This window comes from Pseudomonas sp. GW822-FHT02G04 (genome assembly GCF_058802085.1).
Window position 1 is genome coordinate 1 of the sequence record NZ_JBXANU010000026.1, and the last position, 57,671, is coordinate 57,671.

47 protein-coding genes (1 of these 47 running past the window's edge) are annotated in these 57,671 nt (G+C 60.8%); 31 read left to right on the forward strand and 16 right to left on the reverse strand.

Features of this window, described 5'->3' with window-relative positions:
* The first annotated feature begins 201 nt into the window (after positions 1–201).
* The 4 genes from rhtA to AC1RO5_RS24975 all read left to right on the forward strand — a co-directional run bounded on the left by rhtA (position 202) and on the right by AC1RO5_RS24975 (position 3,015).
* The gene (rhtA, locus tag AC1RO5_RS24960; RefSeq protein WP_493178221.1) at positions 202–1,089 is read left to right on the forward strand and encodes a threonine/homoserine exporter RhtA; all 888 of its coding nucleotides are present in this window, start codon (positions 202–204) and stop codon (positions 1,087–1,089) included.
* Positions 1,090–1,259: 170 nt separating this feature from the next.
* Complete coding sequence (locus AC1RO5_RS24965; protein ID WP_493178223.1) at positions 1,260–1,541, forward strand: hypothetical protein; 282 nt, start codon at positions 1,260–1,262, stop codon at positions 1,539–1,541.
* A 99-nt stretch (positions 1,542–1,640) separates the two neighbouring features.
* Positions 1,641–2,381 carry an SDR family oxidoreductase gene (locus AC1RO5_RS24970; protein ID WP_493178224.1) on the forward strand — a complete coding sequence of 247 codons (741 nt, stop codon included), beginning with the start codon at positions 1,641–1,643 and terminating at the stop codon, positions 2,379–2,381.
* Between the two features lie 37 nt (positions 2,382–2,418).
* Positions 2,419–3,015 (forward strand): 2-hydroxychromene-2-carboxylate isomerase, encoded by a 597-nt coding sequence (locus AC1RO5_RS24975; RefSeq protein WP_493178226.1) that lies wholly within the window; start codon positions 2,419–2,421, stop codon positions 3,013–3,015.
* Between the two features lie 46 nt (positions 3,016–3,061).
* On the opposite strand, the gene AC1RO5_RS24980 is transcribed toward AC1RO5_RS24975, so the two are convergent.
* The 4 genes from AC1RO5_RS24980 to AC1RO5_RS24995 all read right to left on the reverse strand — a co-directional run bounded on the left by AC1RO5_RS24980 (position 3,062) and on the right by AC1RO5_RS24995 (position 7,283).
* On the reverse strand, positions 3,062–4,870 hold the full coding sequence (locus AC1RO5_RS24980; RefSeq protein ID WP_493178228.1) for an aminopeptidase P family protein: 1,809 nt from the start codon (positions 4,868–4,870) through the stop codon (positions 3,062–3,064).
* 56 nt (positions 4,871–4,926) lie between these two features.
* Positions 4,927–6,093, reverse strand: coding sequence for a cysteine desulfurase family protein (locus AC1RO5_RS24985; RefSeq protein ID WP_493178230.1), 1,167 nt, complete (start codon positions 6,091–6,093; stop codon positions 4,927–4,929).
* Positions 6,094–6,298: 205 nt separating this feature from the next.
* Complete coding sequence (locus AC1RO5_RS24990) at positions 6,299–6,913, reverse strand: LysE family translocator (protein WP_253426184.1); 615 nt, start codon at positions 6,911–6,913, stop codon at positions 6,299–6,301.
* Positions 6,914–7,013: 100 nt separating this feature from the next.
* Complete coding sequence (locus AC1RO5_RS24995; protein ID WP_493178231.1) at positions 7,014–7,283, reverse strand: hypothetical protein; 270 nt, start codon at positions 7,281–7,283, stop codon at positions 7,014–7,016.
* A 426-nt stretch (positions 7,284–7,709) separates the two neighbouring features.
* On the opposite strand from AC1RO5_RS24995, the gene msuE reads away from it, so the two are divergent.
* The 13 genes from msuE to AC1RO5_RS25060 all read left to right on the forward strand — a co-directional run bounded on the left by msuE (position 7,710) and on the right by AC1RO5_RS25060 (position 19,052).
* Positions 7,710–8,273 carry an FMN reductase gene (msuE, locus tag AC1RO5_RS25000; protein WP_493178233.1) on the forward strand — a complete coding sequence of 188 codons (564 nt, stop codon included), beginning with the start codon at positions 7,710–7,712 and terminating at the stop codon, positions 8,271–8,273.
* Between the two features lie 10 nt (positions 8,274–8,283).
* Positions 8,284–9,429, forward strand: a complete 1,146-nt coding sequence (gene ssuD / locus AC1RO5_RS25005) for an FMNH2-dependent alkanesulfonate monooxygenase (RefSeq protein WP_493178234.1) — start codon at positions 8,284–8,286, stop codon at positions 9,427–9,429.
* 195 nt (positions 9,430–9,624) lie between these two features.
* Positions 9,625–10,827, forward strand: a complete 1,203-nt coding sequence (locus tag AC1RO5_RS25010; protein WP_493178235.1) for an acyl-CoA dehydrogenase family protein — start codon at positions 9,625–9,627, stop codon at positions 10,825–10,827.
* Positions 10,828–10,851: 24 nt separating this feature from the next.
* The gene (locus tag AC1RO5_RS25015) at positions 10,852–11,955 is read left to right on the forward strand and encodes a sigma-54 interaction domain-containing protein (protein ID WP_493178237.1); all 1,104 of its coding nucleotides are present in this window, start codon (positions 10,852–10,854) and stop codon (positions 11,953–11,955) included.
* Between the two features lie 173 nt (positions 11,956–12,128).
* Positions 12,129–12,587: a VOC family protein gene (locus tag AC1RO5_RS25020; protein ID WP_223483855.1), complete on the forward strand. Its 459-nt coding sequence runs from the start codon at positions 12,129–12,131 to the stop codon at positions 12,585–12,587.
* Positions 12,588–12,891: 304 nt separating this feature from the next.
* On the forward strand, positions 12,892–14,103 hold the full coding sequence (locus tag AC1RO5_RS25025; protein WP_493178239.1) for a PepSY-associated TM helix domain-containing protein: 1,212 nt from the start codon (positions 12,892–12,894) through the stop codon (positions 14,101–14,103).
* Positions 14,100–14,642, forward strand: a complete 543-nt coding sequence (locus AC1RO5_RS25030) for a PA2404 family protein (RefSeq protein ID WP_493178240.1) — start codon at positions 14,100–14,102, stop codon at positions 14,640–14,642. The genes AC1RO5_RS25025 and AC1RO5_RS25030 overlap by 4 nt, the downstream gene beginning before the upstream one ends.
* Positions 14,639–14,959, forward strand: a complete 321-nt coding sequence (locus tag AC1RO5_RS25035; protein ID WP_018929965.1) for a hypothetical protein — start codon at positions 14,639–14,641, stop codon at positions 14,957–14,959. Before AC1RO5_RS25030 ends, AC1RO5_RS25035 begins: the two co-directional genes overlap by 4 nt.
* Positions 14,960–14,967: 8 nt before the next feature.
* Entirely contained in the window at positions 14,968–15,540 is a 573-nt protein-coding gene (locus tag AC1RO5_RS25040) for a DUF6162 family protein (protein WP_493178291.1), read from the forward strand.
* A gap of 34 nt (positions 15,541–15,574) precedes the next feature.
* A complete protein-coding gene (locus AC1RO5_RS25045; protein WP_493178242.1) occupies positions 15,575–16,501 on the forward strand; it encodes a metal ABC transporter substrate-binding protein in 927 nt (308 codons plus the stop codon).
* Positions 16,498–17,241 (forward strand): metal ABC transporter ATP-binding protein, encoded by a 744-nt coding sequence (locus AC1RO5_RS25050; protein ID WP_493178243.1) that lies wholly within the window; start codon positions 16,498–16,500, stop codon positions 17,239–17,241. Before AC1RO5_RS25045 ends, AC1RO5_RS25050 begins: the two co-directional genes overlap by 4 nt.
* A complete protein-coding gene (locus AC1RO5_RS25055) occupies positions 17,241–18,140 on the forward strand; it encodes a metal ABC transporter permease (RefSeq protein ID WP_493178244.1) in 900 nt (299 codons plus the stop codon). Before AC1RO5_RS25050 ends, AC1RO5_RS25055 begins: the two co-directional genes overlap by 1 nt.
* A complete protein-coding gene (locus AC1RO5_RS25060; protein ID WP_493178246.1) occupies positions 18,141–19,052 on the forward strand; it encodes a metal ABC transporter substrate-binding protein in 912 nt (303 codons plus the stop codon).
* A 213-nt stretch (positions 19,053–19,265) separates the two neighbouring features.
* On the opposite strand, the gene AC1RO5_RS25065 is transcribed toward AC1RO5_RS25060, so the two are convergent.
* The 5 genes from AC1RO5_RS25065 to AC1RO5_RS25085 all read right to left on the reverse strand — a co-directional run bounded on the left by AC1RO5_RS25065 (position 19,266) and on the right by AC1RO5_RS25085 (position 23,736).
* A complete protein-coding gene (locus AC1RO5_RS25065) occupies positions 19,266–19,493 on the reverse strand; it encodes an MbtH family protein (protein ID WP_007934245.1) in 228 nt (75 codons plus the stop codon).
* 81 nt (positions 19,494–19,574) lie between these two features.
* A complete protein-coding gene (locus tag AC1RO5_RS25070) occupies positions 19,575–20,987 on the reverse strand; it encodes an aspartate aminotransferase family protein (RefSeq protein ID WP_493178248.1) in 1,413 nt (470 codons plus the stop codon).
* Between the two features lie 134 nt (positions 20,988–21,121).
* On the reverse strand, positions 21,122–21,607 hold the full coding sequence (locus AC1RO5_RS25075) for a GNAT family N-acetyltransferase (RefSeq protein WP_493178249.1): 486 nt from the start codon (positions 21,605–21,607) through the stop codon (positions 21,122–21,124).
* A gap of 126 nt (positions 21,608–21,733) precedes the next feature.
* A complete protein-coding gene (locus AC1RO5_RS25080) occupies positions 21,734–23,059 on the reverse strand; it encodes an ATP-binding protein (protein ID WP_493178250.1) in 1,326 nt (441 codons plus the stop codon).
* On the reverse strand, positions 23,056–23,736 hold the full coding sequence (locus tag AC1RO5_RS25085; protein WP_448093627.1) for a response regulator: 681 nt from the start codon (positions 23,734–23,736) through the stop codon (positions 23,056–23,058). Before AC1RO5_RS25085 ends, AC1RO5_RS25080 begins: the two co-directional genes overlap by 4 nt.
* A gap of 324 nt (positions 23,737–24,060) precedes the next feature.
* Between AC1RO5_RS25085 and AC1RO5_RS25090 the strand changes: the two genes are divergently transcribed.
* The 5 genes from AC1RO5_RS25090 (at position 24,061) to dsbG (ending at position 29,124) form a co-directional block, all read left to right on the forward strand.
* The gene (locus AC1RO5_RS25090) at positions 24,061–24,756 is read left to right on the forward strand and encodes a hypothetical protein (protein ID WP_493178251.1); all 696 of its coding nucleotides are present in this window, start codon (positions 24,061–24,063) and stop codon (positions 24,754–24,756) included.
* Between the two features lie 131 nt (positions 24,757–24,887).
* Positions 24,888–25,664: a hypothetical protein gene (locus tag AC1RO5_RS25095; RefSeq protein ID WP_493178252.1), complete on the forward strand. Its 777-nt coding sequence runs from the start codon at positions 24,888–24,890 to the stop codon at positions 25,662–25,664.
* Between the two features lie 117 nt (positions 25,665–25,781).
* The gene (gene dsbD / locus AC1RO5_RS25100; protein ID WP_493178253.1) at positions 25,782–27,515 is read left to right on the forward strand and encodes a protein-disulfide reductase DsbD; all 1,734 of its coding nucleotides are present in this window, start codon (positions 25,782–25,784) and stop codon (positions 27,513–27,515) included.
* Positions 27,515–28,381: a TlpA family protein disulfide reductase gene (locus AC1RO5_RS25105; RefSeq protein ID WP_493178254.1), complete on the forward strand. Its 867-nt coding sequence runs from the start codon at positions 27,515–27,517 to the stop codon at positions 28,379–28,381. Before dsbD ends, AC1RO5_RS25105 begins: the two co-directional genes overlap by 1 nt.
* Positions 28,357–29,124 (forward strand): thiol:disulfide interchange protein DsbG, encoded by a 768-nt coding sequence (gene dsbG, locus AC1RO5_RS25110; protein ID WP_007942231.1) that lies wholly within the window; start codon positions 28,357–28,359, stop codon positions 29,122–29,124. Before AC1RO5_RS25105 ends, dsbG begins: the two co-directional genes overlap by 25 nt.
* Positions 29,125–29,237: 113 nt before the next feature.
* Here dsbG and AC1RO5_RS25115 read toward each other — a convergent pair whose 3' ends face one another.
* Both AC1RO5_RS25115 and AC1RO5_RS25120 read right to left on the reverse strand, forming a co-directional pair.
* Positions 29,238–30,050, reverse strand: a complete 813-nt coding sequence (locus tag AC1RO5_RS25115) for an alpha/beta fold hydrolase (protein ID WP_493178255.1) — start codon at positions 30,048–30,050, stop codon at positions 29,238–29,240.
* Positions 30,051–30,162: 112 nt separating this feature from the next.
* Positions 30,163–43,146: a non-ribosomal peptide synthetase gene (locus tag AC1RO5_RS25120; RefSeq protein ID WP_493178256.1), complete on the reverse strand. Its 12,984-nt coding sequence runs from the start codon at positions 43,144–43,146 to the stop codon at positions 30,163–30,165.
* A gap of 381 nt (positions 43,147–43,527) precedes the next feature.
* On the opposite strand from AC1RO5_RS25120, the gene AC1RO5_RS25125 reads away from it, so the two are divergent.
* The gene (locus AC1RO5_RS25125; protein ID WP_493178257.1) at positions 43,528–44,076 is read left to right on the forward strand and encodes an RNA polymerase factor sigma-70; all 549 of its coding nucleotides are present in this window, start codon (positions 43,528–43,530) and stop codon (positions 44,074–44,076) included.
* 84 nt (positions 44,077–44,160) lie between these two features.
* Here AC1RO5_RS25125 and AC1RO5_RS25130 read toward each other — a convergent pair whose 3' ends face one another.
* From AC1RO5_RS25130 to AC1RO5_RS25145, 4 genes are all read right to left on the reverse strand, one after another.
* Positions 44,161–45,174: a GNAT family N-acetyltransferase gene (locus AC1RO5_RS25130; protein ID WP_493178258.1), complete on the reverse strand. Its 1,014-nt coding sequence runs from the start codon at positions 45,172–45,174 to the stop codon at positions 44,161–44,163.
* A gap of 150 nt (positions 45,175–45,324) precedes the next feature.
* Complete coding sequence (locus AC1RO5_RS25135; RefSeq protein WP_493178259.1) at positions 45,325–46,164, reverse strand: sugar-binding protein; 840 nt, start codon at positions 46,162–46,164, stop codon at positions 45,325–45,327.
* A 172-nt stretch (positions 46,165–46,336) separates the two neighbouring features.
* Positions 46,337–47,131 (reverse strand): substrate-binding periplasmic protein, encoded by a 795-nt coding sequence (locus AC1RO5_RS25140; protein ID WP_493178261.1) that lies wholly within the window; start codon positions 47,129–47,131, stop codon positions 46,337–46,339.
* A 95-nt stretch (positions 47,132–47,226) separates the two neighbouring features.
* Positions 47,227–47,850, reverse strand: coding sequence for a TetR/AcrR family transcriptional regulator (locus AC1RO5_RS25145; RefSeq protein WP_007940066.1), 624 nt, complete (start codon positions 47,848–47,850; stop codon positions 47,227–47,229).
* Between the two features lie 190 nt (positions 47,851–48,040).
* Here AC1RO5_RS25145 and AC1RO5_RS25150 point away from each other — a divergent pair, with 190 nt between their 5' ends.
* The 8 genes from AC1RO5_RS25150 to ppnP all read left to right on the forward strand — a co-directional run bounded on the left by AC1RO5_RS25150 (position 48,041) and on the right by ppnP (position 57,452).
* Positions 48,041–49,831, forward strand: coding sequence for an acyclic terpene utilization AtuA family protein (locus tag AC1RO5_RS25150; protein ID WP_493178262.1), 1,791 nt, complete (start codon positions 48,041–48,043; stop codon positions 49,829–49,831).
* A gap of 12 nt (positions 49,832–49,843) precedes the next feature.
* Positions 49,844–50,743, forward strand: coding sequence for an SDR family oxidoreductase (locus AC1RO5_RS25155; protein ID WP_096480820.1), 900 nt, complete (start codon positions 49,844–49,846; stop codon positions 50,741–50,743).
* Positions 50,744–50,746: 3 nt separating this feature from the next.
* Positions 50,747–52,363, forward strand: a complete 1,617-nt coding sequence (atuC, locus tag AC1RO5_RS25160) for a geranyl-CoA carboxylase subunit beta (protein ID WP_493178264.1) — start codon at positions 50,747–50,749, stop codon at positions 52,361–52,363.
* 133 nt (positions 52,364–52,496) lie between these two features.
* Complete coding sequence (gene atuD, locus AC1RO5_RS25165) at positions 52,497–53,654, forward strand: citronellyl-CoA dehydrogenase (protein ID WP_493178265.1); 1,158 nt, start codon at positions 52,497–52,499, stop codon at positions 53,652–53,654.
* Positions 53,651–54,448, forward strand: coding sequence for an enoyl-CoA hydratase/isomerase family protein (locus AC1RO5_RS25170; protein WP_493178266.1), 798 nt, complete (start codon positions 53,651–53,653; stop codon positions 54,446–54,448). The genes atuD and AC1RO5_RS25170 overlap by 4 nt, the downstream gene beginning before the upstream one ends.
* 63 nt (positions 54,449–54,511) lie before the next feature.
* Positions 54,512–56,473, forward strand: a complete 1,962-nt coding sequence (locus tag AC1RO5_RS25175; RefSeq protein ID WP_493178267.1) for an acetyl/propionyl/methylcrotonyl-CoA carboxylase subunit alpha — start codon at positions 54,512–54,514, stop codon at positions 56,471–56,473.
* A 71-nt stretch (positions 56,474–56,544) separates the two neighbouring features.
* Positions 56,545–57,093 (forward strand): 3'-5' exonuclease, encoded by a 549-nt coding sequence (locus tag AC1RO5_RS25180; protein ID WP_413694738.1) that lies wholly within the window; start codon positions 56,545–56,547, stop codon positions 57,091–57,093.
* Between the two features lie 74 nt (positions 57,094–57,167).
* Positions 57,168–57,452 (forward strand): pyrimidine/purine nucleoside phosphorylase, encoded by a 285-nt coding sequence (ppnP, locus tag AC1RO5_RS25185; protein WP_018929993.1) that lies wholly within the window; start codon positions 57,168–57,170, stop codon positions 57,450–57,452.
* 70 nt (positions 57,453–57,522) lie between these two features.
* Here the strand turns inward: ppnP and AC1RO5_RS25190 are convergent, their stop codons facing one another.
* Positions 57,523–57,671, reverse strand: partial view of an MOSC domain-containing protein gene (locus AC1RO5_RS25190; RefSeq protein WP_493178268.1) — the end only. Its footprint extends 655 nt past the window's final position; only the last 149 of its 804 coding nucleotides appear in the window; its start codon lies beyond the right edge, outside the window — the gene reads right to left on this strand; the stop codon is at positions 57,523–57,525.

Here is a 57,671-nt window from a genome sequence, read left to right on the forward strand (position 1 = left end):
CAAGGAGTTTTCCGTTTCGACTGCGCCGGAAGTGGGGCGAATTATAGACGTCCAGAATCTGCCGTCAACCCCTGATTACGCTTTTCTATCAGGATGTTCAAAATCCCTGCTTATATATAGACGCAACCGCAACGAATGCGCAGTATATTGCCCAACACATAACGCACTATTCTCGTTTCCCACCTCGGACGATGCCACGCAATGAATGACCACCCCCGCAGCCTTGCCTCGACCCTGTTCTCGGTAGGCCTGCTCTTGATAGCCATGGCATCGATCCAGTCCGGAGCCTCCCTGGCCAAAAGCATGTTCCCGGTTATCGGCGCTCAAGGGACCACCACCCTGCGGCTGATCTTCGCCAGCGTGATCATGCTGCTGCTATTACGCCCATGGCGAGCGAAGCTCACCGCAAAGTCCCTGCGCACGGTAATTGTCTACGGGATGGCGCTGGGCGGCATGAACTTCCTCTTCTATATGTCCTTGAACACGGTCCCGCTGGGTATTGCGGTAGCCCTGGAGTTCACCGGCCCACTGGCGGTCGCTATTTACGCCTCACGTCGGGCGATCGACTTTCTATGGATCGCCCTGGCGGCTGTGGGTTTACTGCTGTTGATTCCGACTGGCGCCACGAGTGCAGGTATTGATCTGGTTGGCGCAGGTTATGCCCTTGGCGCTGGTGTCTGCTGGGCGTTGTACATTCTGTTCGGTCAGAAGGCCGGTGCCGACAATGGCGTGCAGACCGCCGCATTGGGCGTGATGATTGCCGCACTGTTCGTAGCCCCCATCGGTATCGTCCATGCGGGTGCTGCGCTGCTGACACCCTCGCTGATTCCCGTGGCCATCGGGGTCGCCATTTTGTCCACTGCCCTGCCCTACACCCTGGAGATGGTCGCCCTCACACGGATGCCGGCCCGGACCTTCGGCACATTGATGAGTATCGAACCCGCGTTCGGCGCACTGTCCGGTCTGTTGTTCCTCCATGAGTACCTTTCCCTGTCACAGTGGATGGCTATCCTGTGCATCATTCTGGCTTCCGTCGGCGCAACCATGACCATGGGAAGCACCGCCAAGCCCGCAGTTGCGGCGGATTGAAACGAGATTTGACGAAGGTCTGGTATTTGCCGCTCAATTAGGCCATGTTTAGGCCACGTAACTCAGTGTCAGACATGGATTTTTTCAGATAGGAATATCAGTACGCTTCAAGCAAAAGCGAATGCAGGCAGACCCGGGCACAAAGATCCGGGGCCTCTATAAGGACAGCAATGAAACGAATTTTGATACTGATCGCCGTGCTTGCAGTTGCAGGCTGCGCGGCGACCTCGAAAACCCAGGTCAAACACGGCAAGAAAGGACTGCATATCAACTGTTCGGGGCTGTCGTCCTCTTGGGACAAGTGCTACTCCAGCGCTGCCAATTCGTGCGCGCCCAAGGGTTACAAGGTGATCGCCAAGTCAGGGGATGCGGTCGAAGAACCTGGAGATTATCCGTTTGGCCTTAACCCCGCCGGCTATACCAGCCGCAGTATGATCGTCATCTGCAAATAACCTTCCACGCCTGTCGGGCTTGCTTGGCCCGATAGGCGCTTCGCCCGGGATGCTGCTAACGTTCGTCAGTCACTGACCGTTCAGCAAAGGGCGACATCCATGACCACCGCTATCAATAACAAGAAAATCGTATTGGTCGTCGGCGCAGGCGATGCCACCGGCGGCGCCATTGCCAAGCGTTTTGCCCGGGAAGGTTACGTCGCCTGCGTCACACGTCGCAGCGCAGACAAACTTCAGCCACTGGTAGATGCCATCACGATCAACGGCGGCGAGGCTCACGGTTTTGCTTGCGACGCGCGCAAAGAAGAGGACGTAATTGCGCTCATCGAGCAGATCGAAACCGAGATCGGCCCCATCGAAGCGTTTGTCTTCAATATCGGCGCCAATGTGCCGTGCAGTATTCTCGAAGAAACCGCCCGCAAGTATTTCAAGATCTGGGAAATGGCCTGTTTCTCAGGGTTTCTCAATGCTCGCGAAGTGGCCAAGCGCATGGTCACCCGCCAACGGGGCACGATCCTGTTCACCGGGGCCACCGCCGGCTTGCGCGGTGCCGCAGGTTTTGCAGCCTTCGCCGGCGCCAAGCACGGAATTCGCGCCCTGGCCCAAAGCATGGCCCGCGAGCTGGGGCCGATGAACATCCACGTCGCCCATGTGGTGGTCGATGGGGCCATCGACACCGACTTTATCCGCGACAGTTTTCCGGAAAAATACGCGACCAAAGATCTAGACGGCATCCTTAACCCCGAGCACATCGCCGAAAACTATTGGTACTTGCACAACCAGCCACGGGACGCCTGGACGTTCGAGCTGGATCTGCGCCCCTGGAACGAACGCTGGTAAGCCCTCCCCCTACGACAATAAGAAGAGCACATCGACCATGAGCAAAACCGTGGAGTTCTTTTTCGACCTTGGCAGCCCCGCTACCTATCTGGCTTACACCCAACTGCCGAAAATCTGCGCGCAGACCGATAGTCAGCTGATCTACAGACCGATGCTGCTGGGTGGGGTCTTCAAAGCCACCGGTAACGCCTCCCCGGTGACCATTCCGGCCAAGGGTCGCTACATGTTTCAGGACCTGGACCGCTACGCCAGACGCTATGGCGTGCCGCTGAAGTTCAACCCGCACTTTCCCATCAATACCCTGATGTTGATGCGCGCGGTCACGGGTATGCAATTGCGTCATCCGGAACGCTTTCAGGCGTTTATCGATTGCCTGTTTCACGCCCTGTGGGTGGAAGGGCGCAGCCTCGATGACCCAGCGACCGTTGCCGCCGTGCTGACGCAAAACGGTTTCAACCCGAACGAGGTACTGGCACTGACCGCCGATGAGAACGTCAAAGCCGCCCTCAAGCAGAACACCGAGGAAGCGGTACAACGCGGTGTATTCGGCGCACCGAGCATGTTTGTCGGGAATCAACTGTTCTTCGGCCAGGATCGGCTGGACTTCGTCCTTGATGCGCTGCGTGCGCAATAGCCGGACATAATTCAGGCGCTGGAAACAGCGCCTGAATTCAAGCCGATCAAATAGCCGCGGTCCGTGTGTTCAACCACTCTAGAGCTGCGCCATCGAGCAACGGGCTCAGGCGCTCGCGCACCTCGGCGTGGTAACCGTTGAACCACTGCTTTTCGTCTTCGGTCAGCAGCGACGGTTCCAGGCAGCGGGTGTCGATCGGGCACAGGGTCAGGGTTTCGAACTTCAGGAATTCACCGAATTCGCTCTTGCCCGCCTCGCGGTTCAACACCAGGTTCTCGATTCGCACGCCCCAGCGGCCCGGACGGTAGGTGCCCGGTTCGATGGAAGTGATCATCCCCGGCTGCATTGCAGTCTGCGGCGCGGCTGCCGCCTGATAAGCGATGACTTGCGGACCTTCGTGAACGTTGAGGAAGTAGCCGACGCCGTGACCGGTGCCATGACCGTAGTCGACACTTTCGGCCCAGATCGGTGCGCGGGCAATGGCGTCCAGCAACGGCGACAGAATGCCCCGCGGAAACTGTGCGCGGGAGAGTGCAATCACGCCTTTGAGTACGCGGGTGCAATCGCGCTTCTGCTCGTCAGTCGGCGTACCCACCGGCACCATCCGCGTAATGTCGGTAGTGCCGCCCAGGTACTGGCCACCGGAGTCGATCAGCAACAGGCCGTCACCCTCGATGACCGCGTGTTCCTCTTCTGTAGCGTGGTAATGCGGCATCGCACCGTTGGCGTTAAACGCGGCAATGGTGTTGAAGCTCAGCGACACGTAATCCGGACGTCGGGTGCGGGCCGCGGTCAGGTGTTCGTCGATGGTCAGTTCGGTGATGCGCTCACGCCCCCATGCCGCTTCCAGCCAAGCGAAGAATTCGCACAGCGCCGCGCCATCCTGCTCCATGGCCCGACGGATATGCTCGGCATCGGCTAGGCTTTTCTGCGACTTGGCCAGGGTGGTCGGGTTCAGGCCTTCAACCAGTTTCACATCACTGTTCAAGTTATCCAGCAGACCGGCCGTGACCCGCGCCGGATCGACTTGCAGGCTCGCGCCGCTTGGTACGGCACGCAAGGCGGCGGCCACTTCGCTGTAATCGCGCAGGGCCACGCCGTCCTGTTCAAGGATGGCACGCAGCTCGGCGCTGACTTTGCTCAGGGCGACGAACAAGGTGGCCTGTTGCTGGCTAATGAGCGCGAAGGACACAAACACCGGGTTGAACGACACATCGCCGCCGCGCAAGTTGAACAGCCAGGCGATGTCATCGAGGGTGGCAATGAAATGCCAGTCGGCACCGCGCTCTTTCAACACGTCACGCAGCTGGGCGAGTTTTTCGCCACGGCTGACGGTCGCCTGAGGCGGCAAGTGTTGATAGATCGGTTCGTTCGGCAGGCTCGGACGATCACTCCAGACTTCGCTCAGCAAATCGATGTCAGTGCGCAGACGTGCGCCGCGTTCTTGGAGTTTGCTGCTCAGGGTACGCGCCGACGCCACGGCCATCACCGCGCCATCGACTGCGACGACACCGCCTTCAGGCGTTTGCTCGGCCAGCCAATCAAGCGGGCCGGGTTGACCTGGTTGCAGCTTGACCAGCTCGATGCCGCTGCCCTTGAGTTCCTTGCTCGCTTGTTCCCAATAGCGGCTGTCGGCCCAGACACCGGCGAAATCCGGCGTGACGATCAGCGTGCCGACCGAGCCATGGAAACCCGACAGCCACTGCCGCCCCTGCCAATAGCCCGGCAGGTATTCCGACAGGTGCGGGTCGGCCGACGGCACCAGCAGAGCATGAATGCCCTCCCGGCTCATCAGCTCGCGGGTTTGCGCCAGGCGCCGGGGTACCAATCCATTGATCGAAGGCTGCGTACTCATCGTGTCTCCTGCTAACCACTTCATCATTATTGTTTGGTGCCGATCAGAGTCGGCGCTTAAGGACCTGTCACCCAGAATGCCGGAGCACTGGCGGCGGCCGTTTTGATCAGATGCGCAGCCTGGTCGATATCCCGCTCGGTGGTGAAACGCCCCAGGCTCAAGCGAATAGTGCGACTGGCCGAGCGCGCGTCATGCCCCAGTGCCAGCAGCACATGGGATGGTGCATTACTGGCGGAGTTGCAGGCCGACGTCGCGGAAAATGCAATCGAGGTGCTCAACGCCGCGGAATTGAACTCGCCTTCGTTGAAAGTCAGGCTCAATGTATGGGGAATGCGCTGGGTCGGACTGCCATTGACACGAATACCGGGAATGCTCAGCAGTTGGTCGAGCAAACGTTCGCGCAGGCGCACGATGGTGGCCTTTTCTTCATCGAACGAAGCGGCCGCCAGCGCGAAAGCGGCGCCCATGGCCGCGATCTGGTGCGTTGCCAGAGTGCCGGAACGCAACCCACCCTCGTGACCGCCGCCGTGGATCTGCGCTTGCAGGCGTTGTTGCGCACGAGGCCCGACGTACAACGCACCGATGCCTTTGGGGCCGTAGACCTTGTGCGCCGAGAACGACATCAAATCCACCGGCCATTGGGCCAGGTCGATCGCCACTTTGCCCACACCCTGAGCCGCATCGACGTGAAACAACGCATCGCGATCACGCACCACCTGGCCGATGGCCGGGATATCGTTGACGGTGCCCAGTTCGTTGTTGACCAGCATCAGCGACACCAGAAAGGTGTCTTCGCGTATCGCCTCGCTGACTGCTTGCGGGGTAATCAGGCCTTCGGCATCGGGCACCAGATACGTCACGGCAACGCCGCTGTCCTGCAATTGTCTGGCAGTGTCGAGAATCGCCTTGTGTTCGATCTGGCTGGTGATGATATGGCCGCCGGACACACCGCGGGCCTGGGTAACGCCCTTGAGTGCCAGGTTGTTGGATTCGGTGGCTCCGGAGGTCCAGACGATCTGCTCCGCCTGGGCGCCAACCAGTTCGGCGACCTGGCGCCGTGCGTGCTCGACCGTTTGCCGGGCCTGTTGACCGAAAGCGTGGGAGCTGGATGCCGGGTTGCCGAAGTTACCGCTAAAACCCAGACACTCAACCATCACCTTGATGACCCGCTCATCCACCGGCGTGGTGGCGGCGTAGTCGAAATACAACGGACGTTTATTCATAGAAGACTCGCAGAGCGTGTTCCGGGATCAGGAAGCTCGTCACTGGAAATATCAAAGCGTCGCCTTATGAGCGACGCCGAATTTTCAGAACGATAGCAATACCTGATCGGAGGCCGTTAAAGAAGAACAACTTCATTTAAAAGTGCGTAGGAACGCTCCTGAAGTCGAGCTTAACAGGCATCGGGCAACCGGTTGAAGCAATGCGTCAGCTAAAACTTTCAAGCAATAACGGATACATGGAAGCCACCAGCAACAAGGCCATGCCCCAGTTGAACAGGCGTAACCAGCGGCGATCGCGCAGCACATTGCGCAACAGCGTGCCACAACCGGCCCACACACCGACGCTTGGCAGGTTGATCAGGGCGAAGACCGCGGCAATCACAATCACGTTGGTGAAATAGCCCTGCATCGGCGTGTAGGTGCTGATGGCACCGATGGCCATGATCCAGGCCTTGGGGTTGACCCATTGAAACGCCGCCGCGCCCAAATAACTGATCGGCTTGCCCTCGCCCTGCTCACCTTCGGCGACCGGCCCGGAATGCGCAATCTTCCAGGCCAGATACAGCAAATACGCCGCGCCAACATAACGCAGCACGGTGTAAAGCAATGGATAGGTTTGAAACACCGTGCCCAGGCCGAAACCGACGGCCACCACCAATACGAAGAAGCCACAGGTAATGCCCAGCATGTGGGGGATGGTGCGGCTAAAGCCGAAATTCACGCCCGAGGCCAACAACATGGTGTTGTTCGGGCCGGGGGTAATCGAGGTGACAAGAGCAAACAGGGCAAAGCCCAGCAGCAGGTCGAGCGAGAGTGTCATGGCGGCAGTCCATTAGGGTCAGTCAGGTGTTGACCCTATCGCACGCCTTGCGGGAAACCCATGGACAGTTGCGTGAAAGTTCGAGCAGTACAGTTGTCGATCAGCTTGGGCGACCGTGCAGCTGTACTGTGCGTTCGGCATTCATCTCGCCTTGCTTGTCAAAACTGATCGATTTGGTCGGCTGGCCGAGCAATTCGGCTTTCTTCGCGTGGTACTCCTCGAAGGACAAGCCGCGACGATTCAGGGCTTCCAGCGCCAGCTCCCGGGTTTCTTCGGCGGTGTAGGGGCGCAGTTCCGGTGATACATGACTGGCACATCCGGCGAGAACGGAAACGGCGAGCAGCAGGAAAGTGGCGAGTAGAGGTTTCATTTCGGGCATCCGGCTATCTGGGTTCGGGGCAATGAACACAGGCTACCCGCGCGCCCTGAAGGGCAGAAATCAATGATCTCGATAGTGGGTATCGGGATGAAAAGATCGTCCGAACGCGGCCCGAGCCTTCGGCAGCTCCTACGACAAATCATATATAGCCAAACGACCTATAAATATTAATTTACTGTCTTTTACGGAATAACAGAGAGCCTTTATAAACAACTCCATCGCTTAACGCGCTGTTGCTCACGCAACTGTTTGCCTGGCAACAGCCGATCAACAAACCGCCCGTCAAATCGCACAGCGCCTGCCCAGCAACGCGCTGAAAGCCGCGGAACACGGGGCTCCGAAGGATTGGTACAGCTCTTGCTCAACGCTGGTGACTACTCACTGCTCGCTGAGCAACTGTTTAAAAAGGAACTGTTCATGTCGCGTCCATTGAAAGTCGTTGCCCTGTCCGGCGGTACCTGGCGTCCGTCTCGCACTCTGGTGCTAACCCAGGCGCTGTTGGCCGAACTGGCCGGGCAGTTGCCGATCGAGAGCAAGTTGATCGAACTGGGCGATATTGCCCGACCGCTAGGCGCCGCGTTGTCGCGTCAGGAACTGAGCGCCGAGATCGAAGCCGAACTGCAAGCGATCGAAAGCGCCGACCTGCTGATCGTCGCCGCGCCGGTTTATCGCGGTTCGTACCCGGGCCTGCTCAAGCACCTGTTCGACCTGATCGACCTCAACGCGTTGATCGACACCCCGGTGCTGTTGGCCGCCACCGGAGGCAGCGAACGTCATGCACTGGTGCTCGATCATCAGTTGCGGCCGCTGTTCAGTTTTTTCCAGGCCCTGACCTTGCCGATTGGTGTGTACGCCACCGAAGCCGACTTCTCCAATTACCAAATAACCAGTGAGCCCTTGAAGGCCCGCATTCGTCTTGCTGCAGAACGTGCGGCGCCGTTGTTCGGCGTGCACCCCAAAAATCTGCTGAAAATCGCTTAAGGATTTCTTCATGGATGTTTTCTGGTTTCTGCCGACCCACGGCGACGGCCATTACCTGGGCACCACCCAGGGCGCGCGCCCGGTGACCCTCAACTATTTGAAACAAGTGGCCCAGGCCGCCGACAGCCTGGGTTACCACGGTGTGCTGATTCCCACCGGACGATCCTGCGAGGACTCGTGGGTGATCGCTTCGGCCCTGGTGCCGTTGACCGAACGCTTGCGGTATCTGGTGGCGATCCGTCCGGGGATTATTTCGCCGACGGTCTCGGCGCGGATGGCCGCAACCCTGGATCGACTGTCCAACGGCCGCTTGCTGATCAATGTAGTCACCGGTGGCGACCCGGATGAGAACCGTGGCGACGGCAGCTTCCTCGATCACAGCGAACGCTACGAGGTCACCGACGAATTCCTGCAGATCTGGCGCCGCGTGCTGCAAGGCGAAGCGGTGGATTTCACAGGCAAACACCTGCGGGTGCAGAACGCCAAGGCGCTGTATCCACCGGTGCAGAAACCTTATCCGCCGCTGTATTTCGGGGGATCGTCCGATGCGGCTCATGACTTGGCTGCCGAGCAGGTCGACGTTTACCTGACGTGGGGCGAACCACCCGCCGCCGTGGCTGAAAAGCTTGCCGATGTGCGAGAGCGCGCGGCGCGCAACGGTCGTACGGTGAAGTTCGGGATTCGCTTGCACGTGATCGTCCGCGAAACCGCCGAGGAGGCCTGGAAAGCCGCCGACAAACTCATCGAACACATCAGCGACGAGACCATCGCGGCGGCGCAGAAGTCGTTCTCGCGCTTCGACTCCGAAGGCCAGCGACGCATGGCCGCGCTGCATGACGGTCGTCGCGACAACCTGGAAATCTCCCCCAACCTCTGGGCCGGTGTCGGTCTGGTACGTGGCGGTGCCGGGACTGCTCTGGTGGGCGATCCGCAGCAAGTGGCGGCGCGAATCAAGGAGTACGCAGACCTGGGAATCGAGAGTTTCATCTTCTCCGGCTACCCGCATCTTGAAGAGGCTTATCGCTTTGCCGAACTGGTGTTTCCGCTGCTGCCTGAGCCGTATGCCAGCCTGGCCGGACGTGGCATCACCAACCTCACCGGGCCGTTTGGCGAAATGATTGCCAATGATGTGCTGCCCGCCAAAGCCACGGCCTGAAAACCGCTCTCATGTGGCCCCCCGGAAACTGTGGCGAGGGAGCTTGTTCCCGCTGGACTGCGAAGCAGTCCCATAACCGGCCAGCGCGGATTTTCTGAAAAACCGCATCAGCCGATTTACGACTGCTTCGCAGCCGAGCGGGAGCAAGCTCCCTCGCCACAAAAGCCCTTTCCATATGGGATTGCGTCGACTTCAATGAGGAACACCCGCGTGACCGCCAAGCCGCTAAACGCCCTGTTGCCCCCCTTGCAGACCGCCCGCCAACTGGCCGGCGAGTTTGCCCTGACCGCTGTCGAGCGCGATGAACGCGGCGGTACGCCGAAAGCCGAACGTGACGCCTTGCGCCACAGTGGCCTGCTCGCATTAAGCATTCCCGCCCAGTACGGCGGCCTCGGCGCCAGCTGGAGTGAAACCCTGACCATCGTGCGCGAGTTCGCCAAGGTCGACAGTTCGATCGCGCATGTCTTCGGATTTCATCACCTGATGCTCGCCACCGTGCGCCTGTTCGCCCGGCCCGAACAATGGCAGCCATGGTTCGAACAGACCGCGCGCAAGAACTGGTTCTGGGGCAATGCCCTCAATCCGCTGGACACCCGCACTGTAGTGAAAAACCTCGGGGGCTGGCGCGAGTTTTCCGGCAAGAAAAGTTTCTGCTCCGGCGCCAGCGATTCGGAAATGCTGATCGCCTCGGCGGTCGATGAAAGTGCCGGCGGCAAGTTGTTGATCGCCGCGATTCCCAGCGGGCGTAGCGGCATCACGTTGCACAATGACTGGAACAACATGGGCCAGCGCCAGACCGACAGCGGCAGCGCCACGTTTGAACGAGTGCGGGTCGAAGAATCGGAATTGCTGCTCGACCCTGGCCCGCTGAGCACACCGTTCGCCTGCCTGCGCCCGTTGATCGCCCAGCTCACGTTCACCCACATGTTCCTCGGCATTGCCGAAGGTGCCTTTGAAGAGGCGCGGCAATACACCCTCACCGAGACTCGTCCGTGGCACAAATCCAGCGCTCCGGATGTGCGCCAGGATCCTTACGTGCTCGGCCACTACGGAGAATTCTGGGTGGCCCTCGAAGGAGTTCGCTTACTGGTGGAGCGGGCCGCCGAATTGCTCGACAAGGCTTGGGCCAAGGGCCCGAATCTGAGTGCCGAGGAACGCGGACATCTGGCCACCGCGATCGCCACCGCCAAGGTCGCCGCCACGCGCAATGGCCTGGAGCTGTGCAGCCGCTTGTTCGAAGTGACCGGAGCCCGCTCGACTCACGCCTCACTACGACTGGACCGTCACTGGCGCAATCTGCGCACGCAAACCCTGCACGACCCGGTGGATTACAAACTCCATGAACTGGGCGAGTGGGCGCTGAACCAGTCCCTGCCGATCCCGACCTTCTATTCATAGTTTTCCATTCAGGGAGCCTGCCCCATGCAACTGCTGACCTTACCGCCCTCGCCCGCGCTGGCCACCTCGATCCGCGCCACGGCGCAGGTGTTCGAAGACCCGAAATCCCAGGCTTTGCTCGCGCACTTACAGCAAGTCGCACCGAGTGAAGCCAGCGTGCTGATCATCGGCGAAACCGGCACTGGCAAAGAGCTGGTGGCGCGGCATATCCACAACCTCAGTGCTCGCCGCAACCGGCCGTTCGTGGCGGTGAACTGCGGCGCCTTTTCTGAATCGCTGGTGGAGGCCGAACTGTTCGGCCATGAGAAAGGCGCCTTCACCGGAGCACTGAGCGCCAAGGCCGGCTGGTTCGAAGAGGCCGATGGCGGGACCTTGTTCCTCGACGAAATCGGCGATCTGCCGATGGCCATCCAGGTGAAGTTGCTGCGGGTGCTGCAGGAGCGCGAGGTGGTGCGACTAGGGTCGCGCAAGAGCATTCCCATCGACGTGCGGGTACTGGCGGCGACCAATGTGCAACTGGAGAAAGCCATCAATGCCGGGCACTTTCGCGAGGACCTGTATTACCGCCTCGACGTGGTCAGCCTGGAACTGAGCCCGTTGCGCGAGCGCCCCGGCGACATCCTGCCGCTGACCCGGCATTTCATCGAAGCCTACTGCCAACGCCTGGGTTACGGCAGCGTCACCCTCAGTAAAGAGGCCGAACACAAACTGCGCAGCTACACCTGGCCGGGCAACATTCGCGAACTGGAAAACGTCATTCATCACACCCTGCTGATCTGCCGTAACGGCGTGATCGAGCGCGATGACCTGCGCCTGTCGAACATGCGCATCGAGCGTCAGGACGACCACCACACCAGCGTCGACGACTCGCCGGAAGCCTTGCTCGACCGGGCCTTTCAAAAGCTCTTCGAGGAACAGGCCGGCGCACTGCACGAGAAAGTCGAAGATGCGTTGTTACGGGCCGCCTACCGCTTCAGCCACTACAACCAGGTGCACACCGCTGCCTTGCTGGGGTTGAGCCGTAATGTGACGCGCACACGGCTGATCAAGATCGGTGAACTGGCGGTGAACAAGCGCCGCCCTACGGAAAACCTGCAGGGTGAGCGTTTGATGCAGTTGTCGATTTAGCGATCAGTGAGTTGTCGTGGCTCAGGGCCGCGGCGACTGCTCGTCGGGCACTCGGTTGTGGTGAAGAGGTTGACCTATAGTTGTTCGACCGGAAAACGGCGAAGGAACACCTTAACTCTTGTCTAGTCCTGAATTCAGGACAGGACATCCACAACAATAAAGGGAGAACCGTCATGAGCGTTAAACCCATTCCAGAGGGTTATCACAGCATCACCCCTTATCTGGGCATTCAGAAAGCTGCCGAAGCCATCGACTTCTACAAGAAAGCCTTTGGCGCCACCGAAGTCATGCGCCTGGCCATGCCCGACGGCGGCATTGGGCATGCCGAACTGCGTATCGGCGATTGCCCGATCATGCTCGGCACACCGTGCGACCAGGGCCCTTTGAGCAATCCGGACAAGTCGCCGTCCGTGGGGCTGCATTTGTATGTGAACGATGTGGACAAGTCCTATAAACAGGCCATCGATGCCGGTGCCACGGTGGTATCCGAGGTCAAGGATCAGTTTTATGGCGACCGCTCGGGAACCTTGAAGGATCCCTATGGGCATCTGTGGTTCCTGGCCACGCGCAAGGAGGATCTGACGCAGGAACAGATCGAACAGCGGGCGAAGGAGATGTTTAAGCAGGGTTGAGTTTTGCGCTGAATGTTCGGGCCTCTTCGCGGGCAAGCCTCGCTCCTACAAGAAATTGTGTCGTTCCGATATTGATATCAATCCCGTAGGAGCGAGGCTTGCCCGCGAAGGCGGCGTCCCGGCCCCCCCATGGCAGCAATACGAAACATTTACTTTCATATCCCCTTTCGGGATTTCCGATGCTCATACGTCTTATTTAGATGCAGCCGGTCGCGTAGGCAAAAGCCACGACCGGACTTTTCATGGACCTCAACGCTGGGAAGCCCGCAGCAGAGGTCCTCTCATCGAAACAAGACCTTTAATCATGTCGAAGAAATCCCGCTCAAAACTCTGGTTTCTGGTCCATAGCTGGCTGGCCCTGCCCATCTGGTTCTTTGTATTGATCGTCTGTGTGACCGGCACACTGGCGGTGGTCAGCCAGGAAATCGTCTGGCTGGCCAACCCGCAAATGCGCGCCAGCCCGCCTTCGGACGACGCGCCGCTGCTCAGCTATGACCAGATCATCGCCGCCATCAAAAAGGCCGAGCCGCAAACGCTGGTCGAAAGTATCAACCGTCCCGACGAGTCGCATTTTGCCCTGGATGTGAAGGTCAGCTACCCGGACGGACGCTCGATGACGGTCTATGTGAACCCTTACAGCGGGGTGATTCAGGGCACCGCTCCGCAATTCAACTTCCAGGCTTTTACTCGCGCTCTGCATGGCTGGTGGCTGGTGCCGTTCACCAACGGCTACAGCTGGGGCTGGTACCTGGTGTCATTCCTCGGCTTGCCGATGCTGGCGTCGCTGGTAACCGGGCTTGTGGTCTACAAACGGTTCTGGAAAGGCTTCTTGCGACCGACCCTGCGCATTCGTCATGGCGCGCGGATTTTCTGGGGCGACTTTCACCGGCTCAGCGGCATCTGGTCGATCTGGTTCATTGCGGTGATTTCCGTCACCAGCACCTGGTTCATGATTGAGGCGATCCTGTCCGATAACCACATTTCGATTTCCACCGCACCGATCGCCCCCGTCGTCCCGCGTGAGAGCGTGCCCCTCACCGTCGATGGCGCACCGGCGCCGATGATCAGCCTGGAAAGCGCGATTCGCGAGGCCAAGGAACGCATTCCCGGCCTGGAAGACAGCTCTGTCAGCCTGCCCGCCAATGCCTATAGCCACCTTTCGGTGAGCGGACGCAGCTGGTACCCGTTGATCTACCAGAGCGCCGAGGTCAACCCTTACACCGGTGACATTTCCGCCACGCGCCTGCTGTCGGATCGTTCGGGTCTGGAGCTGGTGACCGAATCCATGCGTCCGCTGCACACCGGCGATTTCGGCGGTATCTGGATCAAACTGATCTGGTTCTTCTTCGGCCTGATCCTGAGCATGATGGTCCTCAGCGGCCTGTTGATCTGGACCAAACGCACCGCCCTGGCCACGGCCAACGCGCTCAAGCGCAGCAACAAGCGTCCACGGGCTGCGCTGACCGCCCAGCCCGCCCCGGCCATGAGCCGCGAAGCCACGGAGGGCGGCCGATGAGCCAGGTCGCAGCAGAAAAACCACGCTCGCCGCTAAGCCGCTTCTGGCACACATGGCGCTTCCACATCAACGTACTGCTGTTGCTGGTGCCGCTGGGGTTCATGCCCAAGTACTTCGCCGACGCAGCGCTATTTCGCGGTGACACTGGCCTGGGTGAGCGTGAAGTCGGTGAAGTTCAGGTCGGCCCCTGGAGCCTGCGCCTGGCCGAATTGCGCGACGCAGCCCCGGTATCCGATGGGCCGGCCGGCTACTTGAAGCTCTTCAATGCTGCGCTCTGCGACAGCTGTCGCGATCAGGTCAAGGCGACTTACCTGCGCATTGGCAAACCGCGCAGCCTGCGCGCAGCCGGGGTGATTTTCTTCGGCACGCCCTACAACATGGGCGCCGCGCTGCCGGTACCTGAAAAGACCAAAAACGCCGCCGAGCTGTGGATCACCATGGAAGGCTGGGACGGTGCCATGCATCAAGCCTCCATCCCCCTGAGCCAGGCATCCCCGGCCACCGTCGCATGGCTGAACAGACAAGGAGGCAAACCATGACCAGCGTTTTTCGCCCCGTTTTACTGGTGCTCTGCACCGTCTTCAGCGCCAGCGCCCTGGCCCACAACCCGATGTGTGAATGCAAGGCCATCGACGCCGAACAGATCCGTTGCACGGGTGGTTTTTCCGACGGCAGCGGCGCACCGGGCGTGACCCTGGATGTGATCGGCTACGACGAAACCATTCTGGTGCCAGGCAAGCTCGGCGCCGATTCGACCCTGACGTTCAAGAAGCCCGGCGCCGAGTTCTACGTGCTGTTCGACGCCGGTCCCGGCCACGTGGTCGAGATCGACCAAGCCGACATCGAGGCGCCCTGAACATGAGCATGACCACGCCAACCACCCAAGTGGTGCGCCCGGCCGGTGCCGGCCATGAAACCCTCTATGTGTTGCTGTTGTGCCTGATGATCCTGGCGGTGGCCGGCTCGGTGGTCGCCTGGCACGGCGAGTCCCGGGAGGTGAGCAGCGTCGGCAGCCATCAACTGGATGCCCGCCGCGACCTGAGCGCATCCGAGCAAGGCATTTACGCAGACCTGCGGGTCACACTGGATGAAATCCATCTGTTGCGTGAGGAACAGCAAGCACTGCCCACACCCGCCACCCTCGCCGATGAAGGTTTCGCGCCGTTTGCCCGGGACGCCAGTTCTGTCAGCCGAGGCGGTCATGCCTGGCAGTTGCTGGACACCAAGGCGTATTTCGGCCAGAGCCAGGCACCCACCGTGGCCGGCTCGTTCCTGATGCGTTTGACCGCTGACGACGATGCGCCAGACGTCTGGCTCAATCGCGGCAAAGCCCTCACTGCCCCGACTGATCTGACTGACGCGGCGCTCGAAAGCGCCGGCTGGCAACAGATCGTCGCGCAATTCGATGCCGGGGTCACCCGCCAGCATCGGCACTGAACCCTCGCCCTCACCCGAGAGAAGACTGCTTTCCATGCCTAGCTCATCTCAACGTCGTTTTTTGCGCCTGCTGTTGGTCGGCCTGCTTGCCTGTTTGCTGACGCCTCTGGCCAGTGCCGACGAAGCCAAGCGCCTGCGCATCGGCATCACCCTGCACCCTTATTACAGCTACGTGGCCAATATCGTCGGCGACAAGGCCGAAGTGGTGCCGCTGATCCCGGCCGGTTTCAACCCGCACGCCTACGAGCCTCGCGCCGAAGACATCAAGCGCATCAGCGGGCTCGACGTGATCGTGCTCAACGGCGTGGGCCATGACGACTTCGCCGACCGCATGATCGCTGCCAGCGAAACTCCGAACATCAAGGTGATCGAAGCCAACGAAAACGTGCCCCTGCTGGCCGCCACCGGCGTCGCCGCTCGCGGTGCCGGCAAAGTGGTGAACCCACACACGTTCTTGTCGATCAGCGCCTCGATTGCCCAGGTCAACAACATCGCCCGTGAGTTGGGCAAGCTCGACCCGACCAACGCCAAGACCTACACCCAGAATGCCCGCGCCTACGGCAAGCGCCTGCGGCAGATGCGCGCCGATGCCCTGGCCAAACTGACCCAGGCGCCGAACGCCGAGCTGCGCGTGGCCACGGTCCATGCCGCCTACGACTATCTGCTGCGCGAGTTCGGCCTGGAAGTGACCGCCGTGGTCGAGCCGGCCCATGGCATCGAACCCAGCCCCAGCCAGCTGAAAAAAACCATCGATCAACTGCGGGAACTGGACGTGAAAGTGATCTTCTCGGAGATGGATTTCCCGTCCACTTACGTCGAGACCATCCAGCGCGAATCCGGGGTGAAGCTGTATCCGCTGTCGCACATTTCCTATGGCGAATACACCGCCGACAAGTACGAAAAAGAAATGACCGGCAACCTCAATACCGTGGTTCGGGCGATTCAGGAGTCAGGCGCATGACCGCTCAAGAAACCCTGACCGTACAAAGCGCCGGCCCGACGCTGGATTTCGCCGAAGTCAGCCTGACACTGGGTCGCACGACGATCCTCGACAAGGTGACCTTTCAGGTCCGGCCCGGCAGCGTGCATGCCCTGGTCGGCCCCAACGGTGGCGGCAAGAGTTCGCTGATCAAGACCCTGCTCGGGCAGATGCCGCATCAGGGGCGCTTGAGCCTGCAATGGCCCGGCGAACCAGGGACCACCGGTTACGTGCCGCAAGCGCTGGAGTTTGATCGCGGTTTGCCAATGACCGTCGACGACTTCATGGCGGCCATGTGTCAGCGGCGCCCGGCATTTCTCGGCTTGAGCAAGCATTACGCCGCAGCGATTGGCGAAGCGCTGGAACGGGTCGGCATGCAGGACAAACGTAAACGGCGCATGGGCGCGCTGTCCGGTGGCGAGCGCCAGCGGGTTTTGTTGGCGCAAGGGCTGATTCCGGCACCACAGTTGCTGGTGCTCGATGAGCCGATGTCGGCGCTGGATGAGGCCGGTATCCAAGTGTTCGAACGGCTGCTGGGCGACTGGCGCCAGAGCGGCATCACTGTGCTGTGGATCGAGCATGATCTGGAAGCGGTCGCACGTTTGGCAGACCGGGTCACCGGGCTCAATCGCCGGGTGCTGTTCGATGCCACGCCGAAACAGGCGCTGACCCCGGAACGACTGCTGACCTTGTTCTCGACCCATCCCCGGAGCGTTGCCTGATGAGTTACGAAGCCTTTCGTTTGATGGTCCAGGGTTGGGCCTCGTCGGGTTACCTGCCGGAAGCGCTGGCTTATGGCTTTGTGGTCAACGCCCTGCTCGCCGGATTACTGATCGGCCCGGTGCTGGGCGGCTTGGGCACGCTGGTGGTGGTCAAGCGCTTCGCGTTTTTTTCCGAAGCGGTGGGTCACGCGGCGTTGACTGGCGTGGCGATCGGCATTCTGCTCGGCGAACCTTACACCGGGCCTTATGGCAGCCTGTTCGGTTACTGCCTGCTGTTCGGGATCTTGCTGAACTACCTGCGCAACCGCACGGGTCTGGCACCGGATACGTTGATCGGCGTGTTTCTGTCGGTATCGTTGGCGCTGGGCGCGAGCCTGCTGTTGATTCTCGCGGGCAAGATCAACGTACACATTCTGGAAAACGTGCTGTTCGGCTCGGTACTGACGGTCAACGGCAACGACCTGCTGGTATTGGCCATCGTCGGTTCACTGGTCATGGCACTGGCCCTGCCGCTGTACAACCGCATCATGCTCGCCAGTTTCAACCCGCAACTGTCGGCGGTACGCGGTGTGGCGGTGAAAACCCTGGACTATCTGTTCGTGATCCTGGTGACGCTGATCACGGTGGCAGCGGTGAAAGTCATCGGCGCGATTCTGGTCGGCGCCCTGCTGGTGATTCCAGCGGCGGCCGCGCGCTTGCTCAGCCAGTCGCTGAAGGGCTTCTTCTGGTGTTCGGTGCTGATTGCCACGGTGAGCACTCTGTGCGGAATTCTCGCGCCGATTGTCTTTGACCTGCCCATCCCGTCCGGTGCCGCGATCATTCTGGTGGCCGGTATCGCCTTCGCCCTGGCCGCGATCGCTCGCGGCATCGTCCCAAGTCTGAAAGGGAACCTCGGATAAATGTGTTTTTCTCTGCGTCAACTGACCCTGGCCGTAGCCCTGTGTGGCCTGGCCAATACTTCCATCGCGGCGGACAGCGCCAAACCACTGCACGTGCTGGCGTCCTTGCCGATCACCTATGGTCTGGGCGAAGTGTTGCTCAAAGGTACCGAGATCAAACTGGAACGGGCCGCGCCGGACAATCTGCCCGGCAGCCGACAGACCGCCTATTTCACCGGTCGTGGCGCTCCGGCGCTGGCCAGACTGGCGACCGGCGCCGATGCAGTGATTGGTCTGCGTTCGCTGTGGGCGGATGATCCGCTGTACCCGATATCCCGGCGCAGCAATATTCGTATCGTCGAAGTCGACGCCGCCCGCCCGGTAGATGGCGCCCTTCCCGGCATCGCCGTGCAGCCCGGCAGCAAGGTCGACGGTTTGAACAGCCAGCCGTGGCTTTCCAGCAACAACATGGGGCGCATGGCAGACGTGATGGCGGCGGACCTGGTGCGCCTGGCGCCAGCGTCCAAACCGACAATCGAGGCCAATCTGGCAGCGCTCAAGCAGCGTCTGCTCAAGCTCAGTGCCGACAGCGAAGCGCGGCTGGCCAGTGCCGATAACCTGAGCGTTATGAGCCTGAGCGATCACTTTGGCTACCTTATCGGCGGCCTCAACCTGGAGCTGATCGGCCTCGATCCACGGCCGGATGCCGAGTGGACACCTGAAGCGTTGAAACAGTTGAGTGTGACGCTCAAGGACCATGACGTGGCGGTGGTGTTGCATCATCGGCAGCCTTCGGAGGCGGTGAAAGCGGCGATCTCGCAGGCGGGTAGCCGGTTGGTGGTGTTGAGTGTTGATGCGGCGGATCCGGTGGCCGAGCTGGAGGGGAATGTGGATTTGGTGATCAAGGGGTTGAGCGGTAAACCTGCCGCCTAAGATCAAAAGATCGCAGCCTTCGGCAGCTCCTACAGAATTTGTGTCCAGCCGATGTTTCACGGCTGTACGCGATTCCCATGTAGGAGCTGCCGAAGGCTGCGATCTTTTGATGTTCAAAAAGAAGCCCGCTGACCTTACCGGTTCAGCGGGCTTTTCGTTCCCACGCTCTGCGTGGGAATGCAGCCAGAGACGCTCCGCGTCTCACTTGACCGCTCAGTGAGCCACGGCCGCCTGCTCTTCCATTTTCTGACGCAAGCTCAATGGACGCATGTCGGTCCAGACCTCTTCGATGTAGGCCAGGCATTCCTTTTTCAGGCCGCTCTTGCCCACAGTGCGCCAGCCTTGTGGCACGGCTTTGTAGTCGGGCCAGATCGAGTATTGCTCTTCGTGGTTGACCACGACCTGAAAGAGGATGTCCTCGCGGTCGAATACTGACGTCATGCTGTCTCTCCATCACTGTAGGGTAGGCTGCACGCCGTGCGCAGCCGTTATGTAGAAGGAACGTTCGAGGCGCCGAAAAATTTAGAGGCTGGCGATGGCTGCGGCCATGGCCCTGCCGAAAATGTCGGCCACCCGATCGATTTCCGCGGCGGTGATCACCAACGGCGGCAGGAAACGCACGACACCGCCGTGACGCCCGCCCAGCTCGAGGATCAACCCGCGCTTGAGGCATTCGCGCTGCACCAACGACGCCAGACGACCGAATACAGGTGGATGGCCTTGAGCGTCCGACGCGCCACTCGGGTCGACCAGTTCGACGCCCAGCATCAAGCCACGCCCGCGAATGTCGCCCAGCTGCGGGAAGTCCCGCTGCAGGATGTGCAAGTGTTCGCTCAGGCGTTCACCCATGGCGGCGGCGTGCTCGCAAACCTTGTGCTCGGTCAGGTAGCGCATCACCGCAGAGCCCGCGGCCATGGCCATCTGATTACCGCGGAAGGTTCCGGCGTGGGCGCCCGGCAGCCAGGTGTCGAGCCAGTCGCGATAGACCACCACCGCCAGAGGCAGGCTGCCGCCGATGGCCTTGGACATCACCACCACATCCGGAATGATTCCGGCGTGCTCGAAGGCAAACATCTTGCCGGTGCGGGCAAAGCCGCTCTGAATCTCATCGACGATTAGCGCCACGCCGGCCTGCTCGGTGATGCGTCGCAAACCACGCAGCCAGTCGAGATCGGCCGGAATCACCCCGCCCTCGCCCTGCACCACCTCGACGATCACCGCAGCTGGCAATTGCACGCCGGCCTCTGGATCGTTCAGCAGGTTCTCCAGGTAGTTCAGGTTGACCTGCACTCCCTGCGCGCCACCGAGCCCGAACGGGCAACGGTAATCGTAGGGATACGGCATGAACTGCACGCCATTGCCGAGCAAGGCAGCCAACGGCTTTTTTGGTCCCAGACTGCCCATCAGGCTCAACGCGCCCTGACTCATGCCGTGGTAACCGCCCTGGAACGATAAGACGGTGCTGCGCCCGGTGGCGGTGCGCACCAGTTTCAGCGCGGCTTCCACGGCGTCGGTGCCGGTCGGGCCACAGAACTGGATTTTGGCTTCAGCGGCCAATGCCGGCGGCAGCAGACCGAACAGGTCCTGGACAAACCGGTCCTTGACCGGCGTGGTCAGGTCGAGGGTGTGCAGCGGCAGTTCATCGGCCAGCACCTGCTGGATCGCTTCGATCACCACCGGATGGTTGTGCCCCAGGGCCAGGGTTCCGGCACCGGCCAGGCAATCGATGAAACTGCGGCCTTCGACATCTTCCACATAAATGCCCTTGGCACGCTTGAGTGCCAGGGGTATGCGTCGCGGGTAGCTGCGGGCGTTCGATTCCTGTTGGCTCTGACGGGCTAGCAGCGGGGATTCGTTGAACTGATAAAGCGTCTCGGCAGGCGTCGGGACAATCCGGGCCGGCTGATCTTCGATAAGGCTGGTAGCGACTGACATCTCTCGACCCCTGTTGATAGTGACCAAAACTGCACACCGGGCAGGTGCGCGTTCCGGTCACGGGGCGCACTTGCAGGTTTTCCTGTTCTGGAAACGCATCAGGACGTCAAGGATTTAGCCCCTCGCCCGGCTTTCTATGAAGGAGGCGACAGCAGCTTGTGCATGGGAATAGCGAGGAGTCCCGCCACGCTGAAGGTTTCAGCGCAAGCCCGGTAACCCAAACGGCGATAGAACGCTTCGCCGGTTCGGGTGCTGTTGAGCCGCGCCTGAGGCAATCCCTGAGCGATCAACCAAATCTCGAGATCGTGCACCAGTGCCTGCCCGGCACCTCGTCGAAACCATTCCGGCTGCACATAACAAAACGCGACCTTGCCGCTGATCGCCGCCATGGCGACGCCGACCGGTTTGTCCTGTAACAGGGCGATATTCAGGTACAACCGCGGGTCGCTCAGCCAGGGCTGTACGTGTTCGATGGTTTTGTTGTGGGTCCAGGTGGCGACGGTTCGCGGGTCGTTACGGTGGTCGAGCGCACAGCCGACGCGAATGGAACGCTCGACGATCCGGCTGATGATGCCGGCATCGGCAGACGTTGCCTTGCAGATGTGTATCGATGCATCCATGGCGCTGTTACCTCAATCCATTGAGTCAAAGCTGCCGGGGACGATAGCGCGGTGGGAAGCCGGGTGGCTAATGGAGAGACGTTACATTTGGTGTGCGACATAGACACCCTGTGGGAGCGGTGTCTGTCAGATGGGTTGCAACGGCATCGTCAATTCAACCCGCAACCCATCCGGCCGGCTGTCGAAATGCAGGGTGCAACCGCAGCGCTGGACGATGGCCTGGACAATCGCCAGGCCGAGGCCGCAACCGGTGCTCTGGCCGTTGCGCCAGAAGCGTTGGGTCAGGTATTGCAAGTCGTCTTCGGCAATTCCCGGGCCGTGGTCGCGAACCAAAAAGTGCACACGATTGCCATTGGTTTCCAGGCTCAGCTCCACCGCCCTATCGCCCGGCGTATGGCGCAGGGCGTTGTCGAGCAAGTTGCGCAATGCAGCAATCGACAGCACTGCGGGCATTTGCAGCGGCGCATCGGAGAATCTGGCCGGCACCTGAAACTTGATCCGCTGACGATCGCCGCTGGCCGCATCCTGAATCGCCAGTTTCGCCACCTGCTCGGCGCTGCACTGCACGCCATCATCGAACGACAAGCTGCCCTCGACACGCGCCAGCAACAGCAATTGTTCAAGCGTACGGTGCAGGCGGTCCGCGCCCTCTTCGGCCCGGGCCAGCGACTGATCCCGAGCGGCACCGTCGGTCATGCGTGCCACTTGCAGATGGGTTTTGATCGCGGTCAGCGGGCTACGCAATTCGTGCGCAGCATCACCGGTCAGGCGCCGTTCGCGCTCGATGGTCTTGCCGATGCGCTGGAACAACTGATTCTGGGTTTCCAGCAGCGGTTGCAATTCGCTGGGCAACGGTTGGATCTGCAATGGCTCCAGAGAATCGGCGCTGCGCCGCATCAACGCATCACGCATACGATTGAGCGGTGCCAGCCCCTGACCGATGCCGAGCCACAACAGGCACAGGCAGCCAAGCAGCGCCACGCCGACCGGCACCGAGGCCGCCAGCAGAATGGACATGTTCAGCGCTTCACGCTCGATCTGCCGATCGGCAGTGGTGATGCGCACATCGCCCCGCGCCAGGGTGAAGCTGCGCCACGGCGCGCCGTCGATGATCTGATCGTGGAAACCCATTTTCTCGGCTTCCAGCGCCTGCTCGGGGTTGCTGTGGCTGCGGGCCAGAATCTCGCCGCGCAACGAGCTGACCTGACAGGCCATGCCGCCGGGGATATTCAGTTGTTCAGCGCTGAAATGGGTGCCCTCGCCCTTGCTCGACAACGCCGGCAGTTGCTCCAGCAGCCCGGCGACCATCCGCGCCGAGGCAACCAGCCGCTGGTCGAGGGAAAACATCATCTGGTTGCGCAGATCACTGAGCATCCAGGCGGCGGCCAGGGCCCAGATCAGCGCAAACGCGGCGCCGAGGGTCAGACTCAGGCGCAAACGCAGGCTCATCACTTCGATTGTTCTCCGCCATCGGCCGGCCCCAGGCGATAGCCCAGGCCACGCACCGTCTCGACAATGCCATTGCCGAGTTTGCGCCGCAGGTGATGGATATGGACGTTAAGGGCGTTGCTTTCCAGTTCGTCATTGAAACCGTAGACGCTGTCCTTGAGTTGCTCGGTGGACAGCACCCGCCCCCGGTTGTGCAGCAAGGCTTGCAACAGCGATTGCTCACGACGGGAAAGGTCCACCGGCTGGCCGCCCAACATGGTTTCGCGGCTGCTCGGGTCGTAGGTCAAACGCCCGTGTTCGATCAGGTTCACACTGCGTCCCGCCACCCGCCGCAACAGTGTGTGCAGGCGTGCCGCCAGTTCGCGCAGGTCAAAAGGCTTGAGCAAGTAATCGTCGGCGCCGGCTTGCAAACCGTCGACACGGTCGGTGACCGAGTCACGGGCCGTCAGAATCAGCACCGGGATTTCCAGGCCATGATGGCGCAACTGCTGCAACAGCTTCAGGCCGTCTTCATCAGGCAAGCCGAGGTCGAGCACCATTACGTCGAACTCGGCAACCTTGAGCATCGCCCGCGCAGCGGACGCCGTGGCCACGTGCTCCACGGTCAGGCCCTGGGCGGTGAGACCGGCAACGATGCCGCTGGCAATCAGCTCATCGTCTTCGCAAACCAGTACGTGCATGGGCACTCCATGAGCAAAAACGCGAGTGAAGCAGGCGAGGATTAAGCCGCAATTATGGCAAGCCCCACTGCCGACGAGAAGCATTGCTGCCGTTCAGTCGTCGCACCAGCGTATCAGAGGGGTATTTGATAATCGCCTGATCATTTCAGTGCTTCAGTCAGTTGGCAGCACATCGCCCGGTTTCAAACCGAAACAACCTCCCTCTAAAAAACCATACCGAATAGCATTACATCGCGATAATCTAAACCCGACACAAACTACAACCAACTACTCATTTAAAACACTACCCAAACAAAACCTCACTTGACTGAAAGGAATCAGATCATGCCAAAACTCAATAACTTTGTTGCCGTCGACTGGCGCGCCGAAAAAGATAAAATTTATTTCTTCTTCAAAGACACCAATCAATATTCACGATTTGATATTGACTCGAACACGGTTGAAGAGGGTTATCCTGCCAACATTACATCCGGTAATTGGGGAGCCGTTCATGCTCAACTCAAAAACCTGCGTTTCGGATTCACAGCACCTGCACTGGGAGGTTCCTGGGACGGAGGCGATGATATTCTGTGGCTATTCTATTACGGCGGCGATACACCGATGGTCTGCAAGTATGATCAGGACCTTGACAAGCCAGTCGCAAACTATCGTCTTGAAAATTCCCTATGGAACTCCCTGCTTCCTTACTTTGACAAAATAGTTGCCGGCACGTGGTGGGACACTTTTGCGCCAAAAAATGTATTTCGATTTCTGATGAATGATGGGCACTACATCACCTTTAACTACACCACAAAAACAACCACACGACTGCCGATAACGCCCGACTCCTGGCCAGGACTATCACACTATAAAGATCGAATTATAACGGCGGTACAAAACGACGCCCCCCTTATCGACACCTACTACTATATTTTCCTCACGAACAACGAATACATCAGGTACAACCTCAAGGACAACAAGGCAGAGACCGGCCCTGTAAAAATCAATGACGGCAATTGGCCCGGACTCTTGCGGGGCTGAGGCTCAAGGCCAGGCGCTGCCAATCATTGGTTAAAGTTACCCCTGATGCACATCGCTTGCGCAGAAACACAACACTACCCAATGCCTCTTGACTATCCATACGACTTTTACCCACTGAAAGGATTCAGAACATGCCAGCACTTGAAAAGTGTGTCGCCGTCGATTGGCGTTCAGGAAAGGATAAATTCTACTTCTTCTACAAAGACACGAACACTTACTCCCGCTTTGATATCGACGACAACAAAGTCGCGGATGGATACCCCTGGACTGTTAAAGGAAGATGGGCGGCATTCGAAGATCATGTAAAAAACCTGCGATTTGGATTTACGACCACGGCTTTAACGCTTGACCGCCCAATGGACCGCTCTGATCTTGATATCCTTTGGCTGTTCTACTACGAGCAGGATATCCCTATGGTCTGCGCCTATAATCAAGACACTGACAAAGTCATGCACACCCGGCGAATCGAAGATACAAAATGGAAACGGCTGCTTCCTTATTTCGACCGAATCATTACCGGCACATGGTGGCAAGTAAATCGCAGCTCATTGTTTCGATTTATCTTGAGCGACGGAAACTCTCTTTATCTGGACTGGGACGAGGTACCCCAGAACCCCCAAATCGATTATGCCGACGACAAATATGACGACAACCTCTTTAATACGGTGGTGGCACCCATTCAAACGATTAGACTCGAAGCCATCACAGAGACCACTTGGCCAGGCCTGGCCGCCTACAAAGACCGAATTATCACCGGGGTGCAGAAAGATCGCACGTTTGCCGACAATTATTACTATATTTTTCTGAGTGACAATCAATACCTGATATACAACATCCCGAAAAACCGTCTGGAGTCTGGACCACATTCGGTGAACAACGAGTCCTGGCCAGGGCTGTTGCGCAATTGAGGATTGAAGCTGATTACTGTCAATGAGCGACTTCGTAGACAGCCCGGCGGTGGTTAATCATCGGTTAATCGCCGTCACCCATTGTGCCCCTCACTTGCACAGGGATAAGGCTTACCCATGCGTCGACTGTTTCTATTTTTCGTCCTCTTGATCTCGGGTGTAGCCCAGGCAGGGACCAATCCGTTCGAATCCAAACCTGAATTTCTGCCGGTGGAAAAGGCATTCGTCTTCACCTCCGAACGCCTTGATTCAGGTGAAACACAGCTCTATTGGCAGATTACCGACGGTTATTACCTCTATCAGAAGCGTCTGAAATTCGATGGCTTGCTTGGGGAGCAGCATCCTGTATTACCCGAAGGCGAAGTACACAGTGACGAGTTCTTCGGAGAACAACCGGTTTATCGTCAAGGTCTGGAGCTAAAGATTCCGGCCGGTGCCACCGGTCAGATCAAGGTAGGTTTCCAGGGTTGTGCCGATGCCGGCTTGTGTTATCCGCCGCAGACTCAGGTCGTGGACCTGGGCGGCAACGTTGCCACTGCAGTGGTCAACGAAGCACCGGATCAAGCCCTGGCCAGTGACCTGCAACAACGGGCGCTGGGCTGGAGCTTGCTGGTGTTCTTTGGCCTGGGCCTGTTACTGGCCTTCACCCCTTGCTCGTTGCCGATGCTGCCGATTCTGGCAGGGTTGATCGTTGGCAGTGGCGCCACGCCCAAACGCGGTTTTGCCCTGGCCGGCAGTTATGTGATCAGCATGGCACTGGTGTATGCGGCGATGGGCGTTCTGGCTGCATCGCTCGGGGCGAACCTTCAAGCGCTGCTGCAGAATCCATGGTTGTTGGGCAGCTTTGCGGCGGTGTTCGTGCTGTTGGCCTTACCGATGTTCGGTTTTTTCGAACTGCAATTGCCGGTGGCGGTACGAGATCGGCTGGAACATGTTTCGCGCAACCAGCGCGGTGGCAACCTGATCGGCGCCGGTGTGCTGGGCGCCTTGTCCGGTCTATTGGTGGGTCCGTGCATGACCGCCCCGCTGGCGGGCGCCCTGCTCTATATCGCGCAAAGCGGCAATGCGCTGCACGGCGGGTTGATTCTATTCGCCATGGGCATCGGCATCGGTGTGCCGCTGTTGTTGCTGGTGACCGTTGGCAATCGCTTCCTGCCCAAACCCGGCGCGTGGATGAACCTGCTCAAGGGCGTGTTCGGTTTCCTGTTCCTCGCCACCGCGTTGCTGATGCTGCGCCCGGTGCTGGATGAATCGCTGTGGCTCGGCTTATGCGGTGCGTTGCTGCTGATCGCCGCCTACAGCGCCTGGAAGCAATCGCAAGGTTTTGGCCGAATTGCCCACTTGTTCGGTGCCAGTTCGCTGCTGTTGGGTCTGTGGGGCAGCCTGTTGGTGATCGGCGCGGCGGGGGGCAGTGACGATCCGTATCAGCCGTTGCAGGTGTACAGCGCCGGCCGTACCGGCGTTGTCGCGCCGAGCGCTCATGATGTATTCACTACGATCAAGGAGCCCGCCGCCCTGCAACGCGAACTCGATGCGGCCAAGGCTCAGGGCCAATGGGTGCTGCTGGACTACTACGCCGATTGGTGTGTGTCGTGCAAAGTCATGGAAAAACAGGTCTTCGGCAAACCACAGGTGCTGGATGCACTCAGCGATGTGCGCTTGCTACGGCTGGACGTCACCGCCGACAATGCCGCCAGCCGCGAACTGCTCGGCCGTTATAAAGTGCCGGGGCCTCCAAGCCTGTTGTGGATTGGCACCGACGGCGAAGAGCGTCGCAGCCAGCGCATCACCGGTGAGGTCGATGCCGGCACTTTCCTGCAACGCTGGACCACCACCCGAGACGCTCGTTAATGCTGACCTTTACCCTCGGTACCTTTGCCATCGCGCTTAATCACTTGCTGCTGATCAGTGCCCTGGCGCTGGCGACCTTTGTCGGCTGGCGGGTGGCCAAGCGTGGCGGCGAGAACCCGGAATCGGTGCTGTTCAGCCTGTTCCTGCTGGGCATGCTGGCGGCCCGGGTCGGCTTCGTGATTGCCTACTGGGCGCAGTATCGCAACGATCCGTGGCAGATCATCGACCTGCGCGACGGCGGTTTCCTCGCCTGGCCGGGGGTGGTGGTGCTCTTGCTGGCTGCGTTGTACCGAGGCTGGCGTCGCCCGGGCATGCGTCGGCCGCTGGGCTTCGGCGTAGGCTGCGGTTTGGCATTCTGGCTGCTGGCGACGTTCTCGCTGAGTATTTACGAACAAGGCACGCGCTTGCCGCAGATCACCCTGCGCAATGCCGCTGGCCAGACCATACAACTCAGCGACTACCAGGGCGGCCCGTTGGTCATCAACCTCTGGGCCACCTGGTGCCCGCCCTGCCGCCGGGAAATGCCGGTGCTGGAAAACGCCCAGCAACAGCGCCCGGACCTGACCTTCCTGTTCGTCAACCAGAGCGAAAGCATGCAGAGCGTCGCCACCTTCCTCGAAACCCAGGGCCTGAGCCTGACCAACGTGCTGTTCGATGGCAGCGGTCGATTGAGCCAGGCCGTGGGTTCCATGGCATTGCCGACTACGCTGTTCTATAGCCCCGACGGGTATCTGTTGGGCAGTCACCTGGGTGAGATGTCGGAAGCCAGCCTGGCCCGCGCCCTGGAACACTTTGACACCCCGAACCCGGCCACCCCGGCCACGCCTTCAAGGAAATTGCCATGCTCCGCCTCCGCCACCTGCTGACACTGACCCTGGGTGCTGCCCTGCTGCACCTGCCGTCGGTACAGGCCGAAGAACTGCCTGAAGCGATCAAGAAGATCGAAGCCAAGGGCGCCAAAATCGTCGGCACCTTCGACGCGCCCGATGGCCTGCGCGGTTACGCGGCGCAGTACCAGAACCGCGGCATGACGCTGTACCTGACCCCGGACGGCAAACATGTGCTGCTCGGCAATCTGTACGACGCCGACGGCAATGACCTGAGCAGCGCGCCGTTGCAGAAACTGGTTTACGCGCCGATGGCCAAGGAAGTCTGGGGCAAGATGGAAGCGAGCAGCTGGATCGGTGACGGCAACAAGGACGCACCGCGGGTCGTCTACCTGTTCAGCGACCCGAATTGCCCGTACTGCAACATGTTCTGGGAACAGGCACGGCCGTGGGTCCAGGCCGGCAAGGTGCAGCTGCGGCACATCATGGTCGGCATCATTCGCGAAGACAGCCCCGGCAAATCCGCCGCGCTGCTGGCCGCCAAGGACCCGCAGAAAGCCCTGGAAGAACACGAGAAATCCGGCAAGGGCAGTTCGCTCAAGGCCTTGAAAGACGTGCCACCGGCAGTTCAGGCGAAACTGGCGGCGAACATGAAGTTGATGGAAGACCTGGAGTTGGCCGCCACCCCGGCGATTTTCTACATGGACGACAAGGGCCAGTTGCAACAACAGCAAGGCGCGCCGTCGCCGGACAAGTTGCTGAAGATTCTCGGGCCCAAGTAATCCCGGCCGGCCCCTTCGCGGGCAAGCCTCGCTCCTACAGGGTTCGTGCAATTTCAAAATCAGCGTGGATCTGTAGGAGCGAGGCTTGCCCGCGAAGGCGTCAGAAAGATCGACTAAGCCCTCTCAGCCAGAAACTGCAGCAGCACCTCGGTGACAAACTCGGGGTTCTCCAGACTGGAAATATGCCCCGCCTCCGGCACCAGCACATACGGGCAACCGATCAACTCGGCCATTTCTCTGGTTTCCGACGGCGGCCTCGGCTTGTCCTGGTCGCCGCACATCAACAGTGTGGTTTCAGGGTTCAGCTGAGCCAGGCCCGGCAACAAATCATCACGACTAAATGTGATCCGCCCCATCGGCACGATGCTTTCACGCAGCCGGTTGACTGGCAATGCAGCCAGCCTGGCGCGGAAATCCTGATACAAAGCCGACTGCGGATCGATGCCCGGACGGAAGAAGATCGGCACAATAATGTCGAGCAGTTGCGGCGAGATCTCACCGCTGTCTTCGATCTGTTTGAACAGCGAGAAGTAATACTGACGAGTCGGTTCCGGTTCGACACCAACGTAAGTATCCATCAGCACCAGCCCGTTGAGCCGCTGCGGCGCCGACAGTGCCAGGCGAACGCCCCACATGCCACCGACCGAAAGACCGACCAGCGTGACGCGATCGATGTCCAGATGATCGAGCAATGCCAGTGCCTGACGCGCCACGTCATCCAGCGACGTCATGCCCTCGGGCATCCGCCCGGATTCGCCATGGCCCCAGAGGTCCAGGGCAATGACCCGATAGTGCTGCGACAGCGCCGCAATCTGCGGTGCCCACATGGCCTGGTCCCACAGGTAGCTCCCGGCCAGCAATACCGCAGGACCTGTGCCTTGATCTAGGTAGTGAAGCGCTTGTCCATCAACCGCTACGAAGGGCATCGATTGTCTCCCTGGTGACATAGGATCCATTAAAAAACCACGGGAAGCCTGAGCCGCGTGGGCCCCCTCAGTCAACCCGAACCTTTGTGGGGCCTGCACAGGCACTAGAGAATCAAAGCCCCTCCAGCTCCGCCATCAGGTCATTCAACCGATCCACCTTCTCCTCGGTCATGTCGCTCGCCGCCAACCCGTCGATGTACTCGGCCAACTCCGCCACCGTGCTGCACTCGAACATCGCCCGCAGCGGTACGTTGCGTTGCAGGGCTTTCTGCACCCGCGAGGCAATCTGCGTGGCCAGCAGCGAATGCCCACCCAGCTCGAAGAAGTTGTCACGCACGCCAACCTTCTCGACCTTCAACACCTCGGCCCAGATATCCGCCAGAGTTTGCTCCAGCTCATTGCCCGGTGCTTGATAGTCCTGGCTTTGCAACTGGCCGATTTCCAGTGCCGGCAAGGCCTTGCGATCGAGTTTTCCGTTGGCATTGAGCGGCATTTTGTCGAGCCACAACCAGTGCAGCGGCACCATGTATTCCGGCAGTTCGGCGCGCAAGCGCTGCTTGATCCGCTCCAGTCGTTCGTTCGGATTGAGCGCCGAATCCGCTGCCACCAGATAGCCGACCAAATGCTTGCCGTTGACGCCCTCCTGCACCCCGACCGCCGCGTCGCGGACTTCCGGCTGCTCATGCAGACGCGCCTCGATTTCACCCAGTTCGATGCGGTAACCGCGAATCTTCACCTGATGGTCGATACGTCCGACGTATTCCAGCACGCCGTCACTGCGCCGACGGGCCAGGTCACCCGTGCGATACAAACGATCCCCCGGCGCACCGAACGGGTTCGGCACAAACACCTGCGCCGTGCGCAACGGATCGCTCACATAGCCGCGACCGACCCCGGTGCCGGCCACGCACAACTCACCCACCGCCCCCAACGGCACCAGTTCCAGCGCACCATCGAGCAGGTACAAACGGTTGTTGTCAGTCGGCGTACCGATCGGCAGATAACTGCCTTGCGTCGAAACCAGGTCGACCCGGAAGAACGCCACATCGTCCGAGCATTCCGCCGGGCCATAAGCGTTCACCAGACCCATCTGCGGGTAACGCAGCAACCATTGATGCGCCAGTTCCGGCGGCATCGCTTCACCGGTCGGCAGCATCCAGCGCAGGCCGTCGAGGCTCATGCGGTCCTGGGCGAGCATGCCCTGAATCAGCGACGGCACGCTTTCCAACACGCTAATGCCCTGACTCTGGACGTGAGCCAGCAAGCCTTGCGGATCGTGGGCGATGCTGTTCGGCACGATGTCCACCCGAGCACCGAACAACGGCGCCGCGAGGAATTGCCAGACCGAAATATCGAAGCTTTGCGAGGCAGTTTGGGCGATCACGTCAGCGTCGCTCAGTTTCAGGTACGGCACCTTGCTCAACTGGTTATTGAGCATGCCGCGCTGCTCGACCATCACGCCCTTCGGCAGGCCGGTGGAGCCCGAGGTGTAGATCACGTAGGCGAGGTTGTCCGGGCCACTGTAGATACCCGGATTGGCCACCGAAACGTCGCTCGCCTGCACGTCTTCCCAGACCAGCAATCGAGGCCGGTTGGCACAGCCGAATTCCTCCAGCAGCGCGACGGCTTGTTCACGGCACGCCTGAGTGCAGACCAGCAACGGCGTGCGGCTCAGGTCGATGATCCGGCTCAGACGCTGACTTGGCAGGCCAGGGTCCAGCGGCAGGTAACCGGCACCGGCCTTGAAGCTGCCGATGATCATGCCCAACAGGTCGAGGTTACGTTCGGCGAGCAGCGCCACCGGTTGATCGAGGCCGACGCCTGCAGCGATCAAGGCATGGCCGAGACGATTGCTGCGCTGGTTCAGCTCAACGTAGCTGTGTTGCTGATCGAGACAACTGGCGGCAATCCGCTGCGGATGCCGGGCAACCTGCGCTTCGAACAATGAGACATAGCTCTGCTCCAGCGGATAGTCGTGTTCGCTCTGGTTGCAGCCATGGATCAGGAAGTCCTGTTCCTCTGCGCCCAACAGCGGCAGATCAGCCATGTCGCCATGGAAGCCTTCGACCAGCGCCAGCAACAGGCGTTTGAACTCACCGAGCATGCGCTCGACGGTAGATTCGTCGAAGTAACGCTGGTCGTAAGACAGGTGCAAACCCAGGTCATCCCCCGGATAGCAGACCGCGGTCAACGGGAAGTTAGTGTGGGTGCGGCCCGAATCCGAAGTGGCGTTGAGGCTCTGCGCACGGTCCAGCACCGAGACTTCCACCGGAGCGTTTTCGAACACGAACAGGCTGTCAAACAGCGGCTGGCCTTTCGGCAGCTCGCTGTTTTCCTGAATGCTCACCAGCGGCAGGTACTCGTATTCGCGCAGTTGCATGTTGCTGTCGAGCAAACCGCTGAGCCACTGACGAACGCTGCAGCGCTGATCGTCCTCGGGCATTTTCACCCGCAGGGCAATGCTGTTGATGAACAGCCCGACGGTGCGTTGCATCTCTGGCATGTCCACCGGACGCCCGGCCACCGTGACCCCGAACAGCACGTCGCGATCACCGCTCAAGCGGCGCAGTACCAGCGCCCACGCCGCTTGGGCGAAAGTGTTGATGGTCAGCTGATGGGCCTGGGCCAGTTCGCGCAGTTGCGCGCCATCCCGGGCATCGAGCCTTGTGTAGCGGTCGCCGACGATCATGCCGCCGCTGTCGCCGGCATGCTCACGCAGGAACGGCCGGTCGCTCGGAATCGGCGTGGTGCGCTCGAAACCTTGCAGGTTCCGCCGCCACCACTGCCGCGCTTCAGCCAGGCTCTGACGTTGCAACCAGCCGATGTAATCGCGATAACGCGGCGGCACAGCCAGTTGCGCTTGCCGACCTTCGCCGAGGGCAGTGTAGATTTCGAAGAAGTCGTTCATCAGCAGCGAACGGCACCAGGCATCGATGAGGATGTGGTGGTTGCTCATCATGAACCAGTAGCGCGCCGCGCCCACGCGGATCAAGCGCAGGTGGAACGGCGCCTGATTGAGCAGATCGAACCCGGCCTCGCGCTCGTTTTTCAGCAGCGCCTGCAGCTTCGGCTCTTGCTCGGCTTCGGCAACCGCGCTCCAGTCCAGATACTCGATCGGCGTGCTGCCCGGTTTATGGATCACTTGCAGCATGTCTTCGCCGACGTTCCAGCAGAACGACGCGCGCAGGGCTTCGTGACGGGCGATCACCGCTTGCCAGGCGTGGGCGAAGCGCTCGGGGTCGAGTTCGCTGTTGATGCGGTAGCGGTCCTGCATGTAATAGAGGCCGGTGCCCGGTTCGAGCAAAGTGTGCAGCAGCATGCCTTCCTGCATCGGGGTCAGCGGGTAGACGTCTTCGATCATCGCCGCCGGGACTGGCAGTGCGTCGAGTTGCGGCTGAGTCAGTTTGGCCAGCGGGAAGTCCGACGGCGTCAGGCCGCCCGCGTTGTCGCTCAGGCAGTGCTGGATCAGGCTGTGCAATTCACCCAGATACGCCTCTGCCAGCTCGGTGATGGTTTGCCGGTCGTGGCGTTCGGCGCTGAAAGTCCAGCGCAGCACCAGTTCACCGCCGTACACCTGACTGTCGACGCTCAGCTCATTGGGCAGCGGCGCATGCGGATCATGGGCAGCGCCGACTGGCTCATCGAGCGGACGGAATAGCGCATCGCAGCCGAAGCTCTGGTCGAACTGGCCAAGGTAATTGAAGGTGATCGGCGCCACCGGCAGCGCGGCCATGGTCTGCCGACACAGGCCATCGGCCAGGTAACGCAGCACGCCATACCCCAGGCCTTTATGCGGCACCGCGCGCAGTTGCTCCTTGATCGCCTTGATCGACGCACCCTGCTCACTCACCGGAGTGAGGCGCAGCGGATACGCGCTGGTGAACCAGCCGACGGTGCGGGTCAGGTCGATCTCGTCGAACAGGGTTTCGCGGCCGTGACCTTCGAGTTGAATCAGCGCCGATTCATGACCACTCCAGCGGCACAACACACGGGCCAATGCGGTCAGCAGCAAATCGTTGACCTGGGTGCGATAGGCCGCCGGTGCCTGTTGCAACAGTTGCCGGGTGCGCTCGCTGTCGAGGCGCACGCTGACGGTTTGCGCGTGACGATTCTGCTGCCCGCCCTGAGGCCGATCACACGGCAACTCAGCGCTTGGGCCGGCCAGTTGCGCCTGCCACCAGAGCAATTCTTCCCGCAGGGATTCGCTGCCGGCGTAAGCCTGCAACCGTGCGGCCCAGTCCCTGAAGGCACTGGTTTTCGCCGGCAGTTTTACTGACTGCTCTGCGTCCAGTTGACGATAAACCGTTTGCAGATCGTCCAGCAGCACCCGCCACGACACCCCGTCCACCACCAAGTGGTGAATGGCAATGAACAACCGTTGTTGCCCCTCGGGATCATCGACCAGCAGCGCCCGCAGCAGCGGCCCTTGCACAAGGTCGAGGCTGCGCTGGGCTTCGGCGAACAGCGCCGCGCATGTGTCCAGGGTCGGCACTTGCACTTGCCACAGCACGGCGGCGTCGGGAACTGCCTGATGCTCGGCCTGCCAATGACCGGCGACCTCGGTGAAACGCAAACGCAAGGCGTCGTGCTGCTCGATCACCGCCAGCAGCGCTTGCTCCAGGCGATGCGGCTCCAGCGCGACGGTCGGTTCCAGCAGCAACGCCTGGTTCCAGTGCTGACGCTGCGGGATTTCAGTATCGAAGAACCAGTGCTGAATCGGCGTCAAACGCGATTCACCCGTGAGCAAACCTTGCTCGGCGGTGACTTGCTCGGTGCGGGTCGCCACCGCAGCCAACGTCTGCACGGTCTGGTGCTGGAACAGGTCGCGCGGGCTGAAGTGAATACCCTGCTGCCGCGCACGGCTGACCACCTGAATCGACAGAATTGAATCGCCGCCCAACTCGAAGAAGTTGTCGTTGAGGCCAACCTGCTGCACGTTGAGCACTTCGCACCAGATGCCGGCCAGGGTCAGCTCAAGTTCGTTGCTCGGCGCCACGTATTGCTGACGATTCAACTCCGGGTCCGGTGCCGGCAGTGCGCGGCGGTCGAGTTTGCCGTTGGCGGTCAATGGCATGCTCGCCAGCAGGATCAGGTGCGTGGGCACCATGTAGTCCGGCAGCTGAGCCTTCAAGTGAGCCTTGAGGGCTTCGCGCAGTGCGGTCTGTTGCGCTTCGTCCTGCTCAGCCACGTCAGTGACCAGATAACCCACCAGTTGCTTGCCGCTCGCTGCATCGAGTGCCAGTACGACCGCTTCACGGATCGACTCATGTTCCAGCAGACGGGTTTCGATTTCGCCCAGTTCGATGCGGAAACCACGGATCTTCACCTGATGGTCGATGCGGCCGAGGTACTCGACCAGACCATCGGCGCGCTGCCGGACAAGGTCGCCGGTGCGGTACAAACGTCCGCCGTTCGCGGCAAAAGGATCGGCGACAAACCGTTCGGCGGTCATCCCCGGACGTTGGTGATAACCCTGCGCCAGACCGGCACCGCCAACATACAACTCCCCGGTCGCACCTTGTGGCACCAACGCCAGATCGGCGTCGAGAATGTAGGCCACCCGAGCGCCAATTACGCTGCCGATCGGCACGCTGCCCAACCCTTCTTCCAATTGCTCGGGCGCCAGGCTGGCGAGCGGCATGACCACGGTTTCGGTCGGGCCGTACGCGTTGAAAAACAGGCTCGGCTTGAACGCCGCGCGAATCCGCTGCAAGTGTTCGCCAGTCAGGGCTTCGCCACCGGTGATGCACATGCGCACCGGCAGGGTTTCGCCCTGGGTCGCCAGCCATTGCGCCAACTGGCTGCCATAGCTTGGGGTGAAGCCAAGGATGTTGATGTTATGGCGACGAATCAGCCCGCAGATTTCTTGCGCATCCCACTGGCCTTGAGCGCGAAGGACCACCTGCGCACCGCTCAATAACGGCACCAGCAGACGCTCGGTCGCGGCATCGAAGTTGATTGAATAAAAGTGCAGCTCGCAGTCATCGGGGCGCATGCCGAAACGCTCGATCACCGCGCGGCAATGCATGGCGATTTCACCGTGGGACACCACCACGCCTTTCGGTTTGCCGGTGGAGCCCGAGGTGTAAATCAGGTACGCCTGATGCTGCGGCAGGCTGATAAACGGCAGTTCGCTGGCCGGGTAATTGACCAGGTCCGCGGCGTCGTCTTCCAGGCACCAGCGGCCGACGCTGGCCGGCAATTCACCAAGCGCCGCGAACATCGCCGCATCGCTGAGCAACAAACCGATGCCACTGTCTTCGATCATGTAGTGCAGGCGATCCAGCGGGTATTCCGGGTCCAGCGGCACATAGGCGCCGCCCGCCTTGAGGATCGCCAACAAGCCGATGACCATCTCCAGCGAACGCTCCAACGCCAGGCCGACCCGCACCTGCGGCCCGACACCGCGCTCACGGAGCATCCAGGCCAGACGATTGGCGCGGCTGTCGAGCTCGGCGTAGCTCAGGGTTTGCCCGGCGAACGTCAGGGCCGGCGCATCCTTGCGCACCAATGCCTGTTCGGCGAACAGCTGATGAATGCATTGATCGAGGCGATGTTCACCCGGCTCGATGCCGAGGCTGTCGAGCAGGTTTTGCTGTTCGCTGGCGTCGAGTAACGGCAGTTCACTCAAGCACTGTTGCGGATCGGCCAGCAGCGCTTCCAGCAGATTGCGCCAGTGCCCGGCCATGCGCGCAATGCGCGGCTCATCGAACAGATCGGTGCTGTAAGTCAGGCAGCAACCGAGGCGATGGTCGAGGTCGGTGACTTCCAGGTTGAGGTCGAACTTGGTCGCTCGCGCATCGTTGGCCAGGTACTCGACGGTCATCCCCGCCAGGGTGCGGCTCTGCTGGAATTCCCAGCGCTGCACGTTGCACATCACCTGGAACAGCGGGTTGTAAGCGGCGCTGCGCGGTGGCTGCAACGCTTCCACCAGATGATCGAATGGCAGGTCCTGATGGGACTGGCCTTCGATCACGGTGTGGCGAACCTGCTCGAACAACTCGCCCACGGACATCTGCCCGTCGAGCTGGCAACGCAGCACTTGGGTGTTGAGGAACGCGCCGATCAGGCCTTCGCTTTCCGGGCGAATGCGGTTGGCCACCGGCGCACCGATGCGCAGGTCGGTCTGGCCGCTGTAGCGGTAAAGCAGCACGGCCAGGGCCGCGGTCATGGTCATGAACAGGGTCAGACCGTTGTCTGCGTTGAAGGCACGAACCCGTGCGGCGAGGTCATCGCTGAGGTCGAAGCGGAACAGTTCGCCCTGATGACTTTGCACCGGCGGACGCGGACGATCGGCCGGCAATTCCAGCAGCGGATGTTCGCGGCCCAGTTGCGCGGTCCAGTAATCGAGCTGACGCTGACGTTCGCCGGATTCCAGCCACTGACGCTGCCACACGCTGTAATCCAGGTACTGCACCGGCAATGGTTGCAGCGGTGATTCGCGGTCATCGACGAACGCTTCATAGAGCGCGCTGAGTTCCCGGGCGAAGATGTCCATCGCCCAGCCTTCGGTGACGATGTGGTGCAGAGTCAGCACCAGGTAATGTTCGTGCTCGGCGGTCTTGACCAGGCAGGCGCGCAGCAACGGTCCGGTTTCCAGATCAAAAGGTTTATGCGCCTCGCTGTCGGCCAGTTGCTGGACACGCTGCTCACGGGTATCGACCGCCAGCGCGGAGAAATCCTTCCAGTCCATGCGCAGGCCGGTGTCCGGATGCACCTGCTGCCGGGCCACGCCGTCGACGCTCGGGAACGTCGTGCGCAGGGTTTCATGACGCATGATCAACGCGTGCAGCGCCGCTTCGAAACGCCCGACATCCAGCACACCGCGCAACCGCGCCATACCGCCGACGTTGTAGGCCGGGCTGTCCGGTTCCATCTGCCACAAGAACCACATGCGTTGCTGGGAATAGGACAACGGCACCGGTTGGCGGCGGTCGACCTTCTCGATCGGTGGCTGCTGGTTGGTTTTGCCGCTGACCTGGATCAAGCGAACCTGTTCGGCAAACGCGCCCAGCTCACTGGCCTCAAACAGCGCCCGCAACGGTAACTCGACGTCGCAGGCCTGACGGGTGCGGGAGATGATTTGCGTGGCCAGCAAAGAATGACCGCCGAGGGCGAAGAAATCGTCGCGCAGACCGATCTGCGTCTGGCCCAGCACTTCACGCCAGATTCCGGCGATTTGCTGCTCAAGGGCAGTGACCGGTTCGACGTGTTCGCGAACTTGCCACTGCGGTTCCGGCAAGGCACGACGGTCGAGTTTGCCGCTCGGGCTCAGGGGCATTTTGTCCAGACGCATGAGTTGCGCCGGGACCATGTATTCCGGCAACTCGGCGGCCAGCGCGGCTTTCAGGCGCAGGCTTTGAGCGTCGACATCTTCAGTGGAATCAGTGGCGGTGTAGTAACCGATCAACTGCCCGCCGGCCGACGTTTCGCGCACCAGCACCACCGCTTGGGCGACGCCGGACTGTGCCAACAGCCGCGCTTCGATCTCTTGCGGCTCGACACGAAAACCACGCAGTTTGACCTGTTGATCGAGGCGACCGAGGTATTCGATCACGCCATCGGTGGTCCAGCGCGCACGGTCGCCGGTGCGGTACAGACGCGCGCCCTGCTCGCCCAGTGGATCGACCACGAAACGTTCGGCGGTCAGCCCCGCACGACCCAGATAACCTCGGGCCAAACCGATACCGCTGATGCACAGTTCACCCGGCACGCCGGTCGGAACCGGGTTGAGGTCACTGTCGAGCACCCGGCACAGCACGTTGCCCAATGGCCGGCCAATCGGCGAGCGCTCGCCATCGGCGGTTGTGCAATGCCAATGGGTGACGTTGATCGCTGTTTCGGTCGGGCCATAACGGTTGTGCAGTTGCACCGTTGGCAGTTGCGTCAGCACGCGGTTGCGCAGTTCGGCGGGCAAGGCTTCGCCGCCGGAGAACACTCGGCGCAGGCTGGTGCATTTGGCGGTCAGCGGTTCATCGATGAACAGCGAAAGCAGCGGCGGCACAAAGTGCAGCGTGGTCACGCCATACTGCTGAACCAGTTGTGCGATGCGGTGCGGATCGCGGTGTTCGCCGGGACCGGCGATCAGCAAGCGGCACCCGGTGATCAACGGCCAGAAACACTCCCACACCGACACGTCGAAACTGATCGGAGCTTTTTGCATCAGCACGTCGGTGTCGTTCAGGCGATAGGTGTTCTGCATCCATTGCAGACGTTCAGCGAGCGCCGCGTGCGTGTTGCCGACACCCTTGGGCTGGCCGGTGGAACCGGAGGTGTAAATCACGTAGGCCAGGTTGTCGCCGTGCAGGTGCAGACCCGGCGCATGGCTTGGCCAGTTCTCCAGGTGCAGGGCGTCCATGGCAATCACGCAGACGCCATCGGTGGCCGGCAAGCGGTCGAGCAATTCGGTTTGGGTCAGCAACAACTCGACGCCACTGTCGCGGAGCATGTAGGCCAGGCGCTCGGCCGGGTAATCCGGGTCCAGCGGCACATAAGCGCCGCCGGCCTTGATGATCGCCAGCAAACCGATCAGCAACTGCGGCGAACGTTCGGCGGCGATCGCCACGCACACGTCCGGGCCGACGCCTTTGTCGCGCAGGTAATGCGCCAAGCGGTTGGCCTGAGTATGCAGTTCGGCGAAGTCCAGGCTGCCGCCGTCCCACAGCAACGCGGTGCGCTCCGGGGTCTGGCGCACTTGTTCGTTGAGCAGTTCCGGCAGCCATTGTTGCGCCGGGTTGCAGGGGGCAACGCTCCAGTCATTTTGCTGAGTGTGTTCGGCGGTAGTCAGTAGTTGCAGGTCACCGATCGCTTGTTGCGGACGTTCGCAGATGGCTCGCAGCAAATTGCTGAAATGCTCGGCCAGACGCTCGATGGTCGGCGCGTCAAACAGTTCGCTGGCATAGTCGAACGACAGGCTCAAGCGTCCGTTGCGGTCTTCTTCGCTGTGCAGTTGCAGGTCGAACTTGGCTTCGCGGCTGTGCCACGGCAGCTCTTCGGCGAGCAGCCCCGGCAGACGACGCAGGGCGCTGAGATCCCGTTGCTGATGGTTGAACATCACCTGGAACAAGCCTTGTTCGCGGGCCTGCGGGAAAGCTTCGAGCAGTTGTTCGAACGGCAGGTCCTGATGCGCTTGCGCACCCAAGGCGGCTTGACGGGTTTGCGCCAGCAACGCCACGAATGGCTGTCGCGAATCCACTTCGGCACGCAGCACCTGGGTGTTGATGAAGAAGCCGATCAACCCTTGGGTTTCCAGGCGTGGACGGTTGGCATTCGGCACGCCGATGCGGATGTCGCGCTGGCCGCTGTAACGATGCAGCAGGCTCTGGAACGCCGCGAGCAACAGCATGAACGGCGTCGACTCATGGGCCTGGGCGGTCTGGCGAATGGCGTTGCTCAGGCTCGCATCCAAACGCAGCGTGTGACGTTCGGCGCAGTGCGTGTGTTGCACCGAACGTGGGTGGTCGGTGGCCAGGCTCAGGGTCGGATGATCAAAGCCCAACTGCTCTTTCCAGTAAGCGAGTTGCCGTTCGCCCTCCCCTTGCGCCAGCCACTGGCGCTGCCAACTGCCGTAGTCGGCGTATTGCGTCGGCAAGGCTGGAAGGCTGGCGGTCTGGCCTTGAGAGGCTGCCGCATACAGGCGCGAGAATTCGTCAATCAACACGTTCAGCGACCAGCCGTCAGCGATGATGTGGTGCATCGTCACCAGTAGTTGATGATCCTCATCGTCGAGGCGCACCAGGGTCACCCACAGCAGCGGGCCGTTCTCCAGATCGAACCGGGTGTGGGCTTCGTCCTCGCGGATTTGTTGCGCGCGGGCTTCACGCTCAGCGGCCGGCATGTCGCTGATGTCGATCACTTGAAGATTGAATTCAGCGGCAGCATCGACCCGTTGCAGGGCCACACCGTCGCGCTCGAAAAACCGTGTGCGCAGGGATTCGTGACGTTCGATCAGTTGCTGGAAACTGGCGCGCAAGGCGTCTTCGTCCAGTTCGCCGCGCAGACGCAAGGCGCCGGGAATGTTGTAGGCGCTGCTCTGCGGGTCGAGTTGCCAGGTGATCCACAAACGGTTTTGCGCCAGGGATTGCGGCATGGCTTCACTGCGCGACAGCTGAGTGATTGCGCCTTGGGCGAGGCCGCCATCCTGTTGTTGCCGGGCGACTGCGGCGGCGAATGCGCCGAGGGTTGGCGCTTCGAACAACAGACGCAGATTCAGCTCCAGACCCAACGTTTCACGCAGGCGTGCAACCACTTGAGTGGCGGCGATGGAGTTGCCGCCGAGCAGGAAGAAATGGTCATCGGCGTTGACTTGCTTGACCTGCAACTGCTCGCACCAGATCTGGCCGATCAGGATTTGCAGTTCGGAACCCGACTCGGTACTGCCTTCACTTTCGTTCGCTGCCGACGGGAAAACCGCATAGCTGTCGAGGCTGCCATCGGCCAGGCGATTGCGGCAGGCCGAGCGTTGCAACTTGCCGCTGGAGGTCTTGGGCAGCGCCCCCGGATTGAGCAATACCACCACGCTCGGCGCTTCCTGATACGCCTCGGCCACCGCTTGGCGGATGGCTTTGATCAGCGCCTCCGGTGGCAGGATTTTCTGCACGCTGCGGCTGATTTCCGCGGCAATGCCGATGCCTTCCTGCCCCTCGAGGTTGACCGCGAACGCGGCCACGCGACCTTTGCGCACCACCTCCACTTCGCGCTCGATGGTCTGCTCGATGTCCTGCGGATAGAGGTTATGACCACGAACGATCAGCATGTCTTTCAGGCGCCCGGTGATGAACAGTTCACCGTCACGCAAAAAGCCCAGGTCGCCGGTGCGCAGCCAGGTGCGGCCCGCGTGCTGGACGAAGGTCTTGGCCGTGGCTTCAGGGTTGCGCCAGTAGCCATGGGCGATGCTCGGCCCGGCGGCCCAGACTTCACCGACGGCGTTGTCGGCGAGTTCTTCAAGCGATACCGAATCGACAATCAGCACCGCATGATCCGGCTGGCTGATACCGCAACTCATGATCGGACTACCATCGCCCGGTTCGGCGCGGTTTTGCGCCAAGGCCTGATCGTCCACGCGCAACGCCGGAATACCCTGACCGCGCGGGCTGCCGGCAACGAACAGCGTGGCTTCTGCGAGGCCGTAAGAGGCCATGAAGCTGTCTGGCGTAAAGCCACAGGCCGCGAACTTCTCGGCGAAGCGTTCCAGGGTGTCGAGGCGAATCGGTTCGGAACCGGAATACGCCACGCGCCAGCCGCTCAGGTCGAGGCGTTCCAGAGCCGATTCGCTGACGCGTTCGCTGCACAGTCGATAGGCGAAGTCTGGCCCGCCGCTGATGGTGCCGCCGTATTCGCTGATTGCTTCCAGCCAGCGCAACGGGCGGCCGAGGAAGTACGCCGGCGACATCAACACGCACGGCACGCCGCTGAAAATCGGCTGCAGCAGGCCGCCGATCAGGCCCATGTCGTGGTAAAGCGGCAACCAGCTGACGATCACGTCGTCAGGGTTGAGGTCGATGCCAAAGCCGTGACGAATCAATAGTTCGTTGGCCACCAGGTTGCCGTGGCTGACTTGCACACCTTTAGGCAACGCGGTGGAGCCGGAGGTGTATTGCAGGAAAGCGATGTGCTCGCCTTGCAGGTCCGGCGCAACCCAGCGTTCAGCCAGGGCGTTGTCGAGGGTGTCGACACACAACAGCGGCGGCGCCTCGTTGATTTGCAACAAGGCGTCGCGCAGGTCGGCGCTGGTCAACAGCAGGCGCGGCTCGGCATCGCTGATGATCGACAGCAGGCGTTCCTGATGATGACGACGGGTCGATTCCGGCGGATAGGCCGGCACCGCAATCACCCCGGCGTACAGGCAACCAAAGAACGCCGCGACGTAATCCGGGCCGCTGGGAAACAGCAGCACCGCGCGATCACCGAACGACGCCTGGGCCTGCAACGCGCCGGCAATGGTTCGCGCCCGCTGGTCCAGCTCACGATAACTGAGCACCACAGCCTGATCCTGGGTTTCGGCGAGAAAACGCAAGGCCACCCGGTCCGGCGTCAGGGCCGCGCGGCGCTGGAGGGCTTGGACCAGTGTGCTGGGGAGTTCGAACGCGTCGGTCATGAGGTTTCCTGCCTGAATTCGGCTTGCAAGTGGAATCGGTTTTCGTACGTCACGCCCGTTCACGGGCATGCAGGACGCGGTCTTCGCCGACCGCGCAAGGCATTGGGAATGCTGTTCTGGCCGGGGCTTGCGCCCGCAACCAGTCACCAATGAGAACGGATGAGGTCTTGAAATAATTAGTCGCCGGGCTTGAGCGCCGGCGGGCTTGCGGTCTGCAGATGGATCAGCGTGTCGCCGTTCTCACCGCGCACCTTCGTGGAGCATTAATTCTCTTTCTCAATTGACAATCATTATCATTCAGAATAATTTGTCGCTCGATATGTAGGACGGCTCCGATCTCCCTGTCGTCCCACAACCCTATTTGCAGCAAGGTGATTTCCAATGACGGAACAAGTATCCACAAGCAGGTGCGATTCACCGCTACTTCAGGCCTTCGTCGACAACCGAATGATTCTGGTCAAGATTGCCGCCCGCATTACCGGCTGCCGATCCCGTGCCGAAGACGTGGTGCAGGATGCGTTCTTCCGGTTGCAATCGGCGCCGCAGATCACGTCATCCATCAAGGCGCAGCTCAGTTATCTGTTCCAGATCGTGCGCAACCTGGCGATCGATCACTACCGCAAGCAGGCGCTGGAGCAGAAGTATTCGGGCCCGGAAGAGGAAGGCCTGAACGTGGTGATCCAGGGCGCTTCGCCGGAAACCTCGCATATGAATTTCTCGACCCTGGAAAACATTGCCGATGCGCTGACGGAGCTGCCCAGCCGTACCCGTTACGCCTTCGAGATGTACCGCCTGCACGGCGTACCGCAAAAAGACATCGCCAAGGAACTTGGCGTCTCGCCCACCCTGGTGAACTTCATGATTCGTGATGCACTGGTGCATTGCCGCAAAGTGTCGGGCAATCGTGCGGATACCTTCGTCCGTCGTTGAGACGGCGTCTTGTCGATAAAAAAGATCGCAGCCTTTGGCAGCTCCTGCTTGGGATGGCGTAAAGCCTGTTGCTGCGATCTTTTTTCAGGCCAACTTGCACCGATCAAAAAACCGCTCACGCCCCAACATCATCAGCGCCGCGCGTTTGTGCGGGAAGTCGAACTCTTTTTCGCAGTGAAAACACTGATTGTGCATATGCCCGATCATCTTCGCATTGTCGGCGCGAGGTTCGGCGACCACCCGCTGAGTGCGCGGATCATCGAGAAACAAGTAGTGCACCAGCGCCGATAACCAGCTCGCCACCTTGTGCGGGCCACGGTGATCTTCTTCACCCACCAGCATGTGAATGCCACGGTCGTAATCGCCGGCGTCATAGAACGGCGCAATACGATCTTCCTTGGCCCAGTAGGCTTCAAAGTAGGCAAACGGCTGATCATCGAAGCAACCGATCAGCGTCAAGGTGTGCGGGTCAGCTTCAAGCTTGCTCAGGTACTCCCGATGCTTCTCGAGACTGCCCTCCTCCTGCCAGAAACTCGCGACCCGTGGGCTGTTCTGCCAGCGGTTGAAACGCGCCAGGTCATGCTCGATTTCTACCGTGCGCAGGGAAACCCACGCACCGAGCCGTGCATCAAAGCGTCGATAGACCTCACCACGGGGTTTCACTGCACGCAGGGGATGGCGCTTGCCGTCACTGATGACCATCTGTTGTGGATAACTGCCGGTCAACGACTCACCCAGCCAAGGCTGAGGCAATTGCCAGAACAGCGTGCGTTCACAGCGATACTGACCGTTGACGTCGGTGGAGGTCAGCAACCCGCTGAGCAAGGCTTCGGTAGGCGCTTCATCGAGGTGCCAGGTCAGACGCTGACACTGCGCATCACGGGCAAACAGCCAATAACAGGCCGCCCAGAATGCTTGACCGTCAGGACGGCCGAAACGCTCCTCCAACCGCAGATGCAACTCGGGCTCGCGGGTCAGCCGCAGTTCGATCAGCGGCTGACCTTCCAGGCTGAGGCTCAGGCGACTTGCGGTTTCATCGGCTACAAGACGGTTGCCTGACGGCAAGGCCAGGGCGGTCAGGTCATTCAGATTGGACATGGGTCGGGCTCACGATAATCGTCGACAGTTAACTGAAGTGACGTGAGCCATACATGGAAATTTAACGAAAAACACCGCGAACGCTTAATCAGCGTTCGCGGTGGCATGCACAGCCTGGATCAGTTCCAGGCCATTGACGTTACGCAGGTGCTAGATCGACCTGACCCAGATTTCGCGGAAGGCATAGTCATTGCCGTTTCCGGTGGCGACATGGTTAACGATCTGCAACTCCATCTGTGATGCACTCGCAGTAAAAGTGCCTTTGAGCGGAGCCCAGGCCATTGACGAAATTTCAGTCGCGGGGGCAATGACTTGCGCTCCGCTGTTGAGTGACAGCACCGGAACGGAATATTTGTCATTCCACCTGCGCACGGTCAACCCGAACTCGTAGGACCGACCCACTTCCAGCCCCTGAAAGGTCTTTTTCAACACCGTGCCGGCAGAGTTGTTGGTGTAGGTGTTGTCGAATAATACGTAGATATCTCCATCTTTGGTGATGGTGAGATCCCGTGGATCAGTCGCAGCGTCGCCCCTCATCCAACCATTCCAGTTATTGGTACCGTCTGTTGCAGAGAAGGTCGTTGTATCGTCAAAAGGCGCCTGAACCTCAAGACACAATGTCGGGAACAGCACCGGGCCAGCACAACTGCCTCCATCCAGCGCCGCCTGAAAAACAAACGCGAGATGGCTCCCGTCTTTCAGATTTTGCAAAGACGCCCAGGCAATATTGCGACGCCAGCCCTCCTGGAACTCTTGTTGCGTGACGGGCTCGGCGTCAGCCACTCGCAGCATCACTGGCGAGCCGTCGGCTTGTTGCCCGCAGACATGCAGCGTTGTCTTTTGATTAACCACCATGAATGGCCAACGCGCCACCTCGACCGTGACACCGGCCGAATCATCAGGTTTTTTCAGAACGAGTACATCGTTGACGGCTTGTGGTACCACAGGAGCGGGCACACAGGAGAGAGAAACCAACGAGGGGGTTGTCATGACAGAAATCCTTTCTGAATGAGCGCCAACCCCTCCATGGGGTCGGACACAGGAAAGGAGCTAAGACCACGTTAGGCGAAGCGTCTACTGTCAATTCGACCATTCGAACAGCAGAACATAAATACCAGATGAATGGTCGTCCGCCCCCCCCTGCCCCCGGAAACTCTATCTGTCAGTGCTTGCCCACTGGCACCAGGGCAATTTTGTAGGGATCAAAAATCTTCAGCATCTGGCCGTTGTTTCGCAGGCCTTGCAGCAACTTGCCGAATGCTTCGCCAGTAATCGGCGCCTGCGGGCGAATCAGCGCGTAATGGTGATAGACCTGATCGATGCGTTGCGACACCAGCAACTGCTCGCCGACTTTCTCGTTGCGCAGCAGGTAATCGCTCAGATAGGAGCGTGTCACCAGGGCAATGTCCGCTCGCCCGCGCAGTACCATCAGCAGGTTGCTGTCGTGGGAATAGGTCAGCGTGGCGTTGTAGGTGTCGGCCAAAAATTTGGGGTCGGCATTGAAATTGGCAAACTCGTAGTGATAGCCGCTGTACAGCGCCAGGCGCTTGCTCGCCAGATCCTTGAAGTAGTTCTCATCGCGACCGGGTTGCTTCTGCGCGACAAAGATTTCTGCATCTTCCAGGCCCATGTCGACGTCGGTATGCGGAATGTCCTTCCAGCCCCACTCCGGGTTCTCGAAAATCGCCATATCGACCCGACCTTCCTTGAAGTCATTGAAACGTCGAGGAATCGAGGTGGGTACCAGCACAAACTGATAATCGGTTTGCAGCTGATTCAGCGCTTCCACCAGTTGTGGCAACAGACCGGTGTCGGCACCGGACTCCGGGCGCACGGTATAGGGTGGAAAATGGGCGGCACCAACCCGCACCTGTTGCGCGGCCTGGGATGGCAACACCCAGCACACCGCAAGCGCCGCCAGCAAAAGCTGCGACGCCATTCGAATTGACGAAGACATCAAAACAGCACACTCCCCAAAAAAATACTCATCAATGAATACAAACTAGGCGGTTTCGTCAACTTAGCCAGTTTCTTACCGAGATAGACGGCTCATTACCGTTCTTCAAGCACCAGAATCAGCGCTTCATCGGCCAATTGATCGAGGCTCATGCTGCCATCGGCGCGAAACCAGGTGGTGGTCCAGGATAGCGCGCCCGTCAGGAAGCGGCGGGTGATGAACACATCGCCACGGATAAAACCGGCATCCTTGGCTTCTCCCAGCACCTGCAGCCAGATGGCTTCATAAATATCGCGCAGCGCCAGAACCTGCGCCTGGCCTTCCTCAGACAGCGAACGCCACTCATACACCAGCACCGCCATGGCCTCGCCACTGCCGCCCATGATCGACTGCAATTCGCAGCGAATCAGCGCCAGCACCCGCTCGCGCACGCTGCCGGCCTCGGCCAGCGCCGCGCGCATCAACGCGGTGTTGTAGCGAATGGTCTCCTCCATCACTGCCCGCAGGATCTCGTCCTTGCTTTTGAAGTGATGAAAAATGCTGCCTGACTGAATGCCCACCGCACCGGCCAGATCGCGCACGGTGGTGCGTTCATAACCTTTGTTGCGAAACAGGTGAGCGGCCACCTGCAGCAGTTTGCCGCGGGCGCTGTCGGGATCGGTCAATTGGCCGCTGTCGACCAATTCGCGCATTACCCTCAGGGCTTTTTGCTCGTCCACCCGTTCTCTCCTACAGTCGATCAATCAAATGCGCCGCTGCCCGCTGAAACAGCAGGGTTGCGCGGGCAATTTAAGCTGGCGGGGGCGACCAAGCAAGCGCTCGGGAAGAAGATAATCAAGGCATTTACAAACCAAGCGCTTGCTTGGTAGTCTCGAAGTACTTCTGTCGCAGGTGACTATGGAGTTGACTGTGCCTAAAACAATTCGCATCGGTTGTGCCAGTGCATTCTGGGGCGACACCTCGACCGCCGCCGCGCAACTGGTGGAGGGCGGGCGACTGGACTACTTGGTGTTCGATTATCTGGCCGAAATAACAATGTCGATCATGGCCGGGGCGCGGATGAAAGATCCCGCCACCGGCTACGCCAGCGACTTCATCGAAGTCCTCAGCCCCCTCCTCGAGCAGCTCGCGAAACAACAGATCCGGGTGATCAGCAACGCCGGCGGGGTTAATCCACAGGCCTGCGCTGCTGCCCTGCAAGCGGTCTGCGACAAGGCCGGGGTGGCGCTGAAAATCGCCGTGCTGTCGGGTGACGACCTGCAACCGCAGTTCAAACACCTGAGCAGCCTGGGTATCCACGAGATGTTCAGTGGCGCGCCCCTGCCACCAATGTGCGTGTCGACCAACGCCTACCTCGGCGCACCGGGTATCGTCGAAGCCCTGCGCCTGGGCGCCGACATTGTGATTACCGGGCGCGTGGTCGACAGCGCCGTGGTCAGCGCCGCGCTGGTGCATGAGTTCGGCTGGTCGTGGCACGACTACGACAAACTCGCCCAGGCCGCATTGGCCGGGCATCTCATCGAATGTGGCGCCCAGTGCACCGGCGGTAACTTCACCGATTGGCACGACGTGCCCGACTACGAACACATCGGTTTTCCGATCGTCGAAGTCGGTGCCGACAGCCAGTTCATTGTCAGCAAACCCGACGGTTCCGGCGGTCTGGTCACACCACTGACCGTTGGCGAGCAGATGCTCTATGAGATCGGCGACCCGCAGGCCTATTTGCTGCCCGATGTGGTGTGCGATTTCAGCCAGGTCAAACTCGTGCAACAAGGCAAAAACGCGGTTCAGGTGCATGGCGCGAAAGGCTTGCCGCCGACTGCTCAGTACAAGGTCAGCGCCACGTACCCGGACGGTTTCCGCTGCACCGCCAGTTGCCTGATCGCCGGGATTGATGCCGTGGCCAAGGCCCGAAGGGTCAGCCAGGCGATCATCAACAAGACCTCGGAAATGTTCAGTCAGCGTGGCTGGGCGCCCTACAGCGAAGTGAACATCGAACTGCTGGGCAGCGAGGCTACTTACGGCCCCCACGGCCAGCGCCAGGACAGCCGCGAAGTGGTGATCAAACTCGCCGTGCGCCATCCGGGCAAACAGGCCTTGATTCTGTTCTCCCGGGAAATCGCCCAGGCTGCCACCGGTATGGCGCCTGGGCTGACCGGTATCGTCGGCGGGCGGCCGACGGTGTATCCGTTAATCCGGCTGTTTTCGTTCCTGATCGACAAAACCGCCTGCCCCCTGGAAATCGACCTTACCGGTGAGCGCCATCCGTGTGCCCTTCCCGCCCTCGATGCGCTCAACCCGGCTAACCTGCCGCTGCCGTTCGACCCGCCGAAAACCACAGAACGCGCCGACGCCAGCGTGGCCTTGATCAAACTCGCCGTGGCGCGCTCCGGCGACAAGGGTAACCACAGCAACATCGGCGTCATGGCCCGCCACCCCGACTACCTGCCGTGGATCGCCGAAGCACTGACACCCGAGGTGATGGTCGACTGGATGAGCCATGTCCTCGACCCGATCCACGGACGCGTCGAACGCTGGTATTTACCCGGCACTCAGAGCTTTAATTTTCTTCTGGAAAACGCACTCGGCGGCGGTGGCGTGGCCAGCCTGCGGATCGATCCGCAAGGCAAGGCGTTCGCCCAACAACTGTTGGAAATCCAGATTCCGGTGCCCCAGCGCATCGCCGATCAGTTCAACTAGAGGACTGTCGCCATGGCTTACGACTCGATTTTCAAACCCGACCTGTTCGCCGGCCAAACCATCATCGTCACCGGTGGCGGTAGCGGCATCGGTCGTTGCACCGCCCATGAACTCGCCGCCCTCGGCGCGCAGGTGCTGCTGGTGGGGCGCAATGCCGAGAAACTGAAAAAGGTCAGCGCCGAAATCACTGAAGACGGCGGCAAAGCCAGTTGGCAGGTCTGCGATATCCGCAACGAAGACGCCGTCACGCAACTGGTCAGCGAGCTGATCCGCGAACACGGGCCGATTCATGGGCTGGTCAACAATGCCGGCGGGCAGTACCCGTCGCCGCTGGCGTCGATCAATCAGAAAGGTTTCGAAACCATCCTGCGCACCAACCTGGTGGGTGGTTTTCTGATGGCCCGGGAAGTGTTCAATCAGTCGATGAGCAAGCACGGCGGCGCCATCGTCAACATGCTCGCCGACATGTGGGGCGGCATGCCCGGCATGGGCCATTCGGGCGCGGCGCGCTCGGGCATGGACAACTTTACCAAGACCGCCGCGTTCGAATGGGGCTACGCCGGCGTGCGGGTCAACGCTGTCGCCCCGGGCTGGGTCGCCTCCAGCGGCATGGACACCTACGAAGGCGCGTTCCGCGCGGTGATTCCGACCCTGTGCGAACACGTGCCGCTCAAGCGCATCGGCACCGAATCGGAAATCAGCGCGGCGATTGTTTTCCTGCTCAGCCCGGCAGCGGCGTTTGTCAGCGGCAGCACGTTGCGCATCGACGGTGCCGCCAGCCTCGGCGGGCGGGCCTGGCCAATGCACAAGGCGCAGAACAGTCACTCGTACAACGGCTTTCACCGCGCCTATTTACCTGAAGTACTCAGGCCGGACGCCTCCAAACCAGACGAACCGAAGGACAAGGAATAACCCATGCCGGTCATCCAGTCCCAAGTCGATCCGTTCAGCGCACCGTTCGCCCGCAACCGTGCGGCCATGCTGGCCGGCATCGAGCAGGTCCGCCAGCTCGAACAGAACTTGCTGAACAAAGCCGCTGAAGCCAAACCGAGGTTCGACAAGCGCGGGCAATTGCTGCCCCGGGAGCGGCTGAACCTTCTGCTCGACCCCGGCGCGCCGTTCCTCGAATTGGCGAGCCTGGCCGGCTACAAGCTGCACGACGACAAGGACGGCAGCGCGGCCGGCGGCGGTTTGATCGCCGGGATCGGTTACGTGTCCGGTGTGCGGGTGTTGGTGGTGGCGAACAACAGCGCAATCAAGGGCGGCACCATTTCCCCCAGCGGCCTGAAAAAGTCCCTGCGCCTGCAACAGATCGCCATGGAAAACAAACTGCCGGTGATCACCCTCGCCGAGAGCGGTGGCGCCAACCTCAATTACGCCGCAGAGATTTTCGTCGAGGGCGCGCGCAGCTTTGCCAATCAGGCGCGGATGTCGGCCATGGGCTTGCCGCAGATCACCGTGGTCCATGGCTCGGCTACGGCGGGCGGCGCTTATCAGCCGGGGTTGTCGGATTACGTGGTGGTGGTGCGCGGCAAGGCCAAGCTGTTTCTCGCCGGGCCGCCGTTGCTCAAGGCAGCGACCGGTGAAGTCGCCACCGACGAAGAACTGGGCGGCGCCGAGATGCACGCGCAAACCGCCGGCACCGCCGAATACCTGGCCGAGAACGATGCCGATGGCGTGCGCCAGGTGCGCGAGATTGTCAGTCTGTTGCCGTGGAACGATCAATTGCCGTGGTTGCCGGAATGTCGGTGGGAAGAACCGCTCTACCCCATCGACGAACTGCTGGGGCTGATCCCGGATGACCCGAAAAAACCTTACGACGTGCGTGAAATCATCGCGCGGATTGCCGACGCTTCGAACTTCCTCGAATTCAAAAGCGAGTTCGATCAGCAGACGGTTTGCGGGCATTTGCAAATCCAGGGTCGAGCCTGCGGTTTCATCGGCAACAACGGCCCGATCACGCCCAAGGGCGCGAGCAAGGCCGCGCAGTTCATTCAACTCTGCGACCAGAGCCAGACGCCGCTGCTGTTTTTCCACAACACCACCGGTTTCATGGTCGGTACCGAGTCGGAACAGCAAGGCGTGATCAAGCACGGCGCAAAAATGATTCAGGCGGTGGCTAATGCCCGAGTGCCTAAACTGACAATCGTCGTCGGCGGTTCCTACGGTGCCGGCAATTACGCGATGTGCGGCCGCGGTCTCGACCCGCGCTTCATCTTCGCCTGGCCCAACAGCCGCACCGCGGTGATGGGCGGCGCCCAGGCCGGCAAAGTGCTGCGGATCGTCACCGAAGCCAAACAACTCAAGGACGGATTGGTGCCCGACCCGAAAATGCTCGACATGCTGGAACAAGTCACCGCGCAGAAGCTCGACAGCCAGTCCACCGCGCTGTATGGCAGCGCCAACCTGTGGGATGACGGGCTGATCGATCCACGGGATACCCGCACGTTGCTTGGATACTTGCTGGACATCTGCCATGAGGCCGAGGCTCGGGCGCTGCAACCCAACAGCTTTGGTGTCGCACGTTTTTGATTGATCATTCCCACGCTCTGCGTGGGAATGCAGCCCGGGACGCTCCGCGTCCCAAAAGCGGACGCGGAGCGTCCATAGAGGCGTTACCACGCAGAGCGTGGGAACGATCGGGTTCGACAGGAGAACAATAAAAATGATCTTCACCCAGGAACACGAAGCACTGCGCCGCACCGTCCGCCAATTCGTCGATCATGAAATCAATCCTCACGTCGATGAGTGGGAAAAGGCCGGGCGGTTTCCGATCCATGAGATCTTCCGCAAGGCCGGCGAGCTCGGATTGCTGGGGATTTCCAAACCGGAAAAATTCGGCGGCATGGGCCTCGATTACAGTTATTCGATCGTGGCGGCCGAAGAGTTCGGTACCATTCATTGCGGCGGCATTCCGATGTCCATCGGCGTGCAGACCGACATGTGCACCCCGGCCCTGGCGCGTTTCGGCTCCGATGAACTGCGCGAAGAATTCCTGCGGCCGGCGATCACCGGCGAGCAGGTCGGCTGCATTGGTGTTTCCGAAGTCGGCGCCGGCTCAGACGTCGCCGGGCTGAAAACCACGGCCCGCAAGGACGGCGACGACTACGTGATCAACGGCAGCAAGATGTGGATCACCAACTCGCCGAGCGCGGATTTCATCTGCCTGCTGGCCAACACCTCGGACGACAAACCGCACATCAACAAGTCGCTGATCATGGTGCCGATGAACAGCCCCGGGATCAGCCTCAGCTCGCACCTGGACAAGCTCGGCATGCGCAGCTCGGAAACTGCCCAGGTGTTTTTCGACAACGTGCGCGTGCCGCAACGCAACCGCATCGACCACGAAGGCGCAGGGTTCATGATGCAGATGCTGCAGTTCCAGGAAGAACGGCTGTTCGGCGCGGCGAACATGATCAAAGGCCTGGAGTACTGCGTCGACAGCACCATCGAGTACTGCAAGGAGCGCAAAACCTTCGGCAACGCGCTGATCGACAACCAGGTCATCCACTTTCGCCTGGCCGAACTGCAAACCGAAATCGAATGCCTGCGGGCGCTGGTCTACCAGGCCACCGAGCAATACATCAAAGGCCAGGACGTCACCCGTCTGGCATCCATGGCCAAACTCAAGGCCGGGCGACTCGGTCGGGAAGTCAGTGACAGTTGCCTGCAATACTGGGGCGGCATGGGCTTCATGTGGGACAACCCGGTGGCCCGGGCTTACCGCGATGTGCGGCTGGTATCGATCGGCGGCGGTGCCGACGAAATCATGCTGGGGATCATCTGCAAACTCATGGGCACCCTGCCGGGGAAAAACAAATGAACACCCTTCCCGATTGTCAGACCCTGTTGCTCGAACGGCATAACGGCGTGCTGCACATCACCCTCAATCGCCCGGACAGCCGTAATGCCATGAGCTTGCAGATGGTCACCGAACTGCGCGCGGTGCTGGCGGCGGTGCGCGATGACCGGCAGATTCGCGCGCTGGTGATCAGCGGTGCCGGCGGGCATTTTTGTGCCGGCGCCGACATCAAGGACTTGGCCAACGCCCGCGCTCAAGGCCAGACCGCCTACCGCGATTTGAACCGTGTGTTCGGTGCGCTACTGCAAGAAGTGCAACACGCGCCGCAAGTGGTGATTACGGTGCTGCAAGGTGCGGTGCTCGGCGGCGGCTTCGGCCTGGCCTGCGTCAGCGACATCGCGATGGCCGATCATCAGGCGCAATTCGGCCTGCCGGAAACCAGCCTCGGCCTGTTGCCGGCGCAGATCGCGCCGTACGTGGTGCAGCGCATCGGCCTGACCCAAGCCCGCCGACTGGCCCTGACCGCCGCACGCTTCGATGGCACCCAGGCGCGGCGCATGGGGCTGGTGCATTTTGTCGAGCATGACCCGCAGGCCTTGGCCGAACGCCTCGATGAGGTGCTGGCCCATGTGCTGTGTTGTGCGCCGGGGGCGAATGCGGCGACCAAAAAACTGTTGCTGGCGAGTGCCGGACAGCCCTCGGATGATCTGCTGGATCAGGCGGCCGAGTGGTTCAGCGAAGCGGTGACCGGGGCTGAAGGGGTCGAGGGGACCCTGGCTTTTGTGCAAAAGCGTAAACCGGGGTGGGCCGTTTAAGAGCTTCGCGGCAAGCCCGCGATGAGGCCCTTACATTCGCCGCAAAAACCAAGGGAATACTCCATGCCCGCCCTCAAAAAAATCCTGATCGCCAACCGCGGTGAAATCGCCTGCCGCGTCCAGCGCACCGCACAAAACCTGGGCTACCGCACCGTCGCCGTATTCAGCGACGCCGACGCCGATGCGCTGCATGTGCAGATGGCCGACGAAGCCGTGAACATCGGCCCGGCCCCGGTGCAGCAGTCTTATCTGAACATCCCGGCCGTCATTGATGCCGCCCGGCGCACCGGTGCCGATGCGATCCATCCCGGTTACGGCTTCCTCTCGGAAAACCCGGGTTTCGCCCTCGCTTGCCAACAGGCCGGCATCATCTTCATCGGTCCCAGCCCCGAAGCCATAGAGCTGATGGGCAGTAAACGGCTGTCGAAACTCGCCATGATCAACGCCGGCGTGCCTTGCATCAAAGGCTATCAGGGCAGCGAACAGGACGACGCCACCCTGCGCCGCGAAGCCGAACGCATTGGCTACCCGCTGATGATCAAGGCCAGTGCCGGCGGTGGCGGTCGCGGCATGCGCCTGGTACACAGCGCCGCCGAATTGCTGGAACAGATCCGCACCGCACGTTCCGAAGCCCTGCACGGGTTTGGCAGTGATGAATTAATCCTCGAACAAGCCTTGATCGATCCGCGTCATGTCGAAGTTCAGGTGTTCGGCGACCAGCACGGCAACCTGATCTACCTCGGCGAGCGCGACTGTTCGATCCAGCGTCGCCACCAGAAAATCATCGAAGAAGCGCCCTGCCCGGTGATGACCGCCGAGTTGCGCCAGGCCATGGGCGAGGCGGCGCTCAAGGCGGGTCGCGCGGTGAATTACGTGGGGGCTGGCACAGTGGAATTCCTGCTGGATGCTCACGGCCGGTTTTACTTCCTGGAAATGAACACCCGGTTGCAAGTGGAACACCCGGTGACTGAACTGATCACCGGCCTCGATCTGGTGGCCTGGCAATTACACATCGCCGAAGGGCAACCGCTGCCGCTACGACAGGAACAAGTGCAGCTCAACGGGCATGCCATGGAGGTGCGCCTGTATGCCGAAGATCCGGCCCAGGGATTTCTGCCGCAAACCGGGCGAATTGTGGCTTGGGAGCCAGCGATCCAGGGCAGTGTACGGATCGACCATGGCCTGATCGAAGGCCAGTCTGTCAGCCCGTTCTATGACCCGCTGCTGGGCAAGCTCATCGCCCACGGTGCCACCCGTGAAGAAGCCCGGCGCAAACTGCTGCGGGCAGTGCAGGACAGCGTGCTGCTGGGCGTGCAGAGCAATCAGCGCTTGCTCGTCAGTCTGCTGGAACACCCGCAGTTCATCAGTGGCGAGTTCAGCACCGGGTTCATCCTGACGAACTTCGCCGACCACCCCTGCCTGCACCCCCCTGTACCCAGCGCCGAAGAACTGGCCATCGCCGCGGCGCTGTTTTATCAGGCTTGCGCGCAGGCTCACCGTGCCCCGCTGGCTGGTTGGCGCAACAACGCCAGCGTGCCTCTGCACTATCGGATCGGCCTGGAGGATCAGGCCTGGCCGGTCGAACTGCACGCTGAACCTGGCGAAACCTACCGCGTGCAGGTCGGCGCCCGAACCCTCGAACTGAAGGTCATCCAGTGCGACGGACGCTGGGCCACCCTGCAAATCGACGGCATCCGCCAACGCCATGCCTACCGCCTCGAAGCCGGGCAACTCTGGTTGTTCACGCGCCCCGGCAGCCTGCTGCTGGTCGACCGGACCCGGGCGCTGGTCAGCGGCCAGGCCAGTGTCAGCTCCGGCACGCTCAAGGCGCCGATGGACGGGGCGATCGTCGACGTATTGGTCAGTGAGGGCAGCCCGGTCAGCAAAGGGCAGCTGCTGGTGGTGCTTGAAGCGATGAAAATGGAGCATCCGCTCAAATCGGGTATCGACGGCGTGCTCAAGCGCTTGCAGGTCAGGGTCGGTGACCAGGTAAAAAATCGTCAGATTTTGTTGGAGGTCGAATAAGCCGCTAGGCGGATCCGCCGGGTTTGGCTACGCTCAAGCCCTATCAGGATGCGGATACCAGGAAACCTGCAATGCCTCACTGGCTGGTCATTGATCTGGAAGCCACCACCGATGAGGGCGGCTGGCCAGTAACAGAAATGGAAATCATCGAAATCGGTGCCACCCTCGTGGACCGTAAAGGCCGGGAACTGGATCACTTCCAGTGCTTCGTGCGCCCGTTGCGTCGGCCCCTGTTGACCCCGTTTTGCCGCGAACTGACCCACATTACCCAGGCCAATGTCGATGCTGCCCAGCCTCTCAGCGACGTCTGGGTTTCGTTCGAACGCTGGCTCGGCCAGCATCTCTCGAACCTGGAAGGCTGGGCCAGTTGGGGTGATTACGATCGCAAACAGCTACTTCAGGAGTGGCAGCGCCTGCAACTCGGCAGCGCCCTGAGCCGGGTGCCGCACATGAATCTCAAGCAACGCTTCGCCAAGGCCTGTCGACTGGAGCGCCCGCTGGGGCTTAATGGCGCCCTGCAACTGGCGGGCCTGCAGTTCAACGGTCAGCAGCATCGGGCGCTGGAGGATGCGCGCAATACCGCGCGCCTGTTACCGCTGATTTTCCCGGCTAATCCTTGAGTGCAGGTGGTGACGCCTATCGACACCTTGTGCATACTGGCCGGCCCTTTTTAGCCCTTTTCGAGGAATCGCCCATGTTTAAAGTCAACGAGTACTTCGACGGCACCGTCAAGTCGATCGCCTTTGGCACCGCTGAAGGTCCGGCAACCATCGGCGTCATGGCACCGGGCGAATACGAATTCGGCACCAGCCAGCGTGAAATCATGCACGTGGTGTCCGGCGCCCTGACCGTCAAACTGCCTGACAGCAGCGACTGGCAAACCTTCGCCGCCGGCAGCCAGTTCAACGTGCCCGCCAACAGCAAGTTCCAGCTGAAAGTGGCCGTCGACACCGCTTACCTGTGCGAATACCGCGGCTAAACCCGAGGGTTTTCACTGCGACAAAAAATGCCCGTGTCCAAGGACACGGGCATTTTTTTATTGAGGGCTGCTATTCGAGGATCGTCACCGGCATGCCGACTTCGAGCCGGCCATTACCGTCATTGACCAGGTTCTGCCCGAACATCGCGCCGTCCTCTTGAGCCCGATATTGCTGCAAGGTCGCCAGAGGCTCGCGATCGTCGCTGCGTTCACCGGTCT

Bases quoted from the DNA above. Each gene is read 5' to 3' on its own strand.
- AC1RO5_RS25115 (WP_493178255.1), bottom strand. From the start codon at position 30,050: ATGCCCTTCGTAGCGGTTGATGGACAAGCGCTTCACTACCTAGATCAA.
- AC1RO5_RS25010 (WP_493178235.1), top strand. From the start codon at position 9,625: ATGAGGAACACCCGCGTGACCGCCAAGCCGCTAAACGCCCTGTTGCCC.
- AC1RO5_RS25175 (WP_493178267.1), top strand. From the start codon at position 54,512: ATGCCCGCCCTCAAAAAAATCCTGATCGCCAACCGCGGTGAAATCGCC.
- AC1RO5_RS25070 (WP_493178248.1), bottom strand. From the start codon at position 20,987: ATGTCAGTCGCTACCAGCCTTATCGAAGATCAGCCGGCCCGGATTGTC.
- atuC (WP_493178264.1), top strand. From the start codon at position 50,747: ATGCCGGTCATCCAGTCCCAAGTCGATCCGTTCAGCGCACCGTTCGCC.
- AC1RO5_RS25045 (WP_493178242.1), top strand. From the start codon at position 15,575: ATGCCTAGCTCATCTCAACGTCGTTTTTTGCGCCTGCTGTTGGTCGGC.
- AC1RO5_RS25025 (WP_493178239.1), top strand. From the start codon at position 12,892: ATGTCGAAGAAATCCCGCTCAAAACTCTGGTTTCTGGTCCATAGCTGG.
- AC1RO5_RS25180 (WP_413694738.1), top strand. From the start codon at position 56,545: ATGCCTCACTGGCTGGTCATTGATCTGGAAGCCACCACCGATGAGGGC.
- dsbG (WP_007942231.1), top strand. From the start codon at position 28,357: ATGCTCCGCCTCCGCCACCTGCTGACACTGACCCTGGGTGCTGCCCTG.
- AC1RO5_RS24965 (WP_493178223.1), top strand. From the start codon at position 1,260: ATGAAACGAATTTTGATACTGATCGCCGTGCTTGCAGTTGCAGGCTGC.
- AC1RO5_RS24990 (WP_253426184.1), bottom strand. From the start codon at position 6,913: ATGACACTCTCGCTCGACCTGCTGCTGGGCTTTGCCCTGTTTGCTCTT.
- msuE (WP_493178233.1), top strand. From the start codon at position 7,710: ATGTCGCGTCCATTGAAAGTCGTTGCCCTGTCCGGCGGTACCTGGCGT.
- AC1RO5_RS24980 (WP_493178228.1), bottom strand. From the start codon at position 4,870: ATGAGTACGCAGCCTTCGATCAATGGATTGGTACCCCGGCGCCTGGCG.
- AC1RO5_RS25105 (WP_493178254.1), top strand. From the start codon at position 27,515: ATGCTGACCTTTACCCTCGGTACCTTTGCCATCGCGCTTAATCACTTG.
- AC1RO5_RS25090 (WP_493178251.1), top strand. From the start codon at position 24,061: ATGCCAAAACTCAATAACTTTGTTGCCGTCGACTGGCGCGCCGAAAAA.
- AC1RO5_RS25140 (WP_493178261.1), bottom strand. From the start codon at position 47,131: ATGTCTTCGTCAATTCGAATGGCGTCGCAGCTTTTGCTGGCGGCGCTT.
- atuD (WP_493178265.1), top strand. From the start codon at position 52,497: ATGATCTTCACCCAGGAACACGAAGCACTGCGCCGCACCGTCCGCCAA.
- AC1RO5_RS25020 (WP_223483855.1), top strand. From the start codon at position 12,129: ATGAGCGTTAAACCCATTCCAGAGGGTTATCACAGCATCACCCCTTAT.
- rhtA (WP_493178221.1), top strand. From the start codon at position 202: ATGAATGACCACCCCCGCAGCCTTGCCTCGACCCTGTTCTCGGTAGGC.
- ppnP (WP_018929993.1), top strand. From the start codon at position 57,168: ATGTTTAAAGTCAACGAGTACTTCGACGGCACCGTCAAGTCGATCGCC.
- AC1RO5_RS25095 (WP_493178252.1), top strand. From the start codon at position 24,888: ATGCCAGCACTTGAAAAGTGTGTCGCCGTCGATTGGCGTTCAGGAAAG.
- AC1RO5_RS24985 (WP_493178230.1), bottom strand. From the start codon at position 6,093: ATGAATAAACGTCCGTTGTATTTCGACTACGCCGCCACCACGCCGGTG.
- AC1RO5_RS24975 (WP_493178226.1), top strand. From the start codon at position 2,419: ATGAGCAAAACCGTGGAGTTCTTTTTCGACCTTGGCAGCCCCGCTACC.
- AC1RO5_RS25040 (WP_493178291.1), top strand. From the start codon at position 14,968: ATGACCACGCCAACCACCCAAGTGGTGCGCCCGGCCGGTGCCGGCCAT.
- AC1RO5_RS25065 (WP_007934245.1), bottom strand. From the start codon at position 19,493: ATGACGTCAGTATTCGACCGCGAGGACATCCTCTTTCAGGTCGTGGTC.
- AC1RO5_RS25170 (WP_493178266.1), top strand. From the start codon at position 53,651: ATGAACACCCTTCCCGATTGTCAGACCCTGTTGCTCGAACGGCATAAC.
- AC1RO5_RS25050 (WP_493178243.1), top strand. From the start codon at position 16,498: ATGACCGCTCAAGAAACCCTGACCGTACAAAGCGCCGGCCCGACGCTG.
- AC1RO5_RS25155 (WP_096480820.1), top strand. From the start codon at position 49,844: ATGGCTTACGACTCGATTTTCAAACCCGACCTGTTCGCCGGCCAAACC.
- AC1RO5_RS25075 (WP_493178249.1), bottom strand. From the start codon at position 21,607: ATGGATGCATCGATACACATCTGCAAGGCAACGTCTGCCGATGCCGGC.
- AC1RO5_RS25130 (WP_493178258.1), bottom strand. From the start codon at position 45,174: ATGTCCAATCTGAATGACCTGACCGCCCTGGCCTTGCCGTCAGGCAAC.
- AC1RO5_RS25055 (WP_493178244.1), top strand. From the start codon at position 17,241: ATGAGTTACGAAGCCTTTCGTTTGATGGTCCAGGGTTGGGCCTCGTCG.
- AC1RO5_RS25135 (WP_493178259.1), bottom strand. From the start codon at position 46,164: ATGACAACCCCCTCGTTGGTTTCTCTCTCCTGTGTGCCCGCTCCTGTG.
- AC1RO5_RS24970 (WP_493178224.1), top strand. From the start codon at position 1,641: ATGACCACCGCTATCAATAACAAGAAAATCGTATTGGTCGTCGGCGCA.
- AC1RO5_RS25035 (WP_018929965.1), top strand. From the start codon at position 14,639: ATGACCAGCGTTTTTCGCCCCGTTTTACTGGTGCTCTGCACCGTCTTC.
- AC1RO5_RS25030 (WP_493178240.1), top strand. From the start codon at position 14,100: ATGAGCCAGGTCGCAGCAGAAAAACCACGCTCGCCGCTAAGCCGCTTC.
- AC1RO5_RS25015 (WP_493178237.1), top strand. From the start codon at position 10,852: ATGCAACTGCTGACCTTACCGCCCTCGCCCGCGCTGGCCACCTCGATC.
- AC1RO5_RS25125 (WP_493178257.1), top strand. From the start codon at position 43,528: ATGACGGAACAAGTATCCACAAGCAGGTGCGATTCACCGCTACTTCAG.
- AC1RO5_RS25060 (WP_493178246.1), top strand. From the start codon at position 18,141: ATGTGTTTTTCTCTGCGTCAACTGACCCTGGCCGTAGCCCTGTGTGGC.
- ssuD (WP_493178234.1), top strand. From the start codon at position 8,284: ATGGATGTTTTCTGGTTTCTGCCGACCCACGGCGACGGCCATTACCTG.
- dsbD (WP_493178253.1), top strand. From the start codon at position 25,782: ATGCGTCGACTGTTTCTATTTTTCGTCCTCTTGATCTCGGGTGTAGCC.
- AC1RO5_RS24995 (WP_493178231.1), bottom strand. From the start codon at position 7,283: ATGAAACCTCTACTCGCCACTTTCCTGCTGCTCGCCGTTTCCGTTCTC.
- AC1RO5_RS25120 (WP_493178256.1), bottom strand. From the start codon at position 43,146: ATGACCGACGCGTTCGAACTCCCCAGCACACTGGTCCAAGCCCTCCAG.
- AC1RO5_RS25085 (WP_448093627.1), bottom strand. From the start codon at position 23,736: ATGCACGTACTGGTTTGCGAAGACGATGAGCTGATTGCCAGCGGCATC.